This is a genomic window from Streptomyces sp. NPDC050743 (assembly GCF_044456925.1).
Lineage (GTDB): Bacteria > Actinomycetota > Actinomycetes > Streptomycetales > Streptomycetaceae > Streptomyces.
Genome location: NZ_JBITGJ010000021.1, coordinates 57,672 through 113,770 on the forward strand (window position 1 = coordinate 57,672; position 56,099 = coordinate 113,770).

General features: G+C 72.5%; 51 protein-coding genes (1 of these 51 only partly in view). 26 read left to right on the top strand and 25 right to left on the bottom strand.

The features are described 5' to 3' along the window. Positions 1 to 62 carry the 5' end (the start) of an amino acid permease gene (locus ACIBJF_RS21450; RefSeq protein ID WP_399175723.1) on the bottom strand. 1,363 nt of this gene lie to the left of the window's left edge, so the window shows 62 of its 1,425 coding nt (coding positions 1-62); the start codon lies at positions 60 to 62; its stop codon lies off the left edge, out of view. A 50-nt stretch (positions 63 to 112) separates the two neighbouring features. Further along, positions 113 to 1,060 carry a LysR family transcriptional regulator gene (locus ACIBJF_RS21455; protein WP_399175725.1) on the bottom strand — a complete coding sequence of 316 codons (948 nt, stop codon included), beginning with the start codon at positions 1,058 to 1,060 and terminating at the stop codon, positions 113 to 115. A gap of 109 nt (positions 1,061 to 1,169) precedes the next feature. Between ACIBJF_RS21455 and ACIBJF_RS21460 the strand changes: the two genes are divergently transcribed. Then, entirely contained in the window at positions 1,170 to 2,429 is a 1,260-nt protein-coding gene (locus tag ACIBJF_RS21460; RefSeq protein WP_399175727.1) for an MFS transporter, read from the top strand. Here ACIBJF_RS21460 and ACIBJF_RS21465 read toward each other — a convergent pair. Beyond that, positions 2,365 to 2,844 (bottom strand): universal stress protein, encoded by a 480-nt coding sequence (locus ACIBJF_RS21465; RefSeq protein ID WP_390680218.1) that lies wholly within the window; start codon positions 2,842 to 2,844, stop codon positions 2,365 to 2,367. The two genes, ACIBJF_RS21460 and ACIBJF_RS21465, sit on opposite strands and share 65 nt — an antisense overlap. Before the next feature lie 144 nt (positions 2,845 to 2,988). Between ACIBJF_RS21465 and lysX the strand changes: the two genes are divergently transcribed. Next, on the top strand, positions 2,989 to 6,267 hold the full coding sequence (gene lysX / locus ACIBJF_RS21470; protein WP_399175729.1) for a bifunctional lysylphosphatidylglycerol synthetase/lysine--tRNA ligase LysX: 3,279 nt from the start codon (positions 2,989 to 2,991) through the stop codon (positions 6,265 to 6,267). Here lysX and ACIBJF_RS21475 read toward each other — a convergent pair. Beyond that, positions 6,212 to 7,519 (bottom strand): MFS transporter, encoded by a 1,308-nt coding sequence (locus ACIBJF_RS21475; protein WP_399175731.1) that lies wholly within the window; start codon positions 7,517 to 7,519, stop codon positions 6,212 to 6,214. The genes lysX and ACIBJF_RS21475 overlap by 56 nt on opposite strands. 11 nt (positions 7,520 to 7,530) lie before the next feature. Then, a complete protein-coding gene (locus tag ACIBJF_RS21480) occupies positions 7,531 to 7,710 on the bottom strand; it encodes a hypothetical protein (RefSeq protein ID WP_399175733.1) in 180 nt (59 codons plus the stop codon). A gap of 180 nt (positions 7,711 to 7,890) precedes the next feature. On the opposite strand from ACIBJF_RS21480, the gene ACIBJF_RS21485 reads away from it, so the two are divergent. Continuing rightward, a complete protein-coding gene (locus ACIBJF_RS21485) occupies positions 7,891 to 8,724 on the top strand; it encodes a polysaccharide deacetylase family protein (RefSeq protein ID WP_399175734.1) in 834 nt (277 codons plus the stop codon). 38 nt (positions 8,725 to 8,762) lie between these two features. Here the strand turns inward: ACIBJF_RS21485 and ACIBJF_RS21490 are convergent, their stop codons facing one another. After that, positions 8,763 to 9,434 (bottom strand): class F sortase, encoded by a 672-nt coding sequence (locus ACIBJF_RS21490; RefSeq protein ID WP_399175735.1) that lies wholly within the window; start codon positions 9,432 to 9,434, stop codon positions 8,763 to 8,765. A gap of 332 nt (positions 9,435 to 9,766) precedes the next feature. On the opposite strand from ACIBJF_RS21490, the gene ACIBJF_RS21495 reads away from it, so the two are divergent. Then, positions 9,767 to 10,360, top strand: coding sequence for a hypothetical protein (locus ACIBJF_RS21495; RefSeq protein ID WP_399175737.1), 594 nt, complete (start codon positions 9,767 to 9,769; stop codon positions 10,358 to 10,360). Between the two features lie 128 nt (positions 10,361 to 10,488). On the opposite strand, the gene ACIBJF_RS21500 is transcribed toward ACIBJF_RS21495, so the two are convergent. Beyond that, entirely contained in the window at positions 10,489 to 11,253 is a 765-nt protein-coding gene (locus ACIBJF_RS21500) for a DUF4239 domain-containing protein (RefSeq protein WP_399175739.1), read from the bottom strand. A 33-nt stretch (positions 11,254 to 11,286) separates the two neighbouring features. Further along, the gene (locus tag ACIBJF_RS21505) at positions 11,287 to 11,415 is read right to left on the bottom strand and encodes a hypothetical protein (RefSeq protein ID WP_365324601.1); all 129 of its coding nucleotides are present in this window, start codon (positions 11,413 to 11,415) and stop codon (positions 11,287 to 11,289) included. 752 nt (positions 11,416 to 12,167) lie between these two features. Here ACIBJF_RS21505 and ACIBJF_RS21510 point away from each other — a divergent pair. The 3 genes from ACIBJF_RS21510 (at position 12,168) to ACIBJF_RS21520 (ending at position 16,392) form a co-directional block, all read left to right on the top strand. After that, positions 12,168 to 13,130 (top strand): SCO0930 family lipoprotein, encoded by a 963-nt coding sequence (locus tag ACIBJF_RS21510; RefSeq protein ID WP_399175741.1) that lies wholly within the window; start codon positions 12,168 to 12,170, stop codon positions 13,128 to 13,130. Positions 13,131 to 13,438: 308 nt separating this feature from the next. Beyond that, positions 13,439 to 14,251 (top strand): SAM-dependent methyltransferase, encoded by an 813-nt coding sequence (locus ACIBJF_RS21515; RefSeq protein ID WP_399175743.1) that lies wholly within the window; start codon positions 13,439 to 13,441, stop codon positions 14,249 to 14,251. Then, a complete protein-coding gene (locus tag ACIBJF_RS21520; RefSeq protein WP_399175745.1) occupies positions 14,248 to 16,392 on the top strand; it encodes a putative bifunctional diguanylate cyclase/phosphodiesterase in 2,145 nt (714 codons plus the stop codon). Before ACIBJF_RS21515 ends, ACIBJF_RS21520 begins: the two co-directional genes overlap by 4 nt. A 186-nt stretch (positions 16,393 to 16,578) precedes the next feature. Here ACIBJF_RS21520 and ACIBJF_RS21525 read toward each other — a convergent pair whose 3' ends face one another. Then, complete coding sequence (locus ACIBJF_RS21525) at positions 16,579 to 17,466, bottom strand: LysR family transcriptional regulator (RefSeq protein ID WP_399175747.1); 888 nt, start codon at positions 17,464 to 17,466, stop codon at positions 16,579 to 16,581. Positions 17,467 to 17,585: 119 nt separating this feature from the next. Between ACIBJF_RS21525 and ACIBJF_RS21530 the strand changes: the two genes are divergently transcribed. The 5 genes from ACIBJF_RS21530 to ACIBJF_RS21550 all read left to right on the top strand — a co-directional run bounded on the left by ACIBJF_RS21530 (position 17,586) and on the right by ACIBJF_RS21550 (position 22,772). Continuing rightward, positions 17,586 to 18,257 (top strand): succinate dehydrogenase, encoded by a 672-nt coding sequence (locus tag ACIBJF_RS21530; RefSeq protein ID WP_399175836.1) that lies wholly within the window; start codon positions 17,586 to 17,588, stop codon positions 18,255 to 18,257. A gap of 1 nt (position 18,258) precedes the next feature. Continuing rightward, positions 18,259 to 20,208: a fumarate reductase/succinate dehydrogenase flavoprotein subunit gene (locus ACIBJF_RS21535; protein WP_399175748.1), complete on the top strand. Its 1,950-nt coding sequence runs from the start codon at positions 18,259 to 18,261 to the stop codon at positions 20,206 to 20,208. Further along, positions 20,205 to 20,954 carry a succinate dehydrogenase/fumarate reductase iron-sulfur subunit gene (locus ACIBJF_RS21540; RefSeq protein ID WP_356307107.1) on the top strand — a complete coding sequence of 250 codons (750 nt, stop codon included), beginning with the start codon at positions 20,205 to 20,207 and terminating at the stop codon, positions 20,952 to 20,954. The genes ACIBJF_RS21535 and ACIBJF_RS21540 overlap by 4 nt, the downstream gene beginning before the upstream one ends. A 235-nt stretch (positions 20,955 to 21,189) precedes the next feature. Continuing rightward, positions 21,190 to 21,960: a GNAT family N-acetyltransferase gene (locus tag ACIBJF_RS21545; RefSeq protein WP_399175750.1), complete on the top strand. Its 771-nt coding sequence runs from the start codon at positions 21,190 to 21,192 to the stop codon at positions 21,958 to 21,960. Continuing rightward, positions 21,960 to 22,772, top strand: coding sequence for a lysophospholipid acyltransferase family protein (locus ACIBJF_RS21550; RefSeq protein WP_399175752.1), 813 nt, complete (start codon positions 21,960 to 21,962; stop codon positions 22,770 to 22,772). The genes ACIBJF_RS21545 and ACIBJF_RS21550 overlap by 1 nt, the downstream gene beginning before the upstream one ends. Positions 22,773 to 23,424: 652 nt before the next feature. Here the strand turns inward: ACIBJF_RS21550 and ACIBJF_RS21555 are convergent. The 3 genes from ACIBJF_RS21555 to ACIBJF_RS21565 form a co-directional block, all read right to left on the bottom strand. Further along, a complete protein-coding gene (locus ACIBJF_RS21555; RefSeq protein ID WP_399175754.1) occupies positions 23,425 to 25,773 on the bottom strand; it encodes an ATP-binding cassette domain-containing protein in 2,349 nt (782 codons plus the stop codon). A gap of 32 nt (positions 25,774 to 25,805) precedes the next feature. Next, positions 25,806 to 25,994, bottom strand: coding sequence for an antitoxin (locus ACIBJF_RS21560; protein WP_399175756.1), 189 nt, complete (start codon positions 25,992 to 25,994; stop codon positions 25,806 to 25,808). Positions 25,995 to 26,068: 74 nt separating this feature from the next. Beyond that, positions 26,069 to 27,076 carry an LLM class flavin-dependent oxidoreductase gene (locus ACIBJF_RS21565; protein WP_399175757.1) on the bottom strand — a complete coding sequence of 336 codons (1,008 nt, stop codon included), beginning with the start codon at positions 27,074 to 27,076 and terminating at the stop codon, positions 26,069 to 26,071. 65 nt (positions 27,077 to 27,141) lie between these two features. Here ACIBJF_RS21565 and ACIBJF_RS21570 point away from each other — a divergent pair, with 65 nt between their 5' ends. Beyond that, positions 27,142 to 27,633: a hypothetical protein gene (locus tag ACIBJF_RS21570; protein ID WP_399175759.1), complete on the top strand. Its 492-nt coding sequence runs from the start codon at positions 27,142 to 27,144 to the stop codon at positions 27,631 to 27,633. 13 nt (positions 27,634 to 27,646) lie between these two features. Here the strand turns inward: ACIBJF_RS21570 and ACIBJF_RS21575 are convergent, their stop codons facing one another. Beyond that, a complete protein-coding gene (locus tag ACIBJF_RS21575) occupies positions 27,647 to 27,862 on the bottom strand; it encodes a dodecin (protein WP_399175761.1) in 216 nt (71 codons plus the stop codon). Between the two features lie 217 nt (positions 27,863 to 28,079). On the opposite strand from ACIBJF_RS21575, the gene ACIBJF_RS21580 reads away from it, so the two are divergent. Together ACIBJF_RS21580 and ACIBJF_RS21585 are read left to right on the top strand one after the other, a co-directional pair. Continuing rightward, positions 28,080 to 29,333: an extracellular solute-binding protein gene (locus tag ACIBJF_RS21580; protein WP_399175763.1), complete on the top strand. Its 1,254-nt coding sequence runs from the start codon at positions 28,080 to 28,082 to the stop codon at positions 29,331 to 29,333. A gap of 399 nt (positions 29,334 to 29,732) precedes the next feature. Then, positions 29,733 to 30,785, top strand: a complete 1,053-nt coding sequence (locus ACIBJF_RS21585; protein WP_399175765.1) for an alpha/beta fold hydrolase — start codon at positions 29,733 to 29,735, stop codon at positions 30,783 to 30,785. A 41-nt stretch (positions 30,786 to 30,826) separates the two neighbouring features. Here ACIBJF_RS21585 and ACIBJF_RS21590 read toward each other — a convergent pair whose 3' ends face one another. Both ACIBJF_RS21590 and ACIBJF_RS21595 read right to left on the bottom strand, forming a co-directional pair. Next, positions 30,827 to 31,591 (bottom strand): SDR family NAD(P)-dependent oxidoreductase, encoded by a 765-nt coding sequence (locus tag ACIBJF_RS21590; RefSeq protein ID WP_399175767.1) that lies wholly within the window; start codon positions 31,589 to 31,591, stop codon positions 30,827 to 30,829. A 315-nt stretch (positions 31,592 to 31,906) separates the two neighbouring features. Continuing rightward, positions 31,907 to 32,854 carry an SDR family NAD(P)-dependent oxidoreductase gene (locus ACIBJF_RS21595; protein WP_399175838.1) on the bottom strand — a complete coding sequence of 316 codons (948 nt, stop codon included), beginning with the start codon at positions 32,852 to 32,854 and terminating at the stop codon, positions 31,907 to 31,909. 162 nt (positions 32,855 to 33,016) lie between these two features. On the opposite strand from ACIBJF_RS21595, the gene ACIBJF_RS21600 reads away from it, so the two are divergent. The 3 genes from ACIBJF_RS21600 to fumC all read left to right on the top strand — a co-directional run bounded on the left by ACIBJF_RS21600 (position 33,017) and on the right by fumC (position 37,369). Beyond that, positions 33,017 to 33,601 carry a TetR/AcrR family transcriptional regulator gene (locus ACIBJF_RS21600; RefSeq protein WP_399175769.1) on the top strand — a complete coding sequence of 195 codons (585 nt, stop codon included), beginning with the start codon at positions 33,017 to 33,019 and terminating at the stop codon, positions 33,599 to 33,601. A gap of 616 nt (positions 33,602 to 34,217) precedes the next feature. Next, positions 34,218 to 35,891, top strand: a complete 1,674-nt coding sequence (locus ACIBJF_RS21605; RefSeq protein WP_399175771.1) for an NAD-dependent malic enzyme — start codon at positions 34,218 to 34,220, stop codon at positions 35,889 to 35,891. Then, complete coding sequence (fumC, locus tag ACIBJF_RS21610) at positions 35,888 to 37,369, top strand: class II fumarate hydratase (protein ID WP_399175773.1); 1,482 nt, start codon at positions 35,888 to 35,890, stop codon at positions 37,367 to 37,369. Before ACIBJF_RS21605 ends, fumC begins: the two co-directional genes overlap by 4 nt. 80 nt (positions 37,370 to 37,449) lie before the next feature. Here the strand turns inward: fumC and egtD are convergent, their stop codons facing one another. Genes egtD through egtA form a run of 4 tightly spaced genes read right to left on the bottom strand, consistent with a single transcriptional unit; the run spans position 37,450 to position 41,889 of the window. After that, a complete protein-coding gene (gene egtD, locus ACIBJF_RS21615; RefSeq protein WP_399175774.1) occupies positions 37,450 to 38,409 on the bottom strand; it encodes an L-histidine N(alpha)-methyltransferase in 960 nt (319 codons plus the stop codon). Beyond that, the gene (gene egtC / locus ACIBJF_RS21620; protein WP_399175776.1) at positions 38,406 to 39,221 is read right to left on the bottom strand and encodes an ergothioneine biosynthesis protein EgtC; all 816 of its coding nucleotides are present in this window, start codon (positions 39,219 to 39,221) and stop codon (positions 38,406 to 38,408) included. The genes egtD and egtC overlap by 4 nt, the downstream gene beginning before the upstream one ends. Beyond that, complete coding sequence (gene egtB / locus ACIBJF_RS21625; RefSeq protein ID WP_399175778.1) at positions 39,221 to 40,558, bottom strand: ergothioneine biosynthesis protein EgtB; 1,338 nt, start codon at positions 40,556 to 40,558, stop codon at positions 39,221 to 39,223. Before egtB ends, egtC begins: the two co-directional genes overlap by 1 nt. After that, complete coding sequence (gene egtA / locus ACIBJF_RS21630; protein ID WP_399175780.1) at positions 40,555 to 41,889, bottom strand: ergothioneine biosynthesis glutamate--cysteine ligase EgtA; 1,335 nt, start codon at positions 41,887 to 41,889, stop codon at positions 40,555 to 40,557. The genes egtB and egtA overlap by 4 nt, the downstream gene beginning before the upstream one ends. Positions 41,890 to 42,166: 277 nt before the next feature. Between egtA and ACIBJF_RS21635 the strand changes: the two genes are divergently transcribed. Further along, a complete protein-coding gene (locus ACIBJF_RS21635; protein ID WP_399175782.1) occupies positions 42,167 to 43,060 on the top strand; it encodes a TIGR02452 family protein in 894 nt (297 codons plus the stop codon). Here ACIBJF_RS21635 and ACIBJF_RS21640 read toward each other — a convergent pair. Further along, positions 43,045 to 43,491, bottom strand: a complete 447-nt coding sequence (locus tag ACIBJF_RS21640; RefSeq protein WP_399175783.1) for a type II toxin-antitoxin system PemK/MazF family toxin — start codon at positions 43,489 to 43,491, stop codon at positions 43,045 to 43,047. The genes ACIBJF_RS21635 and ACIBJF_RS21640 overlap by 16 nt on opposite strands. A 127-nt stretch (positions 43,492 to 43,618) precedes the next feature. After that, the gene (locus tag ACIBJF_RS21645; protein ID WP_399175785.1) at positions 43,619 to 44,032 is read right to left on the bottom strand and encodes a cupin domain-containing protein; all 414 of its coding nucleotides are present in this window, start codon (positions 44,030 to 44,032) and stop codon (positions 43,619 to 43,621) included. 128 nt (positions 44,033 to 44,160) lie between these two features. Between ACIBJF_RS21645 and ACIBJF_RS21650 the strand changes: the two genes are divergently transcribed. The 3 genes from ACIBJF_RS21650 to ACIBJF_RS21660 all read left to right on the top strand — a co-directional run bounded on the left by ACIBJF_RS21650 (position 44,161) and on the right by ACIBJF_RS21660 (position 46,971). Then, the gene (locus ACIBJF_RS21650; protein WP_399175787.1) at positions 44,161 to 44,832 is read left to right on the top strand and encodes a helix-turn-helix transcriptional regulator; all 672 of its coding nucleotides are present in this window, start codon (positions 44,161 to 44,163) and stop codon (positions 44,830 to 44,832) included. A 64-nt stretch (positions 44,833 to 44,896) separates the two neighbouring features. Next, complete coding sequence (locus ACIBJF_RS21655; RefSeq protein WP_399175789.1) at positions 44,897 to 45,325, top strand: hypothetical protein; 429 nt, start codon at positions 44,897 to 44,899, stop codon at positions 45,323 to 45,325. Between the two features lie 62 nt (positions 45,326 to 45,387). Continuing rightward, entirely contained in the window at positions 45,388 to 46,971 is a 1,584-nt protein-coding gene (locus ACIBJF_RS21660) for a hypothetical protein (protein ID WP_399175790.1), read from the top strand. A 17-nt stretch (positions 46,972 to 46,988) separates the two neighbouring features. Here the strand turns inward: ACIBJF_RS21660 and ACIBJF_RS21665 are convergent, their stop codons facing one another. Next, a complete protein-coding gene (locus ACIBJF_RS21665) occupies positions 46,989 to 47,558 on the bottom strand; it encodes a TetR/AcrR family transcriptional regulator (RefSeq protein WP_399175792.1) in 570 nt (189 codons plus the stop codon). Positions 47,559 to 47,650: 92 nt separating this feature from the next. Between ACIBJF_RS21665 and ACIBJF_RS21670 the strand changes: the two genes are divergently transcribed. Beyond that, on the top strand, positions 47,651 to 49,132 hold the full coding sequence (locus ACIBJF_RS21670) for an MDR family MFS transporter (protein WP_399175793.1): 1,482 nt from the start codon (positions 47,651 to 47,653) through the stop codon (positions 49,130 to 49,132). A 102-nt stretch (positions 49,133 to 49,234) separates the two neighbouring features. Here the strand turns inward: ACIBJF_RS21670 and ACIBJF_RS21675 are convergent, their stop codons facing one another. Together ACIBJF_RS21675 and ACIBJF_RS21680 are read right to left on the bottom strand one after the other, a co-directional pair. Continuing rightward, positions 49,235 to 50,656 carry an amidase gene (locus ACIBJF_RS21675; protein ID WP_399175795.1) on the bottom strand — a complete coding sequence of 474 codons (1,422 nt, stop codon included), beginning with the start codon at positions 50,654 to 50,656 and terminating at the stop codon, positions 49,235 to 49,237. Positions 50,657 to 50,763: 107 nt separating this feature from the next. Further along, on the bottom strand, positions 50,764 to 52,038 hold the full coding sequence (locus ACIBJF_RS21680; protein WP_399175797.1) for an MFS transporter: 1,275 nt from the start codon (positions 52,036 to 52,038) through the stop codon (positions 50,764 to 50,766). 56 nt (positions 52,039 to 52,094) lie between these two features. On the opposite strand from ACIBJF_RS21680, the gene ACIBJF_RS21685 reads away from it, so the two are divergent. Together ACIBJF_RS21685 and ACIBJF_RS21690 are read left to right on the top strand one after the other, a co-directional pair. After that, positions 52,095 to 53,090, top strand: coding sequence for a metalloregulator ArsR/SmtB family transcription factor (locus ACIBJF_RS21685; protein WP_399175799.1), 996 nt, complete (start codon positions 52,095 to 52,097; stop codon positions 53,088 to 53,090). Positions 53,091 to 53,158: 68 nt separating this feature from the next. Beyond that, the gene (locus ACIBJF_RS21690) at positions 53,159 to 54,040 is read left to right on the top strand and encodes an LLM class F420-dependent oxidoreductase (protein WP_399175801.1); all 882 of its coding nucleotides are present in this window, start codon (positions 53,159 to 53,161) and stop codon (positions 54,038 to 54,040) included. 88 nt (positions 54,041 to 54,128) lie between these two features. On the opposite strand, the gene ACIBJF_RS21695 is transcribed toward ACIBJF_RS21690, so the two are convergent. Then, positions 54,129 to 54,692, bottom strand: coding sequence for an NADPH-dependent FMN reductase (locus tag ACIBJF_RS21695; RefSeq protein ID WP_399175802.1), 564 nt, complete (start codon positions 54,690 to 54,692; stop codon positions 54,129 to 54,131). A 100-nt stretch (positions 54,693 to 54,792) separates the two neighbouring features. Between ACIBJF_RS21695 and ACIBJF_RS21700 the strand changes: the two genes are divergently transcribed. After that, positions 54,793 to 55,473: a TetR/AcrR family transcriptional regulator gene (locus ACIBJF_RS21700; RefSeq protein ID WP_399175804.1), complete on the top strand. Its 681-nt coding sequence runs from the start codon at positions 54,793 to 54,795 to the stop codon at positions 55,471 to 55,473. The last annotated feature ends 626 nt before the right edge of the window (positions 55,474 to 56,099 follow it).

Consider the following 56,099-nt stretch of genomic DNA (forward strand, 5'->3'; position numbering starts at 1 on the left):
TCCTCGATGTGTTCGATGGGTTTGCGCCGGAGAATCCCCTCACCCGCGCGGAGCCTGGCCATGCGCCTCACCTCTTCGCCGACGGCAACGGCTGACGGCGGATCATGATGGCTCAGGGCCGCCGCACTGGGAAGACGCCACGCACGGCCCAGGCGGGCGTCCAGGTGCGGGACGCGGGCCGGGCCGGTATCCGGGCGGTGAGATGGGCGCGCAGCGCGGCGAGTCCCGGGTGCGTGTTGGCCGTGGCCCAGACCAGGGAGTGCGGGTACACCGGGGTCGGGTCGACGAGCGGGATGCGCCGCAGGTCGTGCCCGGCGGGCCAGACGAGCCGGGTCTGCTCGCCGACGAAGGTGGCGAGCGAGTCGGAGTCCGCGACCGTGTCGAGCAGGGGCTCGGTGCCGAAGTCCGGGCCGACCGAGTCGATGGTCAGCCCGAACTCGGCGGCGAGGGCCGTGTAGTAGGCGGCCCACTCGGTGCCGTCCACGATGCCCGGCATCCAGATCCGGTGCCCGGCCAGCTGCTCCGGCGTCACCGACCGGGCCCCGGCCAGCGGGTGCCGCGGGCCGGTGAGCAGCTGGATCGGCTCGTCCAGCACCCGGGCGGCCCGCAGCCCCTCGGGAAGCCGTGTGGTCACCGCGCGGAAGGTCGCGTCAATCGTGCCCGCCTCCACGGCGGCCACGGCCGAGCCGGCGTCGAAGAGCGTCACGACGTCGAGGGCCGTGCCGGGCTGCGCCTCGTGGAAGGAGCGCAGCAGGGCGGCGGGGGCCAGCTTGGCCCCGATCACGTCGACCCGCAGCGCCCGCCGTCCCGGCCGTACCGAGGCCAGCGCCCGCTCCTCGGCCAGCAGCAGCTCCCGGGCGTGCGGCAGGAACGCCTGCCCGTCGATCGTCGGCTGCGCCCCGCGTGCCGTCCGGGTGAACAGCCGCACACCGAGGTCCTTCTCCAGTGCGGCGATCCGCTTGGAGACGGCCTGCTGGGTGATGCCGAGGACGGCTGAGGCCTCCTGGAACTGCCCGGCGTCCACCACGGTGACGAAGGTGCGCACGGCCTTGAGGTCCACGCCGCCCACCCTACTCGTACAACCGTTGGTTGTGGCTGATGCCTTCCCGGTTGTTTGATCCGGGGACGGCCCGCCGGATTTCATGGCCGGGGTCAACGGGAGGTTGTGCATGACGCTGGGGCGGCGGTTCGGATGGCTGTGGGCGGCGTACTCGGTGAGCGCGCTCGGCACCTATCTCGCCTTCGACGCCTTCTCGGTGATCGCGGTCCTCGCGCTGCACGCCGGGCCGGCCGAGGTGGCGCTGCTCGCCGCGACCGGGCCCGCGGTGGGGGCCGCGCTGGCGGTGCCGCTCGGGCCCTGGGTGGAGTTCCGGCGCAAGCGGCCGGTGATGATGGCGATGGACCTGGTCAGGTTCGCCGCGCTGCTCACCATCCCCGCCGCCTACGCGTTCGGCGGGCTCGGCCTCGGTCAGCTGCTGTGCGTGTCGGTGATCGTCGCGGCGGCCGACATCACCTTCAACGCGGCCTCCGGCGCCTTCCTGAAGTCGCTCGTGCCGGCCGACCGGCTGCTCACCGCGAACTCCCGGTTCGAGTCCACGAACTGGACCTCGCTGGTCCTCGGACCGCCCCTCGGCGGCGCCGCGATCGGCCTGTTCGGTCCCGTCACGACGGTCGTGGCGAACGCGGTCAGCTTTCTGCTGTCGGCCCTGGGCATCCGCGCCGTCGGCGGCGGTGAGCCGCGCCCCGAGCGCACCGGCGCCGAGCGCCTGCGGGCGGCCGACCTCCTCGACGGCTGGCGGCACATCCTCACCAGCCCCGACCTGCGGCCGCTGTTCTTCAACAACCTCGCGGGCAACGCCCTGATCATGGTCGCCGTGCCGCCCCTGGCCGTCCTCATGCTCGGCCCGCTCGGCTTCGCCCCCTGGCAGTACGGCCTCGCCTTCGCCGTGCCCTGCCTCGGCGGTCTGCTCGGCTCCCGGCTGGCCCGCCCGCTGGTCGCCCGCTACGGACAGCGGCGGGTGCTGCGCGCCTCGGGCACCCTGCGCGCCGTGTGGCCCCTCGGGCTGGCCTTCGTCCAGCCCGGGCTGCCCGGACTGCTGCTGGTGATGGCCGTGGAGTTCGGGGTGATCACCAGCTCGGGCGTCTACAACCCGGTGTACGCCACCCGCCGCCTGGAGTGCACCCCGGACGACCGGGTCGCCCGCACCCTGTCCGCCTGGTCGATCACCGGCAAGGCCACCACGGCCGCCCTGACCGCCCTGTGGGGCCTGCTGGCGAGCCTCACCGGCCCGCGCACCGCCATCGCCCTGGCCGGCGTCCTGCTCCTGGCGACGCCACCCCTGCTCCTGCGGGACTCGCGGAAGGCTACGGCACGACCGTCACCGGCCAGCGCCCCGCCTTCACCAGCCGGATCGCCACCGAGCCGATGATCCGGTGGCCGGCCTGCTCCGAGGCACCCACGACCACCGCGTCCGCCTTGAGCTCGTCGGCCGCCTTCACCAGCCCGCTGTAGGGGTCGCCGCGGAAGGTGTGGAACTCCCAGCGCACCTCGAATATCCCCTTGACCCGCTCGGCCGCCTCCCGGATGTAGGTGACCAGGTCCTCGGCGATCTCGTCGGTCGTCTCCGCCACCGGCGCCCCGAGCGCCGCCCCGGCGGCCAGCACCGGCTGCACGTACACCACGGCCAGCAGCGCGCGCTGCCGCCGGGCGAGCCCGCCCGCGTACGCCGCGGCACGCAGCGAGGAGTCGGAGCCGTCGACCCCTACGACGATGACCTTCGGCCCGTCCGTACCACGCTCGAACTGGTGGGAATGCGAGTCCGGCTGCGAGTGCTGTTCCGTCACGGCCGTGAGGCTATCGGAATCCACGGTTCCTGCTAAGACGCGACAGTCTTCCGGCCGGGCCGCGCGGGCGTCCGCCGGACTCGCCGGTCGGGCCGGCGCCCCCTCGACGGGCGAGGCGCGTGACCCCTTCCTACAGTCGGAACCATGACCGCCAGCGCGGAGCCCGCCGCACGGAGGGACCCCACGGCCCCGATACGCCCGCCCGCCGGCGGGCGCCTCGGCTGGGTGCCCGAGGCCTTCGCCACGCTCTTCGCCGCGCTCGGCCTGCTGTGCGCGCTGCTCGCGCTCATCGAACCGCTGCGCCGCCTGCTCCGCCCGGTCGCCCTCGCCCTCGACCTGCTGCTGGTGCCCATCAGCGCCAACCTGGCCTACGCCGTCTTCCTGTTCCTGCTGGCCGGTGCCACCGCCGCCCGCAAGAAGGTCGCCTGGTGGCTGGTCGTCGTCTATCTCGGGCTGCTCGTGCTCACCGACGCGCTCGGCGTGGGCCTCGGCCTGTACGCCGAGTCGCTGCCGTCGCTGGTGCTGTGCGGCCTGCTGCTGATCCTGCTCGTACTGGCTCGCGGGGAGTTCTACGCCGCCTCCCGGCGCGGTGCCGTATGGCGGGCGCTCGCCGTGCTGCTGGGCGGCCTCGTGGTGGCCATCCTGCTCGGCTGGGGCCTGGTCATGGTGTTCCCGGGCACCCTGCCGGCGAACGAGCACCTGGCCTGGGCGGCCGACCGGGTGTGCGGCGGGCTGGTCTCCGGCCGCTCCTTCTCCGGCCGCCCGCCCCGCAAGGTCACCTTCGTGCTCGGCCTGCTCGGCGCCCTCGCCCTCCTCAACGCCGCCGCCGCGCTGTTCCGTTCCCAGCGCCTGGAGGCCGCCCTGCACGGCGACGAGGAGGCCCGCATCCGCGCCCTCCTGGCCGTCTACGGCGAGCGGGACTCCCTCGGCTACTTCGCCACCCGCCGCGACAAGGCCGTCGTCTTCTCGCCCAGCGGCAAGGCCGCCGTCACCTACCGCGTCGAGGCCGGCGTCTGCCTCGCCAGCGGCGACCCCGTCGGAGACCCCGAGGCCTGGCCGCACGCCATCGCCGCCTGGCTGGACGTGGCCCGCCGCTACGCCTGGGCACCCGCCGTGATGGGCGCCTCCGAGGAGGGCGCCCGCACCTACGCCCGCGCCGGACTCGGCGCCCTCCAGCTCGGCGACGAGGCGATCGTGCACGTGGCCTCCTTCGATCTCGACGGCCGCGACATGCGGGTGACCCGGCAGGCCGTGCACCGCGTCCGCCGTACCGGCGCGACCTGCCGCATCCGCCGGCACGCCACCCTCACCGAACACGAGATGGAGGAGGTCGTCGACAAGGCCGACGCCTGGCGCGACACCGAGACCGAGCGCGGCTTCTCCATGGCCCTGGACCGGCTCGGCGACCCCGCCGACGGCGACTGCCTGCTGGTGGAGGCCCTCGGCGAGGACGGCCGGCTCCTCGCCCTGCTCTCCTTCGTGCCCTGGGGCCGGGACGGCATCTCCCTGGACCTGATGCGCCGTGACCGCGCCGCCCCGAACGGGGTCATGGAGTTCATGGTCGCCGAACTGTGCGCCGCCGCCCCCAAGCTGGGCGTCCACCGGATCTCGCTGAACTTCGCCGTCTTCCGGTCGGTCTTCGAGGAGGGCGCCCGCATCGGCGCCGGACCCGTCCTGAGGCTCTGGCGCCGTCTGCTGCTGTTCTTCTCCCGCTGGTGGCAGCTGGAGGCCCTCTACCGCTCCAACGCCAAATACCACCCGGACTGGTACCCGCGCTTCATCTGCTACTGCGACGCGGCCGCCCTCGCCCGCATCGGCCTCGCCTCCGGCATCGCCGAAGGCTTCGTCTCCGTACCGTCGTTGCGCAAACTCTGGGGAAAGGGGCACCCGAAGGCCGGGCAGCCGCCCGCCACCACCCACGGGCTGCCGCCCCTGACGGCGCTCGGCCTCGAAGGAGGGGACCGGGCCGGGCCCGCCGCACCGGACGCGGGCCTGCCCGACCAGGTCCGCGTACGGCACCACAAACTCGACCGGCTCCGCGCCGGCGGCACCGACCCCTACCCGGTCGGCGTCCCCGCCCCCACCCACGCCCTCGCCGACGCGCCCCCCGACGAGGACGTCACCGTCGCCGGACGGCTCATGCTGGTCCGCGACTTCGGCGGCATCGTCTTCGCCGTGCTGCGCGACTGGTCCGGCGACCACCAGATCGCCCTCACCCGCGACCGCTCGGCCACCGCCCTCGACCGCTTCACCGCCGCCACCGACATCGGCGACCACATCACCGCCACCGGCCGCACCGGCCTCAGTGACAAGGGCGAACCCACCGTCTTCGTCACCTCCTGGCAGCTCACCGGAAAGTGCCTGCGCCCGCTGCCCGACAAACGCCGCGGCCTCACCGACCCCGAGGCGAAGGTCCGCCGCCGCTACCTCGACCTCGCGACCAGCCCCGCCGCCCGCACCGTGATCCGGGCCCGCTCCGCCGCCGTACAGGCCTTGCGCCAGGGCCTGCTGGACCGCGGCTACGTCGAGGTCGAGACCCCGATGCTCCAGCAGATCCACGGCGGCGCCAACGCCCGTCCCTTCACCACCCACATCAACGCCTACGACCTCGACCTGTATCTGCGCATCGCCCCCGAGCTGTATCTCAAGCGGCTGTGCGTGGGCGGCCTGGAGAGGGTCTTCGAACTCGGCCGCACCTTCCGCAACGAAGGCGTCTCCTACAAGCACAACCCCGAGTTCACGATGCTGGAGGCCTACCAGGCCTACGCCGACTACGACGTCATGCTCGATCTCACCCGCGAGCTGATCCAGGGCGCGGCGACCGCCGCCTTCGGCTCCCCGATGGTCCGCAAGGACGGGCAGGAGTACGACATCTCCGGGAAGTGGCCGGTCAGAACCGTCTACGGCGCGATCTCCGCGGCGCTGGGGGAGGAGATCGGCCCCGGTACCGAACTGCTGCGACTGCACCGGCTGTGCGACCGGGCCGGGGTGCCGTACACCGCCGACGACGGGCCCGGTGACATCGTCCTGGAGATGTACGAGCGCCTCGTCGAGGAACGCACCCAACTCCCCACCTTCTACAAGGACTTCCCCACCGAGGTCTCCCCGCTGACCCGGCAGCACCGCACCGACCCACGGCTCGCCGAACGCTGGGACCTCGTCGCCTTCGGCACCGAACTCGGCACCGCCTACTCCGAGTTGACCGATCCCGTGGAACAGCGCCGAAGGCTCACCGAGCAGTCGCTGCTGGCCGCCGGCGGCGATGCGGAGGCCATGGAGCTGGACGAGGACTTCCTGGAGGCCCTGGAGTACGCGATGCCCCCGACCGGCGGGCTGGGCATCGGCGTCGACCGGCTGGTGATGTTCCTCACCGGCCTGACGATCCGGGAGACCCTGCCGTTCCCGCTGGTGCGCCGCCGCTGAGCCCCGGGTCCCCGGCGGCCGTCCGGTCGCCGCGCCGGGGCAGCGCCGGCAGGGCGATCGCCGCGGCGGTCAGACCAAGCGCCGTACCCAGTTCGAAGCAGTCGCGGAACGCGCCCGAGAGGAAGGCCCGGTACTCCTTCATGCCGGAGAGCGTGACGCCCCCGAACCGCTGCTGGGCGACCGTGACGATCCCGACGAACAGCGACGCGCCCAGTCCGGCGCCGAGCTGCCGGGAGGCGTTCAGGCCCCGGGGCAGCGCCGCGCTCACGGACCGCGCGAAGCCCACCGGCAGCGGGAGCACCCCGCAGCCGAAGGCGATCAGCAGCATTGGCAGCAGCACCTCCGCGAACCGGTAGCCCTCGCCCGGAAGACCGAGCAGGACGAACCCCACGGCCGACACGGCGCAGGCCCCGGCCACCGTGGCGCCGAGCCCGGCGCGGGCCGCGAGGCCGGGAAGGACCAGGCAGCCCAGCACCACCCCGGCGACGGCGGGCAGCAGGGCCCAGCCGACCCGCATCGGAGAGAGGCCGCCGACCGTCTGCAGGGCCATGGGGAGGACCAGCACGGCACCGGACAGGCCCGCGGCCAGCAGCACCACCACCACCGTGTAGGCGCCGAACGCGGCCCGCTCCCGGTGCAGCCGGGCGAGCAGCTCCGGCACGCCCTCGCCCCGGCCGAACCAGCCCAGCACGGACGGCACCAGCGCACCGGCCACGGCGATCACGATGACCGTGGTCGCGGACACGCTCCGGTCGCCGAGCCAGTCGGCGAACCAGGCCAGGAAGCCCAGCGGCACGACCGCCGGCGCGGCGGCCCCCACCCGGCGCCGGGCCGCCGGCTCGGGCGCGGACTCCGCCGGCGCGAGCGGAACCAGCAACAGGAGCAGCACCCCGGCGGCGGCCTGCACCCAGAAGAACGTCTTCTCCGTCTGCGAGGCGTCCAGCAACAGGGTGCAGGGCAGCAGCGCCGCCGGGGTGGCACAGGCCACGACCGCGAAGTGCACGTTGAGAGCCCGGTCCCGGCCCGGGCCCGCCGGGTGCGTGGCGTCGATCAGGGCCAGCGCACCGGCCGTGATCGACGCCGCCGCGACGCCCTGCACCGCACGCGAGGCCATCAGCACCCAGGGAGCGGAGAACACCGCAGGAGCCGCCGCGGCGACGCTCGACAGCGCGAGCCCGCCCATCAGCACCCGCCGCTGCCCGAAGGCCCTGCCGAGGGCTCCCGCGAGCACCGGCAGCGCGGCGAAACACACGCTGTACGCGGTCAGGTCAGCAGCCAGGTCAGTCCGGCGATGGCCGGCCCCCGGTCGCGCGCGACCAACGGCAGCGCCACCGCGAACGACGTCGTGTCGAAGACGACCAGAAACTGGGCGACGGCCAGCAGCACCACCGCCAGCGCGCTGCGCGGTACGCCGTTCGCATACGTTCCCGCGTGTGCGGCCAACTCGGCTCGACCCCCGTGTCCCACTTGGCATTTGCAGCGGAATGACTGTTTGTCCGATTGCTTGTCAGAAGCCCGCGCGCGGGACCACCACGACCCCGCATGCGGCTGTTCGGGTGCTTTCCCGCAGCCGCACTGGTGTCGCTGTAGTGCGCCGGAGCCGGGTGGGGCGAGTGATGAGTCATGCAGAAGGATCAGTTGCTCACACGGCGCCGGATGCTCCTGGCCGGCGGCGCCGCGCTGGGAGCCGCGGGTACCGCGGGCGCCGTCCTGGCGGGCGGCGCCCAGGACAGCGCCGGGACCGCCGACCCCGCTCCCGGACCGCAGGCCCGTCAGGCACTCAGGCCCTCCGCCTTTCGACTACAGCCGCTCACCGGCTACGGACCGCCGCGTGCCGTGCCGCACAGACTGAAGGCCCGCAAGGAGCCCATCCTCCGTATCTCCGGGCGCGGCCGGCACATGCTGCTGACCTTCGACGACGGCCCCGACCCGGACTACACCCCGCACATCCTGGACACCCTCGCCAAGTACGACGTGCGGGCCATGTTCTTCGTGTGCGGCGAGTGCGTCGTGGACAACAAGGAGCTGGTGACCCGGATGGCCGACGAAGGCCATGTCGTCGGCAACCACACCTGGACGCATCCGCTGCTGACGACCCTCAACCGCAGGCAGATCCACTCCGAGATGAAGCGCACGAGCGATGCCATCGAGGACGCCTACGGCGAGCGCCCCCAGTGGTTCCGCGCTCCCTACGGCGCCTGGAACCGGGCCGTGTTCCAACTGGGCGCCGAGATGGGCATGGAGCCGATGGCCTGGACGGTGGACACCACCGACTGGATGGAGCCCGGCACGGGCGCCATCGTCGACCGGGTGGAGCACGGCGCCGCCCCCGGCGTCGTGGTGCTCTCCCACGACGCCGGGGGCGACCGGTCGCAGACCGTCCATGCGATCTGTGAATGGCTGCCCCGCCTCCTCGACTCCGGATATCGCATGACCGTGCCGCGCCGGCGCGTGTGACCGTTTCCCGGCTCTTCGCCCGCAGGGCCGCGGTGGCCTCAGTTCACCGCGACCAGGCGGGCGAAGACGACGACGTTTCCGTCGTAACCGTTCTGCTTGGAAAAACCGCCGCCGCAGGTGATGACCCGCAGTTCCGGTGCTCCCTTCGAGCCGTACACGCGGTCGCCCGGAAAACCGCTCTTGGAGAAGACCTCGACGCCATAGGTCTCGAACACCGCGGTCTTTCCGTCCTTGCGCGCCACCTCGATCCGGTTTCCCTTCTTCAGGGCCCCGAGTCCGTAGAACACGGCTGGGCCCTTCTTGTTGTCGACGTGCCCGACGACGACGGCGGTGCCCTTCTCGCCGGGGGAGACCGCACCGGTGAACCAGCCCGCCAGATTGGGGTCGTCCGGCGGCGGCGCGGCGACCCAGCCGGCCGCGTCCAGACCGACGGGCATGACCGGCGCGTTCACCTGGATGGCGGGGATGCGGACCCGGTCGGCGGCGGAGAACCCGAGCGGCGTCGGGGCCGTGGTGAAGGTGCCCGTGCCGGCGCGGCTGTCGGGGGCCGCCGCCGAGGCAGGCTGCGGCGGACCGATGTCGAACTCCCCCGAACCGTTCCGAATGAGTGCCAGACCGGTCAGCAGGACAAGCGCTATCACGCCCCACGGGGCCCGTTTCCTCCGCCGTTCCTCCTCTTCGGCAAGCTCGGACAGCTCGGACGCAGACATTCGCCTTCCCCTCTCGACGCGGCCCACCACGTCCATCGCGCATGGGAAAACGCTAAGTCCCGCGCGCGCGGCGGGAGACAGGGGTGAGTGGCGAACGGGTGGCCCGGGGCCTGTGCGGTGCGCCATCCGAGTTGCGGTTCGCCGATTATCTCTGACGGCCCATGACCTGCGGCAATATCCGATTGTGTGCTTTTCGTGCGACGTGTTGTGTCACCAGGACGGACGATTCTCGACATGCGGGCGTGTTCCGCGCGTCCGAGGGTCTCTCCGGGAGGCGTATTTCTCGCCGATCGACCGGGGACGGCTCCCGGGCGCCTCCCGCGGAGGATCGGATGCGAAACCAACGTGCACTGGCGGCCGCGTGCGCCGCGGTGGCCGCGCTCGGGTTCGCCACCCCTGCTGCCCTCGCGGAGGGCAGGGGCGACGGCGGCGGCCCGGACCACGGGATCAGCGGCAGTTCCAACAACCGTGATCACTTCAACGACAGCGGGAACAGCGACCGGGACGACGACTCCGGCGGCCGTGACGGCGGCGGCCCCCGGAACATCGTCGCCCACCCCGGCGTGCTCCCGGCCGGCGGCCGGCTCGCCGTCACCGTGGACGGCTGTGGCGACGGCACCATGTCCTCCCGAGCCTTCGCCACCACCGAGCTCGACCGGCGGCGCGACGACAGCTCGCGCGGAACCGTCCAGGTCGACGGCGACGCCCGTCCCGGCCGGTACGACGCCGCGGTCGACTGCGACGGCAGGACCCTGATCCGCCCGGCGGCGTTCACCGTGCTCGGCGGAGTCCAGGGGGGTGCCGGCAGCGGCAGACCCACCGGTGCCACGCCGGCCGACATGGCCATCGGCGCCGGGCTCGTGACCTTGGCGGTCGTCGGGGGCGGCGCGGGCTGGGTGCGCCGCCGGATGGAGAAGCGGAGCTGACGCCCCGCCACGCGGCCTTCCTTAGCGCGGCGCACGCGGACACGGCATTCGCCCCGGTCCCGGGAGGGGCGGGGGCGAAGGGCCACGGGTGACGGTCGGCCGGCCGCCGTCCTCCTCGGCGCCGGGGACTAGCCGGTGACTCCCGGGAACAGATTCGTGAACGGTTCCGCGGTCACCGCGATGCCCCGGCTGAAGGGGGCGTCGAAGTCCCAGATGAGGAACAGCATGAACGCGATGGTCGCGGAGAACAGCCCCGCGAGGATCAGTTCACGTCTGGTGCGCCGGATCTGCAGCGCGAACACCATGCCGACGGTGACCAGCGCCCCGGTGAGCAGTCCCCACCACACCACCGGTGGCATGGTGGCCCCGATGGAGTCGGCGCGGGCGTTGCGCGCCTGGTCGGCGGCGGTCATCTGGTCCAGCAGCGGCTGGTAGGCCTGTGCCTCGAAGTCGTTCTTCGGCTGGTAGTCGGTGATGTCCTGGCGGACCTTCTGCAGCAGCTGGGTGCCGCGGTCGCTGACGCGTTCGTCGTGGGACATCGTCCGCCACTCGTGGTCGACGACATGGCTGACATAGGTGTTGATGTCGCTCCGGATGTGGTCACGGACGTCCGGCGGATAGACGCGGACCCGTTCCGAGATCTCGTGCAGCGCCTGGGCCTCGGACTGCACATAGTCCTGGGCGGCACTGCGGGCCTCCCACACGCCCGCGATGGCGAGGCCCAGGACGATGGCGTACACGACGCCGATCCACATCGTCATGTACTCGATGACGTCCGGGGTCTCGCTGGGATCCTCGTCCTCGGGCGCCCGCTTGTGCCGTACGACGGTGACGACCACCACCACAGCACAGGCCGCCAGCATCGCGAGGACGAGAACAAGCCAATCCGGCAACGGATACCTCCAGAAGGTGAGCGGGCCGGCGCGTCAGCGCGGGCGCAGGGCCGCGACGGCGACGATCGCCGGAACGGTGATGAGCAGGACGTAGGTGACCGGCGTGGTGTGGCCGGGTGCGACATGTGCGGTGCGGTGCGGGTGGTACGCCGGGTAGCTCACCGGGGTCGCCGAGGGCCGCGGGGTGGGCTTCGGCTTCGGCGGTGGGGGCTGGGCCGGCGGCGGAGGCGGCGGGGTCGGCGTCGGTGTCGGCCGTGGTGCCGGCGGAGCCGGGGCGGGCCGGGCCGGCGGCCTCGGTTTCGGGGTGGGCTTCGGCGTGGGGCGCGGAGTCGGCGTGGGCTTCGGTTTCGGCGGTGGTGGAGGCGGCGGGGTCGGCGTCGGGGTCGGCGTCGGTGTGGGCGGGCACGGGGGTGGGGTGGGCGTCGGACAGGGCGGCGGCCAGTGGTCGCCGCCCGCGTGGGCCACCGCCACCGTGCCGTCCGGGCCCGTGGAGGCGTACGCACAGGCGTCGGCCGAGGCACTGCCGGCCGGGCAGCCCACCAGGGTCCAGGTCAGCGCCATCAGGGCCAACACCCGTGCGGCGGGCGCCCATCGGGTCACTTCGGGTCCATGCACCCGACGATCATGGGGTGCGGAACCAGGCCGCAGGCCGCGGTGCGTCCGGAATGATCCGAAGGAAGGACATGATGCGATCAATGGTTTGACGCGAAGAAGAGAGCGATTCGTGCGCTGCGGACGCCCGTACGAGCCCCGTGCGACGGCATCTGCGACGGCACCGGTCACAGGATGCGGAAAGAATTTCCCGAAGAACTTCCCCTCCCCGTTGAACGCTCCCGCCCCCTCGGTGCGTACCCATGGCCGTGCGGCGGCGCGGCAGAGCGCTGCAACAACCAGGCGAATATGGGGAGTTGGACATGAAGACCTCCTGGCGGACCGCCTCACTGGTGGCCACAGCCGCTGCTGTGCTGGCGCTGACGACGGCGTGCGGTCAGGACAACGGCACCACCCCGTCGTCGGCGGCCCAGAACGTCGGGGCCACCGCGCCCGCGGGCAGCCCGACCATCGGTGCCGGTGTCGGCACCGGATCGGGAAACGGTTACGGCGCCGACGGCAACCAGAGCTCCAGCTCCCCGTCGCCGGCCGCCCCGGCGGGCAAGCTGACCGTGGCCACCAACCCCGACCTCGGCAGTGTGCTGACCGACGGCTCCGGCCTCACCCTGTACCGGTTCGACAAGGACACCGCCAATCCGCCCAAGTCGAACTGCGACGGCGACTGCGCCACCACGTGGCCGCCGGTGCCCGCCGACGACGCCACGGCCGGGGCCGGGATCGACAAGGCGCTGCTCGGCGAGGTCACCCGCGCCGACGGCACCAAGCAGCTCACGATCGGCGGCTGGCCCGCCTACCGCTACGCCAAGGACGTCAACGCCGGGGACGTCAACGGCCAGGGTGTGGGCGGCAAGTGGTTCGCGCTGGCCCCGAACGGCAAGAAGGCCTCCCTGGCGGCCCTGCCCGGTCTGTCCGTCCGCAAGGACCCCAAGCTGGGAGACATCGTCGTCGACAAGAACGGCATGACGGTCTACCGCTTCCTCAAGGACAAGGCCTGGCCGAAGTCCGTCTCCAACTGCACCGGGGCCTGCCTGGAGAAGTGGCCGGCCGTCGGCATCGTCAAGCCCGAGGACACCCAGGGCGTCAAGAAGAAGGGGCTGATGGGCTTCACCCGTCCCGACGGTGTGAAGCAGATGACGGTCAACTGCTGGCCGATCTACACCTTCTCCGGGGACAAGGCCCCCGGTGACACCAACGGTCAGGGCGTGGGCGGCACTTGGTACGCCGTCTCGCCCGACGGCAAGCCGGTCGGCGCACCGGGCAACTAGATCACCTCCCCAGGGTCGATCGCCCCGCCCGGCCCGGAGCGCCACCGAAGGTCCGCCCCCTCCGCACCGCACGGAGGGGGCGGACCGTTGTGCGTGGGGCGGCGCGCGGAGGGGAGGCGCGCATGGGGGCAGGAGCGGGCCAAGTGGACACAGCCGTGACGCAGCGGGGTGATACGGGCACTTGCCGCAGGCAGTGGCGGGGAACGGACGGTCAATTTCCGGTTCGGGTCGCTCCCTTGGCGGCCGATCAGTAGCCTCAGCTCGAACACCGGATCGCCTGTCCCTGTCGCCTACCCTTGGAGAGATACATGGAGCGTCCCGCCTGGGCCCCACGGAGCATCGACATCTCGGTGCCGAGCGTCTCGCGGATCTACGACTTCTACCTGGGCGGCTCGCACAACTTCGAGGTGGACCGGGAAGCGGCCCGCAAGGCGATGGAGTTCATGCCGGGCCTGCCGAAGATCATGCAGGCCAACCGGGCGTTCATGCGCCGTGCCGTGCGGTTCGCGGCCGGGGAGGGCATCACCCGGTTCCTCGACATCGGCTCCGGCATCCCGACGTTCGGCAACGTCCACGAGGTGGCGCAGGCGGCCGTAGCGGACGCCCGCGTGGTCTACGTCGACCACGACCCGGTCGCCGTCGCGCACAGCCAGGCGGTACTCGCCGGTAACGACGCCGCGGACGTCGTCGCCGCGGACCTGCGCAAGCCCCAGGAGATCCTCTCCAGCCCTCAGGTGGAGCGGCTGATCGACCGGAACCGCCCAGTCGCCCTCCTCCTCGTTGCCATACTGCACTTCGTGGAAGACGCGGACGACCCCTACGGTGCGGTCGCCGAGCTGCGCGACGCGCTCGCGCCCGGCAGCCTGCTGATCCTCACCCATGCCTCGTACGAGGGAATCCCGCTGCCCGCCGAGCGGGCCGAGGGCGCGGTGGACGTATACAAGGACATTCGCAATCCGCTCATCATGCGCTCGCGCGACGAGATCGCGCGGTTCTTCGAGGGGTACGACATGGTGGAACCGGGACTGGTGCCGATGCCGCACTGGCGGCCGGAGTCGGCGCCGGAGGACGAGGACCCGTTCGCCTTCTCCGGATTCGCCGGCGTGGGGCGTACGGCGTGAGCGCCGAGCCGGACGGGCCGGAGGACAGACTGCGCCGGTTCACGACGATCTGGAGCCGGGCGGTCTACCCGGTGACCTCCACGTCGCTGACCCGGACGGAGTTCGAGGGACGACTCCTGCCGCTCGCACGCCGGTTGAGCGAGCTGCTGCGGGCGCGCGTCTTCGACGCGGACGGCGCGAAGGCGGTCGGCGCCGCCCTGGTCGGCGCGCACTGCACCGACCCCGAGGCGCTCACCCGCACCCTGGACTGCGTGGACGCCTATCTGGTGCTGTACTGCGCCGGGGACGGCCCCCAGGACGAACTGCGCCTGCGCTGCTCGCGGTTGCAGCACGCGATGGCCGCCGGATACGCCGAGGCGCTGCGCGAGCGCACGCTCGCCGAGCAGGAGTCCATCGCCCAGGCCGCGCTCAGGGCCCAGGGCGTGGTCGCGCAGGCGCTGCACGCCAGCGAGGCCCGCTTCCGCGCGGTCTTCGAGGGCGCGGCGATAGGGATCGGCATCGCCGACCTCGACGGAAACGTCCTGCAGGTCAACGAGGCCCTGCTGCGCATGTTCGGGCTGTCCGACCAGGCCCTGCGCGGCCGCCGCGTCCAGGACTGGGTGCACCCCGAGGACGCGCCGCAGACCTGGAAGCTCTACGACGAACTCGTCCGCGGCGAGCGCGAGCACTACCACCTCGAAAAGGCCTTCAACCGCCCCGACGGCACGGTCCTGTGGACCAACCTGACGGTCTCCCTGCTGCGTGACGCCGACGGCGATCCGCAGTACCAGCTGGCCCTCATGGAGGACACCACCGAGCGCCGGCTGCTGAACCTGCGGCTGCGCTACGAGGCCACGCACGACGCGCTCACCGGACTGCCCAACCGCAGCCTGTTCTTCGAGCGCCTGGAGAAGGCCCTGAACGCGGGCGACGGCCAGCGCTTCGGCCTGTGCTACCTCGACCTGGACGGCTTCAAGACCATCAACGACAGCCTCGGGCACGCGGCCGGCGACCGGCTGCTGGTGGAGATCGCCGACCGGCTGCAGTCCTGTGCGACCGCGCCCGGCGAGATGGTCGCCCGGCTCGGCGGCGACGAGTTCGTGGCCCTGACCACCGGGCCGGGCACCGAGCGCGAGATCGACGAGCTCGCCGAACGCATCATGAGCGCCCTCGTCACACCCGTCAGCATCGACGGCCGCGACCTGCTGGTGCGTGGCAGCCTCGGCATCGTCGAGGGCCCGGCGGGCGAACGCACGGCGGCGGAGGTCCTGCGGAGCGCCGACATCACCATGTACCGGGCCAAGTCCGCGGGCGGCAACCGCTCCGAACTCGCCGACCCGGAAGCCGACGCCCGCGCGATCACCCGTCACGGCCTGACGACCGCCCTCCCCACGGCGCTGGAACGCGGCGAGTTCTTCATCGAGTACCAGCCGCTGGTCCACCTCGGCGACGGCAGCGTCCGCGGCGCCGAGGCCCTCGTCCGCTGGCTGCACCCGCAGCACGGCGTGCTCGGCCCCGACCGCTTCATCCCGCTCGCCGAGCACACCGGACTGATCGTGCCGCTCGGCCGCTGGGTCCTGGAGGAATCCATCCGCCAGGCCCGCGCCTGGCGAGAGCGCCACGGCGAGGAGACCACCGCCGGGCCCCTGCGCATCAACGTCAACCTGTCCCCGTGCCAGCTCAGCCATCCGGGCCTGGTGCAGGACACCGTGGACATCCTGGAGCGCGCGGGTGTCGCCCCGGACGCCCTGTGCCTGGAGGTCACCGAGTCCGCGCTCATCGGCGCCGACGACGACCTGCTCAAGCCGCTGCACCGGCTGGCCGAGATGGGCGTGGACATCGCTCTGGACGACTTCGGCACCGGGTATTCGAACCTGGCGAACCTCCGCCGCCTGCCGGTGAGCATCCTCAAACTCGACCGGTCCTTCACCCAGGGCATGCAGCGGTTCCCGGCCGATCCCGTCGACCTGAAGATCGTCGAGGGCATCGTCTCCCTCGCCCACAGCCTCGACCTGGCAGTCACCGTCGAGGGCGTGGAAACCGGCGCCCAGGCCGAACAGCTCCGCATACTGGGCTGCGACACGGCCCAGGGCTGGTACTACGCCCGCCCCGGCCCACCGGAGCGGCTGCACGACCTGGCGCTCGTCGACGCGACGGGCTGACGGCTGCCGCGCCGGGCCTGGGCCGGCGTGCGGTCGCTTTCGGCTGCGGGTCCGCGGTGGCCGGTCGGGCGGTTCCCCGCGCTCCTGGGGTGGCGCAGCCGGCCACACTCGCTTGCGCGGTGGCACTCGGCCGTTGCCGACGGGGCGGAACGGCGATGTCGGGGCGTATCCGCGCGCCGACGCGCCTCACCGCTCCAGCAGCATCCGCTGCAGCTCCCTGGCGGCCCGCGGCGGAGCCACATCGCTCCGGTGAGCCAACGCGATGGTCCGGTGCAACCCGGGCCGAGCCAACGGGGTGACGCGCAGGCCGCGCCCCGCCCGGGTCGCGACCATCCGCGGCACCACGGCCACGCCGAGCCCCGCCCGCACGAATCCCAGCACCGCGTCCATCTCGCCTCCCTCCACCGCGAACTCCGGCTCGAACCCGGCGGAGCGACACGCGGCGACGGTCAGTTCGCGCAGGTCGTAGCCGTGGCGGAACATGACCAGGCGCTCGCCCTCCAGATCGGTGATGTCGACCACCCGCCGTGCGCCGTGACCCGGCGCCGGCGCCTCGGGTGAGGACACGACCACGAGGTCCTCCCGCAGCAACTCCACCGTGGTCAGCGCGGGCGCGGGCGTCGGCAGGGGCAGCACGAGCAGCGCGAGGTCGAGGGCGCCCCGGGCCAGGTGCCGCACCAGGTCGTGCGAGCCGCCCTCCTCGATCAGCAGCTGGATGCCCGGGTAGCGGTCGTGGAAGGCGCGCAGGACGTCCGGCAGCAGGCCGGTGCACAGGCTCGGGGTCGCCCCCAGCCGCACCCGGCCCCGGCGCAGCTGCGCCAGCTCCTGCACCTCGTGCCGGGCCGTGTCCGCGTCGGCCAGGATCCGCCGGGCCAGCGGGAGCAGGGCCTCACCGGCGTCGGTGAGGCTGATGTTGCCCCGGGCCCGCAGGAACAGATCCGCGCCCAGCTCCCGCTCCAGCGCCTTGATCTGCTGCGACAAAGACGGCTGGGCGACATGCACCAGCTCGGCGGCGCGGGTGAAGTGCCGGGTCTCGGCGACGGCGACGAAGTACTGGAGCTGCTGGAACTGCATCCTGCAAGGATAGCTTCCGGCTATGGAAACGAGCTGGACCATGTCTTGGACCGATCGGGACCTTCGGCCCTAGCGTGCTGGTCATGGCTCTGGCAACGCGGACGGACCGACGGCCGTCCATGGCACGCACGATGTGGGACTCCTCCGTCGGCAAGAAGACGGTGATGGCCGTCAGCGGCGTGATCATGCTGCTGTACCTGGTCGCCCATGTGATCGGCAACCTGAAGATCTTCTTCGGGGCGGGCGAGTTCAACCACTACGCCCACTGGCTGCGCACCGTCGGCGAACCCTTCATGCACTACGAGTGGACGCTCTGGCTCATCCGGATCGTCCTCGTCGTCGCCGTGGTCACCCACGCCACGTCCGCGTACCAGCTCAGCCGCCGCGACATCAGGGCGAGGCCCAGCAAGTACGTGCACAGCAAGCCCCGGGCGAGCTACGCCACCCGCACCATGCGCTGGGGCGGCGTCATCCTCGGCCTGTTCATCGTCTGGCACATCCTGGACCTGACCACCGGCACCGTGCACTCCGGCGGCTTCCAGGAGGGCCACCCGTACCAGAACGTGGTCGACACCTTCTCCACCTGGTACGGCGACGTCATCTACATCGTCGCGATGCTCGCGCTCGGCCTGCACATCCGGCACGGCTTCTGGAGCGCCGCGCAGACCCTCGGCGTCGGCAGCCGCGCCCGCGACCGCGCCCTGAAGACCGTCGCCAACGTCCTCGCGCTGCTGCTCACGGCCGGCTTCATCGCCGTACCCGTGGGCGTCATAACCGGAGTGGTGAGCTGACATGACCGAATACGTGAACTACGCGACGGGCGAGCCGGTCACCGACTCCAAGGCCCCGTCCGGCCCGATCCACGAGCGCTGGGACAAGCGCCGCTTCGAGGCCAAGCTGGTCAACCCCGCGAACCGGCGCAAGCACACGATCATCGTCGTCGGCACCGGCCTCGCCGGCGGCTCCGTGGGCGCGACCCTGGCCGAACAGGGCTACCACGTCGTCCAGTTCTGCTACCAGGACTCCCCGCGCCGCGCCCACTCCATCGCCGCGCAAGGCGGCATCAACGCGGCGAAGAACTACCGCAACGACGGCGACTCGATCCACCGGCTGTTCTACGACACCGTCAAGGGCGGCGACTTCCGCGCCCGCGAGTCCAACGTCCACCGGCTGGCGCAGATCTCGGTGGAGATCATCGACCAGTGCGTGGCCCAGGGCGTGCCCTTCGCCCGCGAGTACGGCGGTCTGCTCGACACCCGCTCCTTCGGCGGCGTCCAGGTCTCCCGCACCTTCTACGCCCGCGGCCAGACGGGCCAGCAGCTGCTGCTCGGCGCCTACCAGGCGCTCAGCAGGCAGATCGCGGCGGGCAACGTGGAGATGCACCCGCGCACCGAGATGCTGGACCTCATCGTCGTGGACGGGCGGGCCCGCGGCATCGTGGCCCGGGACCTGATCACCGGCAGGATCGACACGTACTTCGCGGACGCGGTCGTCCTCGCCTCCGGCGGTTACGGAAACGTCTTCTACCTGTCGACCAACGCCATGAACTCCAACGCGACCGCCGTCTGGCGGGCGCACCGGCGCGGCGCCTACTTCGCCAACCCCTGCTTCACGCAGATCCACCCCACCTGCATCCCGCGCACCGGCGACCACCAGTCCAAGCTGACGCTGATGAGCGAGTCGCTGCGCAACGACGGCCGGATCTGGGTGCCCAAGGCCCAGGGCGACACCCGCCCGCCGAACCAGATCCCCGAGGACGAGCGCGACTACTACCTGGAGCGCATCTACCCGTCCTTCGGCAACCTGGTCCCGCGGGACATCGCCTCCCGCGCCGCGAAGAACGTCTGCGACGAGGGCAGGGGAGTGGGCCCGGGCGGGCAGGGCGTCTACCTGGACTTCGCCGACGCCATCCAGCGCATGGGGCGCAAGGCGGTCGAGGCCAAGTACGGCAACCTCTTCGACATGTACCAGCGGATCACCGACGAGGATCCGTACGAGGTGCCGATGCGCATCTACCCGGCCGTGCACTACACGATGGGCGGCCTGTGGGTCGACTACGACCTGCAGACCACCGTTCCGGGCCTGTTCGCGATCGGTGAGGCCAACTTCTCCGACCACGGCGCCAACCGGCTCGGCGCCTCCGCGCTGATGCAGGGCCTGGCCGACGGCTACTTCGTACTGCCGGCCACCATCAACGACTACCTGGCCCGCAACCCCCACCAGAACCCGGTCACCACCGAACACCCGGCGGTGCGGGAGGTGTTGGCCGAGACGGAGGACCGGCTGAACCGGCTGCTGTCCGTCGACGGCGACCGCACCCCCGACTCCTTCCACCGCGAAGTCGGCGAACTCATGTGGGAGTTCTGCGGCATGGCCCGCACCGACGCCGGACTGCGCAAGGCACTGGAGCGCATCCCGCAGATCCGCGAGGAGTTCTGGCGGCGCATCAAGGTGCCCGGCACCGGCGAGGAGTTCAACCAGTCGCTGGAGAAGGCCAACCGGATCGTCGACTACCTGGAGCTGGCCGAGCTGATGTGCCTCGACGCGCTGCACCGCGACGAGTCCTGCGGCGGCCACTTCCGCGAGGAGTCCCAGACCCCGGACGGCGAAGCCGCCCGCAAGGACGACGAGTTCGGCTACGCGGCGGCCTGGGAGTTCACCGGCACCGGTGAGGCACCCGTCCTGCACAAGGAAGACCTGGTCTTCGAGTACGTCCATCCCACCCAGCGGAGCTACGCATGAAGCTCACCCTGCGCGTCTGGCGCCAGAAGAACGCCGACGCCGAAGGCGCCATGTCCACGTACGAGGTGGACGGCATCTCGTCCGACATGTCCTTCCTGGAGATGCTGGACGTCCTCAACGAACAGCTCATCCTGTCCGGTGAAGAGCCGGTCGCCTTCGACCACGACTGCCGCGAGGGCATCTGCGGCGCGTGCTCGCTCGTGATCAACGGCGATGCGCACGGGCCGGAGCGCACCACCACCTGCCAGCTGCACATGCGGTCCTTCAAGGACGGCGACACGATCGACATCGAGCCGTGGCGGGCGGCGGCCTTCCCCGTGATCAAGGACCTGGTGGTGGACCGGTCCGCGTTCGACCGGATCATCCAGGCCGGCGGCTACATCACCGCGCCGACCGGCGCCGCTCCGGAGGCGCATGCCACGCCGGTGCCCAAGGCCGACGCCGACTTCGCGTTCGAGCACGCAGAGTGCATCGGCTGCGGGGCGTGTGTGGCGGCGTGTCCCAACGGCGCGGCGATGCTGTTCACCTCCGCCAAGGTCAACCACTTGAACGTGCTGCCCCAGGGCGCGCCGGAGCGGGAGACTCGGGTGCTGGACATGGTGGCGCAGATGGACGCTGAGGGCTTCGGCGGGTGCACGCTGACGGGGGAGTGCGCCACGGCCTGCCCGAAGGGGATCCCGCTCGTGTCCATCACGAACATGAACAAGGAGTGGCTGCGGGCCACCCGGAAGGCGGGGAAGCGGTAGCGTCCCACTGAGCGGAAGACGTTCGCCGCACAGACGAACGGGCGGGGCCGGCGATGGTGCTCACCGGCCCCGTCTCGTTTGCGGTGATCGCCGGTACCCGGCGTTCAACATTCCCACATCCCCTCTCCGGGCACAGGTCACGCGCACGCCAACCGGCGTCGGAAGAACTGGAGCGGCGGGCCGTACGCACCCGCTCGCCGCCGTCGCCGAACCGGCCCGTGACCAGGAGAGAGCCATGACCGGCGTTTCCACCCTCGATCGCCCCCCACAGCCCGAGGCACCGACCCGCTACACCGTCACCCTCGCCCGTGACGAGGACGACGTGCGGGCCGCGCAGCGGCTGCGGCACGACGTCTTCGCCGGTGAGATGGGGGCCCTGCTGGCCACGCCGCAGCCGGGACTGGACGTCGACGCCTTCGACGCCTACTGCGACCACCTGCTCGTACGCGACACCGTCACCGGGCAGGTCGTCGGCACCTACCGGCTGCTGCCGCCGGAGCGGGCCTCGGTCGCCGGCCGGCTGTACTCGGAGGGCGAGTTCGAGCTGGGCGCGCTCGACCCGATCCGGCCCGGACTGGTCGAGGTCGGCCGCTCCTGTGTGCACCCCGACCACCGCGACGGCGCGGTCATCGGCCTGATCTGGGCCGGGATAGCCCGGTACATGGTCGACCGCGGCCACGAGTGGCTGGCCGGCTGCTGCTCGGTGCCGCTCGCCGACGGCGGGACGCTTGCGACGGCCACCTGGGAGCGGGTGCGCGCCAAGCACCTGGCACCCGAGGAGTTCCGGGTACGGCCGCTGCTGCCGTGGATCCCGAACGCCGAGGCCCCCGCCGGGCACAGCGAGCTGCCCGCCCTGCTGCGCGGCTATCTGCGCCTGGGCGCCTGGGTGTGCGGCGAGCCCGCGCACGACCCGGACTTCGGGGTCGCCGACATGTACGTGCTGCTGTCGATGCGCCGGGTCAACGCGCGCTATCTGCGGCACTTCCTCTCCCTCGTGCCGGCCTGATGAGCGTCTGGCTGCCCAGCGCGCCCTGCACCCCGGGCGCCTGTGTGGAGCCGGCCCGGGCCGCCGTGGCCACACCCAGGGCGGTGCTGCGGCTGACCGCCGTCGCGGCCCTGGTGCTGGCCGGGATCGCGCTGTCCCCGCTCGGTGGGAGGATCCCCACCGAGTGGGTCAGGCGGTGGTGCCGGGCGATCGTGCGGGCCATGGGTGTCCGGGTCCGCTTCACGGGCACCACCGCACCGGACGGCGGGCTGCTGCTGGTCGCCAACCATGTCTCATGGCTGGACATCCCGCTGCTGACCGCCGTACGCCCCGCCCGGATGCTCGCCAAGACCGAGATCCGGCAGTGGCCTGTGGCGGGCCCGCTGGCCGCACGCGGCGGGGCCCTGTTCATCGAGCGGGACCGGATCCGCGCCCTGCCCGAGACGGTCGCCCGGATCGCCGAGGCGCTGCGCGAGGGCGCGGCCGTCGCCGCGTTCCCGGAGGGCAGCACCTGGTGCGGGCGGGCCCACGGCCGCTTCCGCCGGGCCGTGTTCCAGGCCGCGCTCGACGCCGGCGTACCCGTGCAGCCGGTCAGCCTGAGCTACCGGCAGGACACCGGCGGCGGCCCGAGCACGGCGGCGGCGTTCGTCGGCGAGGACACCCTGCTCGCCTCCCTGTGGCGGGTGGCCCGCGCCCGGGGCATGGTCGCCGAGGTGGCCATACTCCCGGTCATCCCGGCCGGCCGCCACACCACCCGCAAGTCCCTGGCCCGGGCCGCCCAGCCCGGCCGTGTGGGCGAACCGGACTGGACACACGCCGTGCTGGTGCCCTAGCCCCACAAGGCGCGGCGTCCTCGCGCCCCGGCCACCCCACTCCGCCCGGCGGGCTCGCGCCCGGGCCCACGCGGCCCTGATCGCCGACGGCCGGACGGCCGCGCCCCCCAGGGCGCGGGGGGTTGTCGAGATGCGGCCACGGAAGCCGGGGCGCGACCCGCCACGGTGGCGCGGCAGCCGACCGCGGCACCACGCGGCACTGTCCAGTCAAGGCAGGACACGCGCTGCCCGCCGCGGACGCCACGCGCTGCGGCGGTCCGGCCGGTCACCCCGGAGCCCGCCCGGGCCGACGCGGCCCTGATCGCCGACGGCCGGACGGCCGCGCCCTCCAGGGCACGGGAGGTTGTCGAGATGCGACCACGGAAGCCGGGGCGCGACCCGCCACCGTGGCGCGGCAGTCGACCGACGGCACCACGCGACACCGTCCAGTCAAGGCAGGACACGCGCTGCCCGCCGCGGACGCCACGCGCTGCGGCGGTCCGGCTGGTCCCGCGTGTACCCGCCCGGGGCCACGCGGCCCTGATCGCCGACGGCCGGACGGCCGCGCCCTCCCAGGGCGCGGGGCGTTGTCGAGATGCGGCCACCGCCGCCGGGGCGCGACCCGCCGCGGTGGCGGCGCAGTCGACCGACGGCATCACGCGGCACTGTGCAGTCAGGGCAGGACCCGCGCCAGATAGGCCGCCGTCGCACTGCCCGCCGCCGAGGCCACGCGCTCGGGCGGTCCCGCCGCCACGATCCGGCCGCCCTGGTCGCCGCCGCCGGGGCCCAGGTCGATGACCCAGTCGGCGCCCGCGACCACCGTCATGTCGTGTTCCACCACCACGACCGTGTGCCCGGAGTCGACCAGTCCGTGCAGCCGGTCCATCAGCACCTCCACGTCGGCCGGGTGCAGTCCGGTGGTGGGTTCGTCCAGCAGGTAGAGGGTGTGGCCGCGCCGGCCGCGCTGCAGCTCGCTCGCCAGCTTGATCCGCTGGGCCTCTCCGCCGGACAGCTCGGTCGCCGGCTGTCCGAGCCGCAGATAGCCGAGGCCCACGTCGAGCAGGGTTCCGAGGCTGCGGGCGGCGGCCGGGATGTCAGCGAAGAACGTCGCCGCGGCCTCCACCGTCAGATCGAGCACCTCGGCGATGTTCCGTCCCTCGTACGTCACTTCGAGGGTCTCCGGGTTGTAGCGGGCGCCGCCGCAGTCCGGGCAGGGCGCGTAGGTGCTCGGCAGGAACAGCAGCTCGACGCTGACGAACCCCTCGCCCTGGCAGGTCTCGCAGCGTCCTCCCCGGGAGGGGGCACCGCCAGCTACATTGAAGGAGAACCGGCCGACGCCGTACCCGCGCGCCCGCGCCTCCTCGGTGGTGGCGAACACCTTGCGCACGACGTCGAACAGGCCGGTGTAGGTGGCCAGGTTGGAGCGCGGGGTGCGCCCGATCGGCCGCTGGTCGACCCGGACCAGCCGGTCCACGCCCTGAATCTCCTCCGTCAACTCGCCGATGAGCGTGGACTTTCCGGAACCGGAGACGCCGGTGACGGCGGTGAACGCGCCGAGCGGGAACTCGGCCGTCACCGCACGCAGGTTGTGCCGGGTCACCGGACCCACCCTCAACCAGCCGCGCGGAGAGCGGACTTCACGGGCCGGGCCGGGTGCCTCATCGAAGAGGAACGCCGCCGTCGCCGACTCCTCGATCGACGCCAGCTCGGCCGGCGGCCCGCTGTACAGCACGCGTCCGCCGTGCTCGCCCGCGCCGGGACCCACGTCCACCAGCCAGTCGGCGCCGCGCACCACCTCCAGGTGGTGCTCCACCACGAACACCGAGTTGCCCGCGGCCTTCAGCCGGTCCAGCACGGTCAGCAGCGCCTCGGTGTCCGCCGGGTGCAGTCCGGCGGACGGCTCGTCCAGCACGTAGACGACGCCGAACAGCCCGGAGCGCAACTGGGTGGCGAGCCGCAGCCGTTGCAGCTCGCCCGCCGACAGGGTGGGGGTGGAGCGGTCGAGGCTGAGGTAGCCGAGGCCCAGTTCCACCACCGGCGCGATCCGGGACTTCAGGTCCTCGGTGAGGACCCGCGCGGTCTCGGTGCGGCCGTCGAGCAGGGCGGCCAGGTCGGTCAGCGGCAGCGCGGCCAGTTCGGCGATGGTGCGGCCGCCGAAGGTCACCGCCAGCGCCTCCGGCCGGAGCCGGCTGCCCCCGCACACCGCGCAGGGGGCGCTCGTCAGGAACCGCTCCGCCTTCGCCCGCAGCGACGCGGACTTGGTGTCCGAGAACGTCTTCAGCACATACCGGCGCGCGCTCATGTACGTGCCCTGGTACGGCCGTTGGATGCGGCCGGCGTCCCGGACGGGGTGGACGGTGACGACGGGCTGTTCGTCCGTGAACAGGATCCACTCCCGCGCCTGCGCGGGCAGTTCACGCCAGGGCCGGTCCACGTCGTGGCCCAGCGCGTCGAGGATGTCGCGCAGGTTCTTGCCCTGCCAGGCGCCGGGCCAGGCGGCGATGGCGCCCTCGCGGATCGACAGCGAGGGATCCGGGACCAGCAACTCCTCGGTGGTGTCGTGCACTTGGCCCAGGCCATGGCACTCCGGGCAGGCACCGGCCGCCGTGTTCGGCGAGAACGCGTCGGAATCGAGCCGCTCCGCGCCCGGCGGGTAGTCCCCGGCGCGGGAGAACAGCATGCGCAGGGAGTTGGAGAGATTGGTGACCGTGCCCACCGAGGAGCGGGAGGTGGGGGCCGCGCGGCGCTGCTGCAGCGAGACCGCGGGCGGCAGCCCGGTGATCTCGCCGACCTTGGGCGCCCCGACCTGGTGGATCAGCCTGCGCGCGTACGGCGCGACCGACTCGAAGTACCGCCGCTGCGCCTCGGCGTAGATCGTGCCGAACGCCAGGGACGACTTCCCCGAGCCCGACACGCCGGTGAACACGGCCAGGGCGTCGCGGGGGATGTCGACGTCCACGCCTTTCAGATTGTGTTCGCGGGCGCCGCGGACGCGGACGTACTGGTCATGTGGGCTGTGCATAGAGGCACAACTCTATCCACGCCCGTGCGCTGCTACTGCGGAGGGTTGTCGCGGCGGTTCTGGTCGATGTACTGGTCCGCCCGCTTCTGCGCGGCGTCGACCTGGGAGCTGTACCTGTCCTGGGTCCTCTGGTCGATCATGTCGCCGGCCTTGCCGACGCCCGTCTTGGCCTGGTCCTCGTGGCCCTTGAGCATCTGCTTGATCCTGTCCATCATGGACATGGCAGCCCTCCTCGTCGCTTGAGGCTTCCCCTCCCAGGGTCACCGGCCCCGGCCGGGTCCGCATCTCGGGGCCGTCAGAGCCCCGGCGCGAAGAGCGCGGCGAGCCGCCGGTAGGAGTCCAGCAGCGCCGTACGGTCGTAGGCGCTGGTGGTGACCAGGACCTCGTCGGCGCCCGTCTCCTTCAGCACCGTCTCCAGCTCGTGCGCGACCTGGTCCTCGGTGCCGGCGATGTGCCCGGCAAGCCCCGCCTCGTAGAAGCCGCGCTCCTTCGCGGTCATCGTGCGGGCCTCGATCTCCTCGGCCGGGGCGAGCGGCGGGAAGGCGCCGCGGGTGCGCGCGTACGCCATCGACCAGGCCTCCGGGACCAGCAGCCGCCGCGCCCCCTCCTCGGTGCCGGCGACCGCGACCGTCCCGGAGATCACGACGTACGGTTCGGACGCCCAGGGGGAGGGCCGGAACAGGGAGCGGTACTGGTCGATGCCGCGCAGCATCTTCTCCCGCCCGCGCAGATCGCCGATCACCATCGGCAGTCCGGCGCGGGCCGCGATCCGCGCGCCCTCGCCCATGGCCAGCACGAACGGCGGCACCCGCAGCCCTTCCGCGGGACGCGCCCGCACCCCGGTCGGCGAGCCGCCCTCGAACCAGCCCAGCAGCTCGCCGAGCTGCCCCGCGAAGTCCTCGGCGACCTCCTTGTCCCGGCCGAGGGCCCTGCGCACCCCGTCGGTGAAGCCGACGGAACGCCCGAGCCCCATGTCGATCCGGCCGGGGAACAGGGACTCCAGGACGCCGAACTGCTCGGCGACGACGAGCGGTTGGTGGTTGGGCAGCATCACACCGCCGGTGCCGACCCGGATCGTCCGCGTGGCCGAGGCGACCGCGGCGGCCAGCACGGTCGGCGCGGAACCGGCGACGCCGGGCACACCGTGGTGCTCGGACACCCAGAAGCGGTGATAGCCGAGCGCCTCCGCCTCCCGCGCCAGTGCGACGGTGTCCCGCAGCGCCTCGGCGGGCGGGTGTCCCTCGCGGGTGCGCGAACGGTCGAGGACGGAGAACCGGGTCCGGGCGATCACAGTGCTGCTCACCCAAGGTTCAACGCACATGCGAGCCGGGAATTCCTGGCTCGCCGCCGCCTGGCTAAGGTGGCCCGGTGACCGACAGCACCAGGCGTCCGCTCGCCGTGTTCGACCTCGACAACACCCTGGCGGACACCGCGCACCGGCAGCACTTCCTGGAGGTACGGCCGAAGAACTGGGCCGCCTTCTTCGCCGCCGCGCCCGCGGACCCGCCCCTCGCCGAGGGCATCGCGCTCGCCATGGAGAGCGCCCGCGAGTGCGAGGTGCTGTATCTCACCGGCCGCCCCGAGCGGTACCGGCGCGACACACTGGACTGGCTCGCGGCCCATGGGCTGCCCGAGGGGCGCGTGTACATGCGGAGCAACGCCGACCGCAGGCCCGCCCGGTTCACCAAGCTGGAGATCCTGCGCCGGCTCGCCGAGGACCGCGAGATCCGTGTCCTCGTGGACGACGACGAGATGGTCTGCGACGACGCCGAGCGCGCCGGGTTCACCGTCGTACGTGCCCGCTGGGCCGCGAAGTCCGCGGCGCTTCAGGAGGCTCAGGAGCGAGAGGGCCGCACCTGACGCCGGGAGGCGGTCAGTCCGCGTCCTCGATGCGGAAGCCCACCTTCAGCCCCACCTGGTAGTGCTCGATCCGCCCGTTCTCGATCTGGCCCCGGACCTCGGTGACCTCGAACCAGTCCAGATTGCGCAGCGTCTGGTCGGCGCGGGCGATGCCGTTGCGGATGGCCTGGTCGATGCCCTCGTGCGACGTGCCGACGATCTCGGTGACCCGGTAGGTGTGATGCGTCATGAGGGTGCTCCTCTCGTGTCACGCCGTACTCCACCGTGCCCCATCCCCGGCCCACCCGCACGGTGTCCGGCGCCTACGCGGGTAGCCCTCGGCCCTCTTGACCCTCCGCATTGGTCCATACCAAAATCCAGCACACCCGTACGAGCCGTGCCGCTCGTCCCCCCACGTCGGGCCCCCACACCTGTCCGCACCCCTGCCAGACAGAACAGGACCCCTCGTGAGACGTCGTCTGCTCGCCCTCCTGTGTGTCACCGGTTCCCTCGTGAGCGCCTGCGGGATGCTCCCGGGCGGTCACGAGCGCAAGACGGTCACCGTGTGGCTGATGAAGGACAGCGCTTCCAAGGAGTTCCTCCAGCGTTTCACCGAGGACTTCGAGCGCACCCACAAGGACCTGCGCCTGGACATTCGCATCCAGGAATGGACCGGCATCGTCGACAAGGTCCGCGCGGCGCTCAAGGACGACTCCGGCGACGGACCCGACGTCATCGAGGTCGGCAACACCCAGGTGCCGCTGTACGCCGACGGCGGCAAGCTCGCCGACCTCACGCTGGAGTCGATGCGCGACTGGGGCAAGGACAAGTGGCTGCCCGGCCTCGCCCAGCCGGGCAAGGACGGCAACGCGCAGTACGGCATCCCCTGGTACGCGGCCAACCGCGTCGTCATCTACCGCAAGGACCTGTTCGAGGCGGCCGGCATCACCCGCCCGCCGAAGACCCGCGAGGAGTGGCTCGCCGACACCGAGAAGCTGAACTCCGGCGGCAACCAGGGCATTTACCTGGCCGGACAGGACTGGTACACCCTGTCCGGCTTCGTCTGGGACGAGGGCGGCGACCTCGCCCGGCAGAAGGACTACCGGTGGGAGGGCGCCCTCGACACCCCGGCCGCGCTGCGCGGCATGGACTTCTACCGGCGGCTGCAGGCGCTGGGCCGGGGCCCGGCGGACGCGGACGAGGAACACCCGCCCCAGGCCGGGGTGTTCGCCGGCGGCAAGGTGGCGCAGATCATCGCCGTACCGGGGCTCGCCCAGTCGATCGTGCGGCAGAACCCGGATCTGAAGGACAGGCTGGGCTTCTTCCCGGTGCCCGGGAAGACCGCCGCGCGGCCCGGCGCCGTCTTCACCGGCGGCTCCGACCTGGTCGTCCCGGCGGGCACCAAGGACCAGTTCGCGGCGACCGCCGTCGTCGGGGCGCTCGTCGGCGCCAAGTGGGACACCGCACTCGCCCGCACCATGAACTACGTGCCCAACAAGACCACGCTGGCGGGCGCGGTCGCGGGAGAGGAGGGGGTCGCCGCCATGGCCGCGGGCGCGGCTCAGGGCCGGGCGACCCCCAGCACCCCTCAGTGGGCCGACGTCGAGGCCGAAAACCCGATCAAGGAGTACATGACCCGGGTGCTCCAGGGCGCGGACCCGGCGACGGAGGCCCGCCGGGCCTCCGCGAAGATCACCGGGGAACTCGCGCCGGACGTGTGACGTCCCGCACCACGCTCAGCGACAGCGAGAGGCGGCCCTGCGGGTCCGTCCACCAGTGGGTCAACTCCAGTCGCTCCCGCCGCAGTTCCCGGTCGGTCCAGACGGCCTTGCCGTCGGCGCTGTGGCGAGTGCCTACCGCTGGGCGAGCCGCGCGCGGAGGAACAGGGCGCGTCCGCCTTCGGTCGCGGTGCGCGCACGCGCGGGTGCGGTGCCGGGGAACTGGTGCCCTGGACACCTTCCAGCCTGTCGGAAGCACTCCGGCGGAGTAACGCGTGCATTACTCTCCGCTGTTGCGTCGTCACTCCGATGGGTGTTGCATTGCGGAGGGGAGACGCGGTCCGAGGCCTGCTCATGAAAGTCCTCCGGACGTATACGTGCCCTTCGCCAGGAGGTTCACCGATGGAAATCCCCGGGCCCGCGCACAGCCGTCGCCGCTTTCTTGGTGCCGCGGCCGCGGCCGCCATGGCGCCCCAGTTCGACATGAGCGGTGGTGCGCAGGCGCAGCCCGCATCGGGAGAATCCGTGGCTCACCCAGCGGATGGTCCTGCGACGCGGACGTCCTTCGGTCCGGTGAAGCAGATCAATGCCGGGCAGCTGAACGTGGGGTACGTCGAAGCCGGGCCCGCCAACGGCCAAGCGGTCGTACTCATGCATGGCTGGCCCTACGACATTCACAGCTACGTGGAGGTCACGCCGTTGCTCGCCGCGAAGGGCTACAGAGTCATCGTCCCCTATCTGCGCGGCCATGGAACGACGCGGTTCCTTTCCGGCGCCACACCCAGGAACGCCCAACAGTCGGCATTCGCCGTCGACATCATCGCCCTCATGGACGCCCTCAGGATCGAGAAGGCCATCCTCGCCGGATACGACTGGGGATCGCGGACCGGTGACATCATCGCGGCCCTCTGGCCCGAGCGCTGCAAAGCACTGGTCTCAGTGACCGGTTATCTGATCGTGAACGTCGAAGCGAACAAGATGCCGTCGCCGCCGAAGAGTGAATGGGCATGGTGGTATCAGTACTACTTCGCCACCGAAAGGGGCGTGCTCGGTCTCCGGGAATTTCGGCGCGATCTGGCCAAGCTGGTCTGGAAGTTCAACTCTCCGACCTGGAATTTCGACGAGGCGACCTTCCAACGAACGGCGGCCGCTTTCAGCAACCCCGATTACGTCGATATCGTCATCGACAACTACCGCTGGCGGCTCGGTCTCGCGAAGGGCGAGCCGCGGTATGCCGGTCTGGAAAGGCGCCTCGCCGCCGCGCCGGTTATCAAGGTGCCGACGATCACCATCGACGGAGCACACGATCCGTTCACTCCCCCGGGGAACGGATCGGCTTATCGCAAGAAATTCGCAGGCGCATACGCGCACCGGACCCTGAACGTAGGGCACAACGTTCCACAGGAGGCCCCGCAGGGCTTCGCGGCCGCTGTCGTCGAAGTCGACGGGTTCTGACCGCTACTGGGACCGGGCGCGCGCATGCACGCGGGTGGCGCTCACCAGGTCTGCTCGGAAGCGCGGACGAGGACCTCGTTGACGGAGACGCGGCGGTCGCGAGTGACGACGAACGCGACGGTGTCCGCGATGTCCTGGGGACGCAGCATCTCCATCCCGGCCAGTTGCTGGTCCAGCGACGCCCTGATCTCGTCCCGCGAGTGCGCGACGAACTCGGTGTCCACCGTCCCCGGTTCGATCACGCTCACGCGCAGTCGCTGCCGCATGACCTCCTGGCGCAGGGCCTCGGTGAACCCGTTCACGCCGAATTTGGTCATGCTGTAGACCGCCGTGCCCGGCCGGGCCACACGCCCCGCGGTGGAGCTGATGTTGACCAGGTCGGCGACCTGGCGGGGCGAGTCCTCTGCCGCGCTCAACAGGTGCGGCAGTGCCGCGTGGGTGACATGGAGCAGGCCCTGGAGGTTCACCGTCAGCATGCGCTCCCATTCCTGAGCCGGCGCGTTCAGGACCGGTCCGGCCATGCCCACACCCGCGTTGTTGACGAGGATGTCCAGGCGGCCGAGTTCGGTCACCACACGCTCCACGGCGGCCGTCGCCTGTTCCTGCTCCGTGATGTCGGCTTCCACCACGAACGCCGCCCCGCCCTCGGCGCGGATCTTGTCGGCCAGTACCTCAAGTCGGTCACGGCGCCGGGCGACCACCGCGACGGCGGCACCCTCGGCCGCCAGGCTCAGGGCGGTTGCCTCGCCGATGCCGCTGCTGGCACCGGTCACCAGGGCAACGGTGTTCTGCAGATGTGCGGACATGACTGTCTCCTTGATCGATATCGGGATGAATTCCGGGCCGGTGACTGCGCGGACCGGCAGGTCCGGGTCAGTGACCGGTCGGGGGTCTGAAGGGCCGGCTTGGTCGCGGCAGCGTGGACGGGGCCGCTCTGCGGGCTGCCGACGGGCTCATGAGCTGCCTACGTGGCTTGGTGAGGCGCCGCGGGCTTCTGGCCATCGCTGCTCACCGCGGGGCTTACACGCGCCCCTGGCGGGCCGGCGGCCTCGTCGGCGGGCCGGCGTCGGGGTGGTCCAAGGGGCGGGCGGACCAGGTGGTGCTGCTGGTGGGTCGCGTCGTCAGGCGGCCGTGAGCATGTCGAGGGAGACCTGCCACAAGCGGGCCGCGTGGTGAGGGTCCACGGCGTGGGCGGCGACTCCCCGACGCACACCCGGCCGGTGCGGGCCGGCCTCGTTGCAGTCCTCGAAGTACCGGCCGGTCACGCCCTCGGTCAGCGGGGAGGCGGCGAGCAGCACCGACGTCGCGGCGCCCTGCTCGATGTTCTTCCAGGACACGTCGGTGCTGGTGGGGTCGAACGAGGTCGGGCTGTTCGAGATTTCCCCGATGTGGCGGCCGAGCCTGGTGCTGGTGATGCGGCCCGGGTTGAGGGCGTTGACGGAGATCAGGTCGGACGCCCAGCGGCGGCCCGCCTCGACCGCGAACAGGACGTTGGCGGTCTTGGACTGGCTGTAGGCCGCCCACGGGTCGTAGGGGCGCTCTTCGAAGTTGATGTCGTCGAACAGCACGTCGCCGTTGACGTGGCCGACCGAGCTGACGGCGACCACGCGTGCGCCGTGGGCCGCTGCCAGGGCGCTGTGCAGGCCGGTGGCGAGGGCGAAGTGGCCGAGGTGGTTGGTGGCGAACTGCAATTCCCAGCCCTCCCTCGTCCGCTGCAGCGGCGAGGCCATCACGCCGGCGTTGAGGACCAGGATGTGCAGGGGTCCCCGCCATGCCTCCACGAAGGCGCGCACCGAGGTCTGGTCGGCGAGGTCGAGGTGCGCGGCGCGCACCGTCCCCGGGCCGCTTGCCGGTGCGATCTCCTCGGCGACGTGTGCGCCCGTGGCCGGGTCACGGACGCCGATGGTCACCTCGGCGCCGGCAGCGGCCAGGACGCGCGCGGTCTCCCGTCCGATGCCGGAGGCTGCTCCGGTGACGATGACACGCCGGCCGCCGAGGTCGACGCCGGCCAGCACCTCGGCGGCGGTCGTCTGTGCACCGAACGGAGTCGTGACGAGGCCGTAGGTCATGAGGCTCTCCAGGAAGACGGTGGAATCGGGAGGCGAGCGCACGCGCGGTGGCGTGGAGAGACGGGGCGTCGTACTCTCAAATCCGGAACCGGTTCCGGTTGTGCCTTCGAGAGTAAGCGGAACCGGTTCCGCTTGCAAGTGGGGCGAGAAAGGGAGGCGGCAGTGACCGGCATCGAGGGGGGCTCGGCGGCGCAGCGCAGGCCGTTGCGCGCCGACGCGCAACGAAATGAGGACCGGCTGCTGGAGGCGGCCGCGGCCGCCTTCGCGCGTGACGGAGCGAGCGCGTCGGTCAAGGACATCGCCCGCGAGGCCGGAGTCGGCGTCGGCACCCTCTACCGCCGGTTCCCGTCCAAGGAGCTCCTGATCGAGGCGATCTACCGCCAAGAGGTGCAGCGCCTGTGCGAGGCGGCACAGCAGCTCACGGCCACGGAGCCGCCGGTGGACGCACTGCGGAACTGGATGGAGCGCTTCATCGACTTCATGGCCGCCAAGGAGGGCATGGCCGGCGCGCTGGCCGTGGTGCTGACCGACGACAGCGAGAAGCTGCACACTCGGACCCTGCTCGCCGACGCCATCGCCCACCTGCTCTCCTCCGTGGAGGGGCAGTCGGCGGTACGGCCCGGGGTCGACGCCCGCGACGTGCTGATGGCCCTGGGCGGGATCAGTCTCATGGCCGCCAGCGAGGAACAGCGCGAACTGGCCACCAGGCTGATCGACCTGCTCCTGTACGGCATCGTGAAGAACTGACTGCATGGAGCAGCGGCAGATGGCCGGCGCTCAGCCGCCGGCCACACCGTCCTGGCCGGGCCGGTGACGAGCGGCGGCCTAGGGGCCCGGCAGCTACTCGGGCCGTGTCGGGCAGCCGATCGTGGGCCGATGACCGCGCGCCGGCGTCGTCACCGGCGGCGTGGTCGAGGGCCCGGCCTGTCGTTGGATGCCGGTCCGGAACGAGCGGGACGGCCGGCCGCGCCCGGGCCCTGCAAGGGGGCTCGGCGTCGAGGCGACCGCGGACCGCGTGTTCGACGCCGCGGCCGCGGCGGACCACCACGACGAGGATGACGTGCCGGCCGGACGAGGGGGCGACGCAGTGAACTCGCGCGGGCGGTCGGCCGCCCGTTAGCCTGGATTCGTACTCCGGACCGATGAGGGGCGTCCACCGCGTCGTGTGTGGCAGGCCCGCCGAGCAAGCTTCGGCGAGTCGCCGCCAGGGGGACGTCAGGCTCGGACCTCCACATTCCGCCGGGCCCGGGGCCGGTCCGGCCAGGCAGGTGCAGATCAAGGCCGTAGTCCCGCGTGACATGAGGTGTCCGCACAGTCTCCCCGGGCAGATCCGTCCCCGGCGTTCGCACAGAGGGAGATTGTCATGACCGAGAGCCACGCGCGAACCCCGGCCACCCCAGGCGTCCTCGTCGATCCGCTGCGCAATCGTGGCGTGGCCTTCACCCCCGAGGAACGCGACGCCCTCGGCCTCACCGGGCGCCTGCCCTCGGGAGTGCTCACGCTCGAGCGGCAGGCCCAGCGCGCCTACCAGCAGATGCAGGTTCAGGGCAGCGACCTCGCCAAGAACGTGTATCTGGAACAGCTGCACGACCGCAACGAAACCCTGTACTTCAAGGTCCTCACCGAGCACCTCGTCGAGCTGCTGCCGATCGTCTACGACCCCACCGTGGGCGAAGCGATCGAGAAGTACTCCCACGAGTACCGGCGCCCGCGCGGACTCTTCCTGTCCATCGACCGGCCCGACGACATGGAGAAGGCCTTCGCCACGCTCGAACTCGGGCCCGAGGACGTCGATCTGATCGTGTGCAGCGATGCGGAGGAGATCCTGGGCATCGGCGACTGGGGCGTGGGCGGGATCCAGATCTCGGTCGGCAAGCTCGCGGTGTACACGGCGGCAGCCGGCATCGACCCGCGCCGGGTCGTACCCGTGTCGCTGGACGTGGGCACGGATCGCACAGCGCTGCGGGAGGACCCGCTGTACCTGGGCAACCGGCACCCCCGCGTCCGCGGCGCCGACTACGACGCCTTCATCGAGAAATACCTGGAGACGGCATCGTCCGCGTTCCCCGACGCGCTCCTGCACTTCGAGGACTTCGGGCCCAGCAACGCGCGGCGGATCCTGGAGCAGTACGGCGGCCGCTACCGGATCTTCAACGACGACATGCAGGGCACCGGAGCCATCACGCTGGCCGCCGCCCTGTCCGCCGTCAGAGTCAGCGGCGTGCGGATGCGGGACCAGAAGCTGGTCGTCTTCGGTGCCGGAACGGCCGGGGTGGGCATCGCCGACCAGCTGCGCGACGCGATGGTCCGCGACGGCGCGGATCCGGAGCGGGCCGCCGCCCAGGTATGGCTCGTCGACAAACAGGGGCTGCTCACCCGGGACATGTCCGACCTGCGCGACTTCCAGCAGCCCTACGCGCGGGATCCGGCCGAGGCCGCCGACTGGGCCAGGGACGAGGGTGCGATCTCACTGCTGGAAACGGTTCGCCGGGTCAAGCCGACGATCCTGCTGGGCACTTCGACCGCGCACGGCGCGTTCACCCGCGAGGTCGTCGAGGCCATGTCCGAGGGCACCGAGCGGCCGGTCATCTTCCCGATCTCCAATCCCACCTCCCGGATCGAGGCTATGCCCGCCGATGTCATCGCCTGGTCCAGGGGGAAGGCGCTCGTCGCGACCGGCATTCCCGTCGAGCCCGTGGAATACGAGGGCGTGACTTATCGGATCGGGCAGGCCAACAACGCGTTGTTGTACCCGGGCCTGGGCCTGGGCACGATCGTGTCGGGTGCGTCCCAGGTGACCGCCGCCATGCTGCTCGCGGCCGCACAGGCGGTGGCGGACCAGGTCGACCCGTCCGGGCCGGGCGCCTCCCTGCTGCCACCCGTGGACGACCTCAGGGAGTCCTCCGCGATCACCGCGACCGCGGTGGTCAAGGCGGCCCTCGACGACGGCGTGGCCACCTCCAAGCCGATCGACATCGCGGAGGCTGTCCGGGAGGCCATGTGGCAGCCGGTCTACACGGACGGAGCCACAGCATGAACACGCCCCACGCCGCCGCCGGCCGGACCGGGTCGGCGGGTCAGGATGGAGCCCCGAAGATCCTCGACGTCCCCATCGGAGTGCACGCGACCGGCACCCGGCGGGAGACCGACTCCATGGGAGCCATCGACGTCCCCGCGGACCGCTACTGGGGCGCCCAGACCCAACGGTCCCTGATCCACTTCTCCATCGGGGACGACCGGATGCCGAAAGCGGTCTACCACGCCTACGGCTACGTCAAGAAGGCCGCCGCCGCCGTCAACGGGCGCGCCGGTCGGCTCCCCGCCTGGAAGGCCGAGCTGATCCAGCGGGTGGCCGACGAAGTCATCGCGGGTGAACTGGACGATCACTTCCCGCTGTACGTGTGGCAGACAGGGTCCGGCACGCAGTCCAACATGAACACCAACGAGGTGATCAGCAACCGCGCCATCCAACTCGCCGGCGGCGAACTGGGCAGCAAATCCCCGGTTCACCCCAACGACCACGTCAACATGGGGCAGTCCTCCAACGACACCTTCCCCACCGCCATGCACATCGCCGCGGTCAAGGAGATCCACGAGCACCTGCTGCCCAGCGTCAAGGCGCTGCAGCACGCCATCGAGACCAAGGCGCGGCAGTGGCAGGACGTGGTGAAGATCGGCCGCACCCACCTGGAGGACGCCGTTCCCCTCACCGTGGGGCAGGAATGGTCCGGCTACGCCCACCAACTGCAACAAGCCGTCGACCGGGTCACCACATCCGCCGAGGGCCTGTACGAGCTCGCCATGGGCGGCACCGCGGTGGGCACGGGGCTCAACGCCCCACCCGGATTCGGTGAGCAGGTCGCAGCCGAGATCGCCGACGCGACCGGTTACCCGTTCACCACCGCGCGGAACAAATTCGCCGCCCAGGGCGGCCTGGACGCCATGGCCGGCGCCTCCGCCGGGCTGCGGGCCCTGGCCGTGCCCCTGATGAAGATCGCCAACGACATCCGCTGGCTGGCCTCCGGACCCCGCTGCGGCCTCGACGAACTCATCCTTCCGGCCAACGAGCCCGGCTCCTCGATCATGCCCGGCAAGGTCAATCCGACCCAGTGCGAGGCGATGGTCATGGTCTGCATCCAGGTGCTGTCCGAGGACGAGGCCATCGCCTTCGCCGGCACCCAGGGCAACTTCGAGCTCAACGCCATGCGCCCGGTCATCATCAACAACTTTCTGCACGCGGCGACCATCCTCGCCGACGCCTGCACCAAGATGCGCGAGTACTGCATCGAGGGCACCGAGCTCAACCGGGACCAGATCGACGCCTACGTCGACCGGTCCCTCATGCTGGTCACGGCCCTCTCGCCCGTGATCGGCTACGACAAGGCCTCCGCCATCGCCCACAAGGCCGACGACGAGGACACCACCCTGCGCGCGGCGGCACTGGCCTCCGGTTACATCAGCGCCGAGGACTTCGACCGCATCGTCCGGCCCGCCGCCATGGTCGGTCAGGCGTAGAACGACACAGTGCGGGGGCCGCCGCCATGGCCGCGGGCGCGGCACACGGGCAGGCGACCCCCGCACTCAACGGGCCACACTCATCGCACGATGCTCAGCGACAGCGCGAAGCGGCCCTGCGCGTCCGTCCACCAGTGGGTCAACTCAAGCCCCGCCACGGCGAGTTCGGCGGTCACGCCCTCCTTGCGGAACTTGGCGGACACCTCGGTGCGCAGCTCCTCGCCGGCCGCGAAGTCCACGGCCAGGTCCAGCGCGGGCACCTTCACGGTCTGCGCGATGCGGGAGCGCAGCCGCATCTCGATCCACTCTCGCTCGGGGTCCCACAGGGCCACATGGTCGAAGGCGTCCGGATCGAAGTCGGCGCCCAGCTCACGGTCGACCACGGTCAGCACGTTCTTGTTGAACGCCGCCGTCACCCCGGCCGCGTCGTCGTACGCCCGGACCAGCACCCGCTCGTCCTTGACCAGGTCCGTGCCGAGCAGCAGCCCGTCGCCGGGCGTAAGCAGGGAGCGCACGGAGGCCAGGAAGCCGGCGCGTTCGGCGGGCAGCAGGTTGCCGATCGTGCCGCCGAGGAAGGCCAGCAGCCGGGGTCCGGGGGTCGCGGGCAGGGTCAGCGGGGCGGTGAAGTCGGCGATCAGCGCGTGGACCTCCAGGTCCGGGCGTTGCGCGACGAGCGCCTTGCCGGCCTGGGTGAGGGCGCTCTCGCTGACGTCGACCGGGACGTACGCCGCGGGCGCGAGCGCGTCGAGGAGGAAGCGGGTCTTCTCCGAGGAGCCCGAGCCGAGTTCGATCAGCGTGCGGGCACCGCTCGCCGCGGCGATCTCGCCGGACCGGCCGGCCAGGATCTCCCGCTCGGCGCGGGTGGGGTAGTACTCGGGCAGCTCGGTGATCTGCTCGAACAGCTCGCTGCCGCGGGCGTCGTAGAACCACTTGGGCGGCAGCCACTTGGGGTTGGCGGTGAGGCCGCCCAGAACGTCGGCGCGCAGCGCGGCCTCCGTCGCGTCCTCTGGGAGTGTGCGGGTGACGTGCAGGGGGCTCACGTACAGGGCTCCTTCGATGATGGGGGCGTCCCCGCTCGAGCGGAGTCGAGAGTGGGGGAGGACGCCGGATCCTCCAGCGGTGCGAGCAGCACGCCGGCGCGGCTCGCGGTGAGGACGGTGCGGTCGGGGACCTCCTGCCAGAGCGGGTCGTCGTCATAGGGCTCGGAGGCGACGACCGTGCTCCGGCCGGGCTCCGTGCGGTACCAGAGGGTGTCGCCCCAGGCGGTGGCGGCGATCGTCGTGCCGTCCGTCAGCAGCAGGTTGAGCCGCGAGGCCGGGGCCGCCCCCGCCAGCTGACGAACCGTTTCGCCGAGGGCCTGATCGGGCTCGTCCCCCGAGCGCAGCCGGTGCAGGACCAGCGCCCACACGAACGCCGAGTCGGTACGGGCCTGCAGCGACAGCAACTCGACCGGGGGCAGCGCGGACACCAGCGGGGCGGCCGAGTCGGGCCAGCCCGCGAGGGCGCCGTTGTGGCTGAACAGCCAGCGGCCGGAGGCGAAGGGCGCCGCGGCGGCCTCGGCGTCGGCGCCCGCGAGCGTCGCGTCCCGTACGGCCGCCAGCACGCAGCCGGAGCGCACCACCCGCGCCAGGTCGGCGAAGGACAGGTCCGCCCAGACCGGCCCGGCCCGCCGGTAGCGTGCCGGGAGAGGGTCGTCCTGGGCGTACCAGCCGACCCCGAAACCATCGGCGTTGACCGTCCCGTAGCGCTGCCGCCGGGGCGCCCACGACTGGCGCACCAGGCTGTGCTCCGGCTCCAGGAGAAGCCGGCCGAGCGGCACCTCGGGCCCCACATAGGCCAGATGACGGCACATCAGACGGCCTCCGAGCGGGCGGTGCGGAACCCGGAGAAGATCTGCCGCCGGATCGGGTAGTCCCAGTTGCGGAACGTGCCCCGGCAGGCCACCGGGTCCACGGCGAAGGAACCGCCGCGCAGCACCTTGTACTCGGACCCGAAGAACACCTCCGAGTACTCCTTGTACGGGAAGGCCTTGAAGCCCGGGTAGGGCAGGAAGTCGCTCGCCGTCCACTCCCACACGTCGCCGATCAACTGCCGTACGCCGAGAGGCGACGCGCCGGCCGGGTAGCTGCCGGCGGGCGCGGGCCGCAAGTGCCGCTGGCCCAGGTTGGCGTGCTGCGGTGCCGGGTCCGCGTCGCCCCACGGGTAGCGCGTGGAGCGGCCGGTGGCCGGGTCGTGCCGGGCGGCCTTCTCCCACTCCGCCTCGGTGGGAAGCCGCCGCCCGGCCCAGCGGGCGTAGGCGTCGGCCTCGTACCAGCTGACGTGCAGCACCGGCTCGTCGGGCGGGACCGCCTCGGTGACGCCGAAGCGCCGCCGCAGCCAGTGGCCGCCGTCCCGGCGCCAGAACAGCGGCGCGGTGATCGCGTGCTGCTTGATGTGGGCCCAGCCCTCCGGGGTCCACCAGCGCTCGGTGTCGTAGCCGCCGTCCTCGATGAACGCCCGGTACGCCGCGTTCGTCACCGGGGTGGTGTCGATCCAGAACGGCGCCACCTCCCGGACGTGCGCCGGGCGTTCGTTGTCCAGCGCCCACGGCTCGGCCGAGGTGCCCATGGTGAACGGGCCGCCCGGGACGAGGACTTCGGCCGGGCCGGTGAACAACTGGGCGGGTTCCGGGTCCGGAGCCGTCAGTGCCTGGGGGCCCTTGCGGAGCTGATGGGTGATCAGCATGGTCTCGTCGTGCTGCTGTTCGTGCTGGGCGATCATCCCAAAGGCGAATCCGGCCTCGGTCAGCCGGGTGCCGTGGAAGTCCGCGCCCGCCAGCAGGTCCGTGACCCGTCCGCGCACCTCGGCCGCGTAGCGGCGGGCCTCGGCGGGCGGCAGCAGCGGCAGCGAGGGGCGCTCGGCCCGCGGGTGCTCGAAGGCGTCGTACAGGCTGTCGATCTCGGGCCGCATGGCGTCCCGGCCGCCGACCGCCCGGAGCAGCCAGAGCTCCTCCTGGTTGCCGATGTGCGCGAGGTCCCACACCAGCGGGGACATCAGCGGCGAGTGCTGGGCGGTGAGGTCGGGCTCCTCGACGCAGCTGGTCAGCAGCGTGGTGCGGTCCCGGGCGGCGGTGAGGGAGGCCAGCACCCGCTCGCGCAGCGTCTCGGTGTCCACCTCGGTCGTCGCGGTGTCGGTCTCGGGGGCGGTCATGTACGGATGTCCTTCCTCCCGTGGGCGGTGCGGCGGGGCCGGGACGGGCGCGGGTCCCGGCGGGCCGGCCGGTCCAGCAGATCGTCGGCCGGGCAGCGGCCCCGGGCGACATAGCGGTCCAGGTACGCGGCCACCGCGTCGGTCACCTCGGCGGTGGCGCCGATCCGGGGCAGGGCCTGGAGCGCCGCCGCGAAACACACGGCGGCGACCTCGCGCAGTTCCGGGTCGGCGAGGCCGAGGCGGGCCGCGTCGGTCCACAGCGGGTTGTGCGGGGCGGGCAGGTTCAGGGACCGTTCCGCGAGGCGCTTGACGCTGCGGTACGCCGTCTCCGCGGCCGCCGGGTCGTCGAACAGCGCCGCCGTCACCGCGAGCGGCACGATCCAGCCGTCGTCGCCGGGCTGCGCGTCCATCATCCGCAGCTCCAGGTGGCCGCGCGGCCGGACCGGCGGGAACAGGGTGGTCAAGTGGTAGTCCAGATCCGCCCGCGTGGGCGGCCGGGGCGACCGGGAACGGGTCCACTCCCGGAAGGTGAGCCCGTCGGGCACGTACCACGGCCCGCTGTCCCGGCGCACACACATCACCGGTGAGTCGAGCACGTGCCGGGCCCAGGCGGTACGCGGCTCGCCGTCCAGCGGGGGAGCGCCCGCGCGCCCGGCGCCGATCTCCATCCACATCAGCTGCCGGGTGGACCGCCAGCCCGTGGGCTCGTGGCCGAGCAGCGGGGAGTTGGCGAACGCGGCCACCAGGACAGCCCCCAGCTGATGGGCCAGCCACCAGCGGCGCCGGTACCCGAGCGGGCCCGGCTCCTCGTGACCGGCGTCCACGCAGACCTGCACGGAGGCGGAGGCGCACATCATGTGCCGGCCCGCCGGACCGGTGCGGTCCAGGCAGGCCTCCATCGCGTCGTAGCGCGGCTCGTGCAGGAACCGGCGGGGTTCGTGCCAGGGTTCGTGGCCGATGCCGACCAGTCCGAGCCCTTCCTCGGCGAGGGCGGCGCGGACGGTGTCCAGGTCGGCGGAGACGGTGCCGATGCACTCCATCAGGGAGGCGGCGGGCGGCGAGCTCAGCTCCAGCTGGCCGCCGGGTTCGACGGTGAGCGGTGACCGCAGGGGCAGGGCCCGCAGGGCGGCGTACACCGCTGTGAGTCGTTCGGGTGTCACGGGGAGCTGCGGAGTCCGCAACTCATGGATGAGCCACTCCAGCTCGACACCGAGCGAGCGGGGCGGCCCGGTCTTGAAGCAGATGCCCTGGACCAGGGCCTCCACCTCGGCTTCGGTGACGGCGGCGCGATGCGCCGTACAGTCGCCACCGTCACTCTGGGAATCGGACATGTCGGGATCCTCCTGAGATTCCACCATGCCACCAGCCCCGTTCGGACATGGGGCCGGGCGGGCACTCGTTCCACCCAAGACCCTCGGGCCGGTTCGCACAAGGGTGCCCCTGGGGACGTTCCGGTTCGGTCATCTCCGTTTCCGTAGGCGTTCTCCGGACCGTTCCGGGGCGGGAAACTCCGTTGCACCGCATCACCAGCATCACCCAGGATGCGTGCATGAGCACGACGGGGGAGACCGTGCAGGCCGCGGCCACGGCGCCCACGGGGGTGGCGCCGTGAGTGCGCGCCTGCGCGGGATCGCCGCGGAGACGGAGCGGATCGTGGCGGCGGGCCGGTATCGCGCGCCGGACGGCCGCGATGTGTCCCTCGCGGCCGAGATCGAGGCCGCGCGGGCCGGAACGCGGATGTTCGGTCCGGAACCGGTGTGTGTACGGCAGTCGGGTGACGCCGGCGCCTCCGGTGGCGCGGGAGCGGGCTCGGGGCTCGCGGCGGACACCGTTGTCGAGGTCACCGGGGAGAGCAGTCTCCAGGCCGCCCGCCGGCTCGCCGGTGCCCCGGTCGCCGTCCTGAACTTCGCCTCCGCCCGGAACCCCGGCGGCGGCTACCTCAATGGCGCGCAGGCCCAGGAGGAGGCCCTGTGCCGCGGCTCCGCGCTGTACACCTGCCTGCTGACGGCCGCCTCCTTCTACGACCACCACCGCGCCCACCGCGACCCGTTCTACACGGACCGGGTGATCCACTCCCCGGCCGTCCCGGTCTTCCGTGACGACCGGGGCCGGCTGCTGGCCGAGCCGTACCTGGCGGGCTTCCTGACGGCGGCGGCCCCCAACGCGGGCGTCGTACGGCGTACGGAACCGCAGCGCGCCGCCGAGTTGCCGGGCGCGCTCGCGGTGCGGGCCGAGCGCGTACTGGAGACGGCCGCCGCCCACGGCTACGGTCGGCTGGTGCTCGGCGCCTGGGGCTGCGGAGTCTTCCAGAACGACCCGGCCCAGGTCGCCGGCGCGTTCCGGGCCCTGCTCGGCCCCGGCGGCCGGTTCACCCGCACGTTCGAGCACGTGGTGTTCGGCGTGCTGGACCGGACACCGGGCACGGTGGTGCGGGAGGCGTTCGCCCGGGCGTTCCCGCAAGCGCGGGCCGCAGCGTCGTACTCCGGTCAGGTCCAGCCGTAGCGCTCGTGCAGCCGCTGCCGGACGAGGTTGAACCGCATCCGGTCCAGCGCGCAGGCCTCCCGGCGCATGCCGTCCTCGTGCAGCCGCAGGACGCGGTCCACGTCCACCCACGAGTCCCGGCCCGACCGGTCCCACGGCCCGCTGCCGATCGCGACCCACTCCCGGTCGCCGTCGTGCCGCTTGCTCGACAGCTGTACGGCGAGGAAGGTGCCGGCCGCCTCGCGGGCGACGACCAGCACGGGGCGGTCCTTGCCCCGGCCGTCGTTCTCCTCGAACGGCACCCAGGTCCACACGATCTCGCCGGGGTCCGGGTCGCCGTCGTGGGCGGGGGAGTACTCGGTGCGCACCCGGCCGACCCCGCGCGGGTCGGCCTCGGTGGTCGCGTGGGGGCCGTAACGGCCGGGGACGTTCTCATCGGTAAACGTGGTCACGGGGGCACCCTAGTGGGCAGCCCCTGCGGGTCAACCGGCGCCCGCCGTCGGTGGTGGGAAGCCCCCGCCGGGCAAGGGGCGCCTGTCGCGGGGGTGTTGTGTCGATGGTGCCCGGGGGCGTGGCCGGTCAGGGCTGGCGGTGGGTGCCGATCTGCATGCCCGGGCGGCGTCGATGCACGGTCACATAGGTCAGGCCCGCCTCGCCGGCGGTGATGCTGCGCCGCGCCCCGTGCGGCAGCCAGGCCAGGGCGCCCTCGGAGAGCGGCTGCGCCTCGTCGGCGGGGCCCGCGCCGAGCACGCCGTCCCCGGACACGACCAGGAGCATCACATCCAGCTGTGTCTCCGTGTGCGCCGTGATCCGGTCGCCCGGGGCGAGCCGGACCACGTTGGCGTCGAGCTGCCGTCCGCTCTCGGCCAGCTTCCACAGCACTCCGCCGGGCTGCGGCGGCGCCTCGGCCAGTGCCCGGGCGTCGCACAGCACGCGTGCGTCGGCGGCGGTGCGGCCGGCCGGCCGGCTGTCGGTCGCGGAGCGCGACGTCATCTGGTGTTCCCCTCGACTCTTCCGTTTCCCTGCGAACAGGTACCCACTGTTGACCCGCCTGTCCCGCCTACAATTAATACATGTAGCCTTCGTGAAAAATCGGCAGAGGTGGGAGAGGGGGTCCGCAGATGACCACGCGGGAGAGCCCGCGCCGCCGAGAGGTCCTCGACGTACTGCGCGCCGCACCCTCGCCGCTCGGCGTCGCGGAGACGGCCGAGCGCATCGGCGTCCACCCCAACACGGTGCGGTTCCACCTGGACATCCTGGTGGCCGAGGGCCTGGTCGAACGCCGGGCCGAGCCGTCCCCGGGGCGCGGCCGGCCCCGCACCGTCTACACCGCCCGTCCCGGCATGGACCGCGGCGGCATGCGTGACTACCGGCTCCTCGCGCGCATCCTGCTCAGCCGGTGGGCGTCCGCCGACCCGGCGACGGCGCGCGAGGAGGCGATTCAGACGGGCCGGGCGTGGGGTGCTCACCTGGTGCAGCCGCCGCCCCCGTTCGAGGAGCCGACGGCAGACCGCTCGGTGGCCGCGCTCCTCGCCCTGCTCGGTGAGTTGGGCTTCGCGCCGCGGGCGGAGGGAGCGGACGAGTCCGGCGGGCCGCCCCGGCGGGTCCGGCTGCGGCACTGCCCGTTCCTGGAACTCGCCGAGGAGTACGGGAAGTTGGTGTGCCCGCTCCATCTGGGCCTGATGCAGGGTGCGTTGGACCGGCTGGACGCCCCGCTGACGGCCACCGGCCTGGAGCCCTTCGCCGAACCCGACTCCTGCGTGGCCCACTTGGCCGAGACCAAGGCCGCCTAGCCGACGCACCCCTCCCGGCTTCACGCACCGCACCGCCGCTCCCGGCGGAGAAAGGCCCCCGCACATGAACGTCACGTCCGCCGCCACCGCGAGCGCTCTCACCTTCGTCTGGCTCGGCATGGTGCTGGCGATCTCCTTCCTGGAGGCCCCGCTGAAGTTCCGCGCACCGGGCGTGACCATCCCCGTCGGCCTGGGCATAGGCCGGCTGGTCTTCCGCGCGCTGAACGCCGTGGAGGCGGTGCTGGCCGTCGTCGTCATCGCGGCGGTCGCCGTGGGCGGTGCCCCGGTGCGGATCACGGCGCTGACCGCGGTCGTCGCGGTGCTGCTCCTCGCCCAGCTGGCCGCCGTCCGGCCCTACCTCAACCGCCGGTCCGACCGGATCCTCGCCGGGGAGGAACTGCCCCGCTCCCGCAGCCACTTCTGGTACGTGGGGCTGGAGTTCCTGAAGGTCATCGCGCTGATCGCCCTGGGAATCGGCCTGCTCACGGTGTGACGGCGTAAAGTCGTCGCCCGGGGCCCGCGAGGGCGGTTCGCGTACGGGGGGAGACGGAAGGCATGCGCACGCCCGGCCGGATCTGGGAGGACGCCGATCTGCCCACGCGCCGGCTCGCCGGGCTCGCCCTCAACCCGTCGGCGCCACCGGACGTCCTGCTCCGGCTGCTCGCCGCGGCCCCGCTCGCCGTACGGATGGTGCTGTGCCGGGATCGGGATCTGCCCGTCTCCGTGGTGGACGCCGTGATCGAGCACCCCGACCGGCGCACCCGGGGCTTCTTCGCCGTCAACCCCCACGTCGACCCGGCCCAGCGGGCGCGACTGGTGGACGATCCGGAGTGGTTCGTCCGCGCCCACCTCGCCGAGGGGCCGCGCACGACCGAGCCGGACCGGCCCCGGCCGCTGCCCGACGCCACCGTGGTCCGCATGCTCGTCACGTACGAGGCCGAACACCTCTGGTCGCTGTACCGGCAGATGTCCGCCGAGCTGGTCCGTGCGCTGCCCGCCCACCCGGTCGCCGAGGCGCGTCGCCATGGCGTCTTCCGCTGGACCTCGATGTCCGGCGCCGAGCGGGCCGCGCTGCTGGCGGACCCGGACGAGCGTGTCCGCGAGGCGGCGCGGGCATGCGCGCGTTACGACGATCCGGCGTGGGTGGAGAGCGAGCTGCCGGACCGCCCCTGTCACTCCCGCAGCCACCTGCTGCTGCACTCGGCGCTCAGCCGCGCCGTCGTGGACGGCGTCCTGACCTCGCCGGCCGGCGAGGACGACAAGGCGATGATCGCCCGCAACCCCACGCTCCCGCGCGATGCGGTCGTCCTCCTGGCCGCCGACCCGGACCCGAAGGTACGGCAGGGGATCGCGGGCCGCCGTGCCGATCTCCCGCCCGCCGAACGTCACGCGCTCGTCGCGGACCCGCACCCGGACGTCCGCAGGGCCGTCGCCCGTCACCCGGACCTCGACGCGGACGAACGCCGTACGCTCGCCACGGATCCCGATCCGCGGGTACGGCTGGCCGTGTCCGTCCACCCGTCCTTCAGCGAGGAGGAACGGGCGCGCATCGACTACACGGTCCCGACGGACTGCCGATTCGGCGCTTTCGGCGAGGGCAGGACACCCCGCGACCCCGAAGCCGTACGCCTGGACGCGCTCTCCGGGCACCCGCTGCTGCGCAGGGAGGCCGCCAAGGAGCGCACGCTGCCGCCGGACCTGGTGACCCGCCTGGCGGACGACGACGACCTCGGCGTGCGGGTTCTGCTGGCCCAGAACCACCCGGACGCGCCCCCGGCCCTGTTGCTGCGCGGCTTCCTGGAGTACACCGGCCCCGAGCGTGCCCGCCTGACCACCCGGCCGAACTTTCCGCGCGCCGGGCTGGCCGCATACGCCGACCATGCCGACCCACAGGTCCGGGCCCTGGCCGCATGGGACCCCGAGACCCCGCCCGCCACCGTGGAACGGCTCACCGGGGACCCCGACCCGCAGGTACGGGCCGCGTTCGCCCGGCACCCGAACCTCCCGCCGGCCCGGCTGGCACACCTCCTCGCCGACGAGGAACTCGCCCACCCGGCCGCCGCGAATCCGGCGCTCGCCCCGGCCACGATGAACCGACTGCTGGCGTCACAGGGCCGGGACTTCCCGGTGGCCGGCTGACCGGGATGCCGCCGCGGTCAGCGGACCAGGGGGAGGAAGACCGTGTCGACGATCTCTTCGAGGACGTCGTCGGGCACGGGGGCGAAGGTCGTGAGGATTTCGTGGCGCAGCAGGTCGAAGGGGAGGGACTTGACGCGTTCGGGCAGGTGCTCCCGTTTGATCTCACCGCGTTCGACGGCGCGGTCGAAGAGCACGTCGAGGGCCTCCTTGCGCCCCGTCACCAGGGGGTCGCGCAGGTCGCCGGTGCTCGTGCCGGTCGCCTGGTGGTAGGCGGCCAGGTGCACGCTCATGACAATGATGAGCTGGACACGGGTGGCGTTGATCTCCCGCATCAGGGTGAGGACGTCCTCCCGCAGGCTTCCCGTGTCGGGGGTGTCGAGGCGGTGCTCCCTCAGGGCGTGCGTGATGGCCGCCCGGACGAGTTCGTCGCGGTCCGACCAGCGGCGGTAGAGAACGGGGGGGCTGGTGCCCGCGCGCTTGACGACGGCGTCCATGGTGAACCCCGCGTGGCCGTTGTCCGCGAGCTCTTCCCAGGCCGCGTCGAGGAGAGCCTTCTCCAGTGCCGCTCCGCGGCGTCGCTCGGGCATCCGCCCCTCCCTTAGATAGATTTGCCTATCTTAGTTTAGCGCCCTACTCTGGCCGCCGTAAGAAAGAGTCCTCTATCTTAAGGTGGCTGTTCGTGAGCACTTCCAACCGGACCGGACCCGCGCCCGCGGCGGCGGGCCCCGAGCATGTGGACCCCGCCGTGTGGCGCACGGCGATCACCATCGTCGTGGGCGCCCTCGCCGTCGTCTTCGACACCACCATCGTCAGCGTCGCCCTCAACGACCTGGCGAAGGACCTCGATGCCCCGCTGTCCACGATCCAGTGGGTGAGCACCGGCTACCTGCTGGCGGTGTTCGTCACCATCCCGCTCGCCGGGTGGGCCCAGCAACGGCTGGGCGGCAAACGTCTGTGGATCGCGTCCCTGGGCGTGTTCCTGCTCGGCTCGATCCTGAGCGCGCTGGCATGGGACGCGACCGGCCTCATCGTCTTCCGCGTCGTCCAGGGCATCGGAGGCGGCCTGATGATGCCGCTCACGGCCACGCTGATCATGCAGGCCGCCAAGGGCCGCAACATCGGCAAGGTCATGTCCCTCATCACCGTGCCCACCGCGCTCGGACCGATCCTCGGCCCGGTCATGGGCGGCCTCATCCTGCATCTGGCCGACTGGCGCTGGATGTTCCTCGTCAACATCCCCTTCTGCGTCGTCGGCGGCGGGCTCGCCCGGCGCAACCTGCCCGACGACCGCCCCGCACCCGACGGCCCCCGCGCCCGCCTGGACGTCATCGGCGTGCTCCTGCTCTCCCCGGGCGTCGCCGCCCTCATCTACGGCCTCTCCCAGGCCGAGGGCGGTGCGGGCTTCACCGGCGCCAAGGTCCTCGTCCCGCTGCTCGGCGGCTTCGCCCTGGTCGGCGGCTTCACCGCATGGGCACTGACCCGCACCAGCGGCGCCCTGGTCAACCTGCGGCTGTTCCGGCACCGCGCGACGGCGTCCGCTTCCACCCTCCTCTTCCTGGGCGGGTTCTCCCTGTACGGGGCGATGATGCTGCTGCCGCTGTACTTTCAGCAGGTCCGCGGCGAGGACGCCCTCGGCGCCGGGCTGCTGCTCATCCCGCAGGGCGTCGGCGCGCTCCTCGCCCGCGGCCTGGCAGGCACGTACACCGACCGCGTCGGCCCGCGCCGGGTCGCCGTCGCCGCGTTCGCCGTCGTCGCCGCGGCCACCGTGCCGTTCGCCTTCGTCACCGCCGACACCAGCGAGGTCCTGCTCATGGCCGCGCTCCTCGTCCGAGGCGTCGGCCTGGGCGCCGCCATGATCGCGCCCACCGGCGCCGCCTACGTCGGCCTGGAGCACGAGGAGATCGCCGACGCGAGCATCATCACCCGCGTCGCCCAGCAGATCGGCGGCTCGGTGGGCATCGCCGTCCTCGTCGTCATCCTGCAGCACACCGTCGGCGACGCCCACACCCCGGGCGCCCTGGCCGACGGCTTCGGCGCCGCGTTCTGGTGGTCGGTGGCCTTCACCGCCGCCGCGATCCCGCTGTGCCTGCTCCTGCCCGGCCGCCCCAGGCCGGCGGCCCCCGCCGACGACGCCGAAGCCGAAGTCGCCGTCGAGGTCTAGTTGCCCCGTGTGCGGCGAAGTGCTCATCGCCGAGGTTGAGTTGACCGGCGGCGAACCGCACTGCGCAGGCCGGGGCCGTCCTGGGTGCCTGCGAAAGGGCCGTCAGGCGGCCCGCGTCGCCGGGGCGGGCTCCGGCGGCCACCGGTCGTGCCAGCGCAACTCCGCCTCCAACTGGGCCGCGACGGACACCAGCAGCGGTTCGCTGTGGGCGGGTCCGAGCAGTTGCGCGCCCACCGGCAGTCCGTCGCCGACGAACCCGGCGGGCACGTTCACGCCCGGCCAGCCCAGCACGTTCCACGGCCAGGCGTACGGGCAGGCGGCGATCATCGCCCGGTCCGTGGCCAGCCCGCGCAGCCGGTACAGGGCGCCTATCCCGGGCGGGGGAGCGGCTGTCGTCGGCGCGAGGATCACGTCGTACCGCCCGAAGAACCGGCCGATCCGCCGGTGCAGCACCGCCTCCGCACGCCGGGCCGTCCTGAGCGGGGCGCCGCCGAGCAGCCGGCCGAGCCGGGCCGCGTCCCGGGTGCGCGGATCGAGCAGCATCGGGTCGGGGGCGTCGCGGACCCACTCGGCGATGCCGACGGTGGCGCGCGGCACGAAGGTCAGCCCGATCTGCCCGTACGGCGGATCGGCTTCCTCCACCTCGTGTCCCAACTGCCCCAACTTATCGGCAAGTTCGACGACCCGGGCGCGGACTTCCGGGTGCAGGCGGGCCGGTACGGCGGTGAACGGAGGCTTCAGGGACAGGGCGATGCGCAGCCGGCCCGGGTCGCGGCCGACCGCGTCCATCACCGTCAGCGCGGGTGGCCGGTGCGGGTCCCGGTCGTGGTTGCCGCTCGCCGCGTCCAGCAGCAGGGCCGCGTCGGCGACCGTCCGGGCGAGGGTGCCGTTGACCGTGATGCCCTGGAAGGACTCGCCGCGCGGCCAGGTGGAGATACGGCCGCGCTGCGGCTTGATGCCGATCAGCCCGGTCCACGAGGCCGGGATGCGCACCGAGCCGGCGCCGTCCGAGCCCAGCGCGGCGGGGACCAGCCCGGCGGCGACAGCGGCGGCCGAGCCCCCGGACGAACCGCCGGGGGTGTGCGCGGGATGCCACGGATTACGGGTGTCGCCGAACGCCGGTCCCTCGGTGAACGGCCACTGCCCCAGCTCACAGGTGTTCGTCTTGCCGACGATCACGGCACCGGCCGCGCGCAGCCGCCGTACCGCCTCCCCGTCCTCGGCGGCCGGCGGGAACTCGCCCCGGCAGCCGAACGCGGTCGGCTCCCCGGCCACGTCCATGTCGTCCTTCACCGCGACCGGCACCCCGAGCAGCGGACGCCGCGCCCCGCCGGCCAACTCCCGGTCGGCGGCGTCCGCTTCGGCGAGCGCGGCCTCGGCCCGCACGATACGGAAGGCGTTCAGCGTCCCCTGCGTGGCCTCGATCCGGGCCAGCGCCCGCTCCACCAGCGCACGGGAGGTCACCTCCCCGTCGGCGAGCGCACGCCGCGTCTCGGCGAGTCCGGCGGAACGGTCGTGCGTCATGGGCGGGTACCTCCGGGAGACTCCGGGACCGATGTCTACCGAACGGTAACCTCACAACCGAGCAGCCGTGCGGCTTTCGCCGGCTGGACGGCGAAACCGAGGCGGCGTCAGGTGCCATTGGGCGAGGACGGGTTGGCCCCTGCCGCAACACCACCCCCACGCACCTCCCCTCCTGATCCGCCGGCAACCGCCGCCCGCCCGCCGGCCCGTGCGCCCAGGTGCCGTACCAGAGCCGATCCGGTCAGCAGCGCGACCAGGGCGCACACCCCGGACCAGCCGTAGCGCGCGTACGCTCGGGAACCGAGCCAGGAACCGAGACCGCCGCCCAGGTAGGCGCAGGTCATGTAGGCGGTGTTGAGGCGGCTGCGGACGCTTGCGGCGAGGGCGTAGACCCGCACCTGGTTGGCGACCATGCCGGACTGCATGCCGACGTCCAGCAGCAGCGTCCCCGCCACCAGGGACAGCAGGCCAGGGGCGCCGCCGAGCCCGCCGAGGGCGAGGATCGCCGCGGACGCGAGGACCAGCAGGAAGCACACCAGGTTCACCACGTCGGCGCCGCGCCGGTCCACCAGCCGGCCCGCGACCGGCGTGACGAACATGGTCACCGCGTTGACCAGCGCGAGCAGCCCGACCGCGTCCGCGCCGAGCCCGTACCCCGGGCCCGTCAGCAGCAGCGCCACCCCGGTCCACACGGCGGAGAAGCCGGCGAACACCGTCGCCTGGTAGAAGGAGGAGCGGCGCAGGGCCGGTTCGGCGCACAGCAGGCGGACGGGCTCGGTCAGCAAGCGCGGGTAGCGCTGCCGGGACGGCGCCGCCGTGGCCGGGAGCGCGCGGGCCAGGAGCAGCGCCACCGCGAGGGTGAGCAGCGCCGCCAGGACGTACGGCGCCCGCCAGCCCAGCCGGTCGCCGAGGGCGCCGCCGGCCGTGCGGGACAGCAGCATGCCCGCGAGGGCCCCGCTCAGCAGCGTGCCGCCGACCACGCCCCGCCGCTGTGGCGGGACGAGTCCGGCCGCCAGCGGACCGGCCAGCGGGGCGATCACGGTGCTCGCGCCGACCAGCACGCTCGCCACGAGCAGCGGCGGCAGCGCGGGCGCGGCGGCAGCGGCGCACAGGCCGAGCCCGGTCACGGTGAGCAGGGTGACCAGCAACGGGCGGGGCGGCAGCCGGTCGCCGAGCGGGACGAGCAGGAAGATGCCGGCTGCGTACCCGAACTGGGTCGCGGTCACCACCCCCGCCGCCGTGCCGGGAGAGGTGCCGAGGCCCGCCGCCACCAGCGGGGCGACGGCCTGCGGGAAGTACACATTGCCGACCGCGACCCCGCAGGCCAGCGCCAGCAGCGCGACGAGCCGCGGGGTACGCTGCCCGGTGTGGTGATCCGTCATGTGCCGAAGTCCACGCCCCGCGCGGGCGGTTGGCGAAGGATGTAGCCGGGGGCTAAATGATCAGCTTCCGGCTCGGCGTCGACGACCTCGCCGACACCCGGTTCGCGATCTCGCCGCTCGGCGAGCTGATGGAGAGCCTGCGCGTCCTGCGGGCCCCCGCCCTGCACCCCCTGCACCGCGACTGGCGCCGCACCGTGCTCGCCGCCCTCGACCCCGCCGATCTGCCCCTGCTGGCGGCCCTGGTCGGTCCCGCCCTCGCCCTGCCCGACTTCCTGACGCCCCGCCCCACCGGCTACGCCCCCACGCTGGACGAGGAGTTGACCGTCGTACGGGCCACGCCCCCGGACGTCGTACGACGCGACCTGCGCGCCGCGCATGCCCCGCGTCCGCTCCCCGGCGCGCTGCGGCCGGCCACCGCGCCCGGTGACGGCCCTGCCCTCGAACTCCTCGACGCCCTCTGCTCGGTGCTGCACCGGTACTGGCAGACCGCCCTGCTGCCCCACTGGCCCCGGATCAGGCTCGTGCTGGAGGCCGACATCACGCACCGCGCGGGCCTGCTGGCCACCGGCGGTGCCCGGTCGCTGTTCTCCGGTCTGCATCCCAACCTCGGCTGGCGGGACGGCGTCCTGACCATCGACAAGATGATCGGCCGGCACGCGGTCGACGGCGCCGGACGGGGGCTGCGGCTCGTCCCCTCGGTGTTCGCGTACAAGCCGGCGCCCCCGATCAGCGCCGACGCGCCACCGATGCTCGCCTACCCGGGCCGGGGCACCGCCACCCTGTGGGAACCGGAACCCGCGCCCGACGCCTCCGCGCTCACCGCCCTGCTCGGCGCACCCCGCACCACCTTGCTGCGACTGCTCGCCGAACCCCTGCCCACGGTGGAACTCGCCCGCCGGCTCGGCGTGACCCCGAGCGCCGTCTCCCAGCACCTGCGGGTACTGGACGCCACGGGCCTGGTGACCCGCGCCCGGGACGGCCGCCGGGTGCTGTACCGGCGCAGCGCGCTGGCCGAGCGGCTGGTGTCCGGCGGGTCTCCTGTGCGCCGTTGACTTCGAGAGCGCTCCAGCACCTAGCGTCGGTGGCCTCGACCAACGGGTCCGGACGGACGGAGACGACCATGCGCGTGGGTGTACACATCAACCGGTTCGACCATCCCGGGGGCGGGCCCGCGCTCGGCGCCGAACTCGCCGCCGCCGGGGCCGCCGCCGAGGTGGCAGGGGTGAGCTGGCTGTCGGTCATGGACCACTATTTCCAGATGGAGTTCAACGGCGGCGCCGAGGCCCCCATGCTGGAGGCCTACACCACGCTCGGCTACCTCGCCGCCCACACCTCCACCGTGCGGCTCGGCGCCCTGGTGACGGGGGTGACGTACCGCCGTCCCGGACTGCTCGCGAAGATCGCCACCACGCTCGACGTCCTGTCCGGCGGCCGGGCGACCCTGGGCATCGGGGCCGCCTGGTACGACCGTGAGCACCATGGCCTCGGTGTGCCGTACCCGCCGCTCGCGGAGCGTTTCGAGCGGCTGGAGGAGACGCTGCGGATCTGTCTGCAGATGTGGGACCCGGAGGACAACGGCCCGTTCGAGGGCCGGCACTACCGGCTGGCGGAGACCTTGTGCGTCCCCGCGCCGGTGAGCACCCCGCACCCGGAGATCATGATCGGCGGCGGGGGAGAGAAGAAGACCCTGCGCCTGGTGGCCCGGTACGCCGACGCCTGCAACCTCATCCCGTCCTCGGCCGAGGAACTGCGCCACAAGCTGGAAGTGCTGCGCGGCCACTGCGAGAGCGCCGGACGGGACTACGACACCATCCGCAAGACCGTCGCCTACACCGGCGAACCCGCCACCACGGGCGACCTCGACGGCTTCCTGCGGGACGTGGAGGGCTACACCAAGCTCGGCATCGACACGGTGATCCTCTGCCCGCGGCTCGGCGCGACCTCCGCGTGGATGGAGCGCTTCGCGGCCCCGGCGGTGGAGCGACTGGCGGGCCTCGACTGAGCCACGCGAACGCCGAACGCCGACCGGGTGACGCGGACGCGAAAAGGGGCCGGACGGATCCGGCCCCTTCGCGGTGCGCGCTTACGGCTCAGGCGGCCGCGACCTCGCCCACGTTGCCGTGCAGACGGGCGACGACCTCGGTCAGCTGGGCGGCGACCTCGGCGTCGTCGACCGGGTGGGTCTCGGCGAAGCGGGTCAGGGAGCCCGAGATGGACAGCTTGATGTCCTCGATCACCTTGCCGCCGGCGATGCCCACGGCCTTGCGGGCCTCGTCCTGCGCCCACACGCCGCCGTACTGGCCGAACGCGGTGCCGATCACGGCGACCGGCTTGCCGCCGAAGGCGCCGGCGCCGTACGGGCGGGACAGCCAGTCGATGGCGTTCTTCAGGACGGCCGGGATGGTGCCGTTGTACTCGGGGGAGAAGAGCAGGAAGGCGTCGGCGGCCTGCGCGGCCTCGCGCAGCTTGGCGGCGGTGGCCGGCACGCTGCCCTCGACGTCGATGTCCTCGTTGTAGAAGGGGACGTCGGCCAGGCCCTCGAACACCTCGACCTCGGCGCCCTCGGGAGCGAGCTTGACAGCGGCCTCGGCGAGCTGGCGGTTGGTCGAACCGGCGCGAAGGCTGCCGACGAGCGCGAGGATGCGAACAGACATGGGAACTCCAAGGGGCTGAAACATCGCCGTTACGATCCGGACCGAGGTCCGCTTAGCCTTTGTACCACTGTAATCGGACCGTGGTCCAGTTTTGTTCCCCATGCTTTACGCTGTCTTCATGTCAAGCGCGCTGCCGCCGTTCCCGCCACCTCAAGAGCCCCTTGACGCCCTTCAGTTGATTGAGGTCGGCATGGGGCCCGAGGAGCCGTGCCTGCGTGCCGACGCGGCGCGCAACCGGGCCCGGCTGCTGGAGGCCGCCGCCCGGCTGATCGCGGAACACGGAGTGGCGGGGGTCACCATGGAGGCGGTCGCCGCGGCGGCCCAGGTGGGCAAGGGAACGGTCTTCCGCCGCTTCGGCGACCGGACGGGTCTGCTGATGGCCCTGCTGGACCACTCGGACCGGCAGCTGCAGGCCGACTTTCTGGGCGGGCCGCCGCCGCTGGGGCCCGGAGCACCGCCGCTGGACCGGCTGCGGGCGTTCGGCGTGGCGGTGCTGTACCGCTCGGTCGAGCGGCTCGACCTGCAGCTGGCCGCGCAGCCGGAACCCACCCGCCGGTTCTCCCACCCGGCGGTCACCGCGCTGCGTACGCACGTCACGATGCTGCTGCGGCAGATCGTGCCGGACGCCGACTGCGAACTGCTGTCCCAGACCCTGCTCAACTCCCTCGACCCGGCACTGATCCACCACCAGACCAAGCAGTGCGGCATGCCCATGGCCCGACTGGAGGCCGGCTGGATCGACCTGGTCGCCCGAGTAACCGGCACCCGCCCACCCGACTGACCCGGTCCGACGCCCCCACCCGACGACAACGCCCGCCGAGCGCGGCCGCTGGGCGACGTGCGCCAGCCCGGCCGAGCCCTGCACCCGGCGGACCGCACTCGGTCGCTTCGCGGAGCGCCGGTCGGGCGACGTGCGCCAGCCCGGCCGAGCCCTGCACCGGGCGGACCGCACGCGGTCGCTTCGCGGAGCGCCGGTTCGGACGATGGGGCGATCGCCCTGCCGAGGCCTGGCCGGCGATTCGCGCGCGGTCGCGCTGTTGGGTGCGGGGGCTTGGCTTGGCCGGCAAGTGGCCCCTGGGCCGACTCCCGGGCCGACGATCGGCGTCCGCCGCCCCGTCGAGTGTGGGCTTGGGCCTCGTGCGGTAGCGGGCGAGCCCCGGCCGGCGATCCGCGCGCGGCCGTCTGCTGAGTCCCGGCTTGGCCACCCATGGTCGCCTCGCCGAGCGCCGGTCCGGCCGTCCCCCGGCCTGCCACCGAGTGCCGGGCTTTGGCGACTTCATGGCCTTCCCGCCCAGCGTCGGCTTCGCCATCTCGCGCCCTAGCGCAGGGTGCCGGGCTCGGCCGCCCCAGCCGCCTCGTCGAGCGTCGGCTTGGCCACCTCCGGTCACGCCGCTGAGCGCCGAGCCG

Bases quoted from the DNA above. Each gene is read 5' to 3' on its own strand.
- ACIBJF_RS21680 (WP_399175797.1), bottom strand. From the start codon at position 52,038: ATGACGGATCACCACACCGGGCAGCGTACCCCGCGGCTCGTCGCGCTG.
- ACIBJF_RS21550 (WP_399175752.1), top strand. From the start codon at position 21,960: ATGAGCGTCTGGCTGCCCAGCGCGCCCTGCACCCCGGGCGCCTGTGTG.
- ACIBJF_RS21585 (WP_399175765.1), top strand. From the start codon at position 29,733: ATGGAAATCCCCGGGCCCGCGCACAGCCGTCGCCGCTTTCTTGGTGCC.
- ACIBJF_RS21695 (WP_399175802.1), bottom strand. From the start codon at position 54,692: ATGTCTGTTCGCATCCTCGCGCTCGTCGGCAGCCTTCGCGCCGGTTCG.
- ACIBJF_RS21690 (WP_399175801.1), top strand. From the start codon at position 53,159: ATGCGCGTGGGTGTACACATCAACCGGTTCGACCATCCCGGGGGCGGG.
- ACIBJF_RS21655 (WP_399175789.1), top strand. From the start codon at position 44,897: ATGAACGTCACGTCCGCCGCCACCGCGAGCGCTCTCACCTTCGTCTGG.
- ACIBJF_RS21650 (WP_399175787.1), top strand. From the start codon at position 44,161: ATGACCACGCGGGAGAGCCCGCGCCGCCGAGAGGTCCTCGACGTACTG.
- fumC (WP_399175773.1), top strand. From the start codon at position 35,888: ATGAACACGCCCCACGCCGCCGCCGGCCGGACCGGGTCGGCGGGTCAG.
- ACIBJF_RS21605 (WP_399175771.1), top strand. From the start codon at position 34,218: ATGACCGAGAGCCACGCGCGAACCCCGGCCACCCCAGGCGTCCTCGTC.
- ACIBJF_RS21485 (WP_399175734.1), top strand. From the start codon at position 7,891: ATGCAGAAGGATCAGTTGCTCACACGGCGCCGGATGCTCCTGGCCGGC.
- lysX (WP_399175729.1), top strand. From the start codon at position 2,989: ATGACCGCCAGCGCGGAGCCCGCCGCACGGAGGGACCCCACGGCCCCG.
- ACIBJF_RS21540 (WP_356307107.1), top strand. From the start codon at position 20,205: ATGAAGCTCACCCTGCGCGTCTGGCGCCAGAAGAACGCCGACGCCGAA.
- ACIBJF_RS21515 (WP_399175743.1), top strand. From the start codon at position 13,439: ATGGAGCGTCCCGCCTGGGCCCCACGGAGCATCGACATCTCGGTGCCG.
- ACIBJF_RS21645 (WP_399175785.1), bottom strand. From the start codon at position 44,032: ATGACGTCGCGCTCCGCGACCGACAGCCGGCCGGCCGGCCGCACCGCC.
- egtB (WP_399175778.1), bottom strand. From the start codon at position 40,558: ATGACCGCCCCCGAGACCGACACCGCGACGACCGAGGTGGACACCGAG.
- ACIBJF_RS21575 (WP_399175761.1), bottom strand. From the start codon at position 27,862: ATGACGCATCACACCTACCGGGTCACCGAGATCGTCGGCACGTCGCAC.
- ACIBJF_RS21525 (WP_399175747.1), bottom strand. From the start codon at position 17,466: ATGCAGTTCCAGCAGCTCCAGTACTTCGTCGCCGTCGCCGAGACCCGG.
- ACIBJF_RS21545 (WP_399175750.1), top strand. From the start codon at position 21,190: ATGACCGGCGTTTCCACCCTCGATCGCCCCCCACAGCCCGAGGCACCG.
- ACIBJF_RS21675 (WP_399175795.1), bottom strand. From the start codon at position 50,656: ATGACGCACGACCGTTCCGCCGGACTCGCCGAGACGCGGCGTGCGCTC.
- ACIBJF_RS21660 (WP_399175790.1), top strand. From the start codon at position 45,388: ATGCGCACGCCCGGCCGGATCTGGGAGGACGCCGATCTGCCCACGCGC.
- egtA (WP_399175780.1), bottom strand. From the start codon at position 41,889: ATGTCCGATTCCCAGAGTGACGGTGGCGACTGTACGGCGCATCGCGCC.
- ACIBJF_RS21700 (WP_399175804.1), top strand. From the start codon at position 54,793: ATGCTTTACGCTGTCTTCATGTCAAGCGCGCTGCCGCCGTTCCCGCCA.
- ACIBJF_RS21535 (WP_399175748.1), top strand. From the start codon at position 18,259: ATGACCGAATACGTGAACTACGCGACGGGCGAGCCGGTCACCGACTCC.
- ACIBJF_RS21590 (WP_399175767.1), bottom strand. From the start codon at position 31,591: ATGTCCGCACATCTGCAGAACACCGTTGCCCTGGTGACCGGTGCCAGC.
- ACIBJF_RS21495 (WP_399175737.1), top strand. From the start codon at position 9,767: ATGCGAAACCAACGTGCACTGGCGGCCGCGTGCGCCGCGGTGGCCGCG.
- ACIBJF_RS21510 (WP_399175741.1), top strand. From the start codon at position 12,168: ATGAAGACCTCCTGGCGGACCGCCTCACTGGTGGCCACAGCCGCTGCT.
- ACIBJF_RS21460 (WP_399175727.1), top strand. From the start codon at position 1,170: ATGACGCTGGGGCGGCGGTTCGGATGGCTGTGGGCGGCGTACTCGGTG.
- ACIBJF_RS21685 (WP_399175799.1), top strand. From the start codon at position 52,095: ATGATCAGCTTCCGGCTCGGCGTCGACGACCTCGCCGACACCCGGTTC.
- ACIBJF_RS21665 (WP_399175792.1), bottom strand. From the start codon at position 47,558: ATGCCCGAGCGACGCCGCGGAGCGGCACTGGAGAAGGCTCTCCTCGAC.
- ACIBJF_RS21595 (WP_399175838.1), bottom strand. From the start codon at position 32,854: ATGACCTACGGCCTCGTCACGACTCCGTTCGGTGCACAGACGACCGCC.
- egtC (WP_399175776.1), bottom strand. From the start codon at position 39,221: ATGTGCCGTCATCTGGCCTATGTGGGGCCCGAGGTGCCGCTCGGCCGG.
- ACIBJF_RS21490 (WP_399175735.1), bottom strand. From the start codon at position 9,434: ATGTCTGCGTCCGAGCTGTCCGAGCTTGCCGAAGAGGAGGAACGGCGG.
- ACIBJF_RS21530 (WP_399175836.1), top strand. From the start codon at position 17,586: ATGGCACGCACGATGTGGGACTCCTCCGTCGGCAAGAAGACGGTGATG.
- ACIBJF_RS21560 (WP_399175756.1), bottom strand. From the start codon at position 25,994: ATGTCCATGATGGACAGGATCAAGCAGATGCTCAAGGGCCACGAGGAC.
- ACIBJF_RS21555 (WP_399175754.1), bottom strand. From the start codon at position 25,773: ATGCACAGCCCACATGACCAGTACGTCCGCGTCCGCGGCGCCCGCGAA.